The organism is Undibacterium sp. SXout7W (assembly GCF_049339385.1).
In the GTDB taxonomy this organism is placed as follows: domain Bacteria; phylum Pseudomonadota; class Gammaproteobacteria; order Burkholderiales; family Burkholderiaceae_D; genus Undibacterium.
This window is the reverse complement of the sequence record NZ_JBMPPF010000012.1, coordinates 1-57671: the sequence shown is the minus strand read 5'-3', so window position 1 is coordinate 57671 and position 57671 is coordinate 1. Positions and strand designations below refer to the sequence as shown.

Here is a 57671-nt window from a genome sequence, read left to right as displayed (position 1 = left end):
CCTGGCTTGCAGGTACCGCATTAATACATTCACTTGCTGTCACCGATAAACGCGATGCATTGAAAAGTTGGACAATCTTGCTCGCCATGATTGCATTCGCACTATCTCTGCTTGGTACCTTTCTCGTGCGCTCAGGAGTCCTGACTTCAGTGCATGCATTTGCCACCGATCCTAAGCGAGGAATATTGATACTTGGCCTGCTGATCCTGATTATCGGTTTATCTTTTATATTGTATGCAGCACGTACGAATCAGGTTGGACTCGGTGGGCAATTCAGCGCCTTATCGCGAGAATCGATGTTGCTGGTGAATAACTTGCTCATGGTATGCGCATTAGCCGCGGTATTACTAGGTACGCTGTATCCATTGATTGTCGAAGTCATTACAGGACAAAAAATGTCGGTGGGGCCTCCGTATTTCAATGCAGTATTTGCTCCGCTGCTTCTGCCCGCAGTCTGGTTGATGGCTCTGTCTCCCGACAGTCAATGGAAATCAATGAAACTGGCAAGTACGCTGAAGCCAATGCTGTTTCCGTTATTGACAGGCATTGTCGTGACATCTGCAACGATTTATTGGATGGGAAAACCAAGCGTATTCATGGCGCTTGGCATTGCCGCTGCAGTCACCCTGGCCAGCGCCACTGTCGGTCATGCATTACGTCAATTGCGCAAACTCAAAAATAATGGCGCCTCAAGAGCAGTGACAGATCGTATGCGACAACTCGGTATGTCTTACTGGGGAATGATCATCGCCCATGTCGGTGTAGCGGTATTTGTTGCAGGAGTGACGCTTGTCAAAACATACGAAATCGAACGCGACCTGGTGATGCAACCAGGACAAACCGAGAGCGTTGGCGCATGGCGCCTTACTTTTATCGGCGTCGATAATCTGCCTGGTCCTAACTATATTGCAGCACATGGTGTATTTGAGCTGACCAAGGGCGAGGGTAAAGTGATTTATCTGATGGAACCAGAAAAACGTCAGTTTAACGTAGGGGGACAGGTCATTACACAAGCGGCGATTGACTATGGTTTTTTTGGAGATGTCTACGTTTCTCTGGGAGAGCCGAATGCTGGCAATAACGTCGCATCAGCGACAAATGAACAAGCATGGACGGTCAGAATGTACCTGAAACCGTTCATTGGCTGGATTTGGTGGGGATGCGTATTGATGGCAATCGGCGGCATATTCACGCTCTTTGATCGTCGGTATAAACGCCTGAATAAGCAATCAAAAAATACTGAGGTGGCAGTATGATGCGCTGGCTACGTGTAGGGTTGCCGCTGGCAATTTTGCTCGTGTTAAGTATTTTTTTGGCGCGTGGTTTACAGCTCGATCCGCGTCATCTGCCCTCAGCACAGCTGGGTAAACCTGCGCCCTCATTCACACTGCAAACACTCGCCGTTGGTACGCCACTGTCAACAGACAGCTTGCGAGGTCAAGTGTGGATCATGAACGTATTTGCCTCATGGTGTTCCGCCTGCATCATTGAGCATCCGCGCTTGTTAAAACTGGCAATGGCAAAAAAAATTACCATGATAGGCTTGGCCTATAAAGACAATCCTGAAGATACCCAGCGATGGCTTGAAGAACATGGCAATCCCTATCAACAAGTCGCTCTGGACCTTGATGGCAGAACCGGAATTAACTACGGAGTGTATGGCGTCCCGGAAACCTATGTGATTGATGCAAAAGGCGTCATCCGCTACCGTCATGTAGGCCCTGTTGACGATGATTTTTATGAAGTGCACATTGCGCCTCTGCTGCCAGGAACCTCAACGCCATTGGCAAAACCATGACTGATATTTTTTCTCCACAATCAAAAGCAGGCACTGCGGAGCAAGGATTAACTTCGCTTCCCGTCAATACAGCAATGCTGTCACAACAGGCGGAACACGAGAGAATGCAACATCTCGCTGCAGAATTACGCTGTCTTGTCTGTCAGAATCAGACTATCGCTGACTCTAACTCTGGTTTGGCAATTGATCTGCGTCAGCAAATCACAGAGCAAATCCGCGCAGGAAAAAGTGATACGGCTATCAAGCAATATATGGTAGATCGTTATGGGGAATTTGTACTCTACAAACCGCCATTTAATGCCAGTAATGCTGCACTCTGGTTAGGCCCATTTTTGCTACTGCTGATCGGTATCTGGCTTACATTACGTATCATCAAAAAGAACGCCCGAAAAGCAGAAACGGCATCAGCGACTATGACACAACCAGCCGTCTCTCCAGAGCAGGTGAATGCGCTGGAACAACGCTATCAAAACGATATTCATCATTCGTCCTGATCCCTGATTGCAGACAGGATTGCGTCATCCTGTTGCCATAGCATGGAGAACAAGCAAGTACCACCATGTTCGCCAATCTCATCTCAGATCAGTTCCATTAACATCCTGGACTACTGGTAAATCAATCATGCTGGTCAAGAATAGAAAGAAGCGATCAACTATAATCAGAGTATTAATTATTCTCAGATCACTGAATCAATGACTTCTTTCTGGCGCAGCCGACACGGTGTCGGCATCCTGCTGATTATCCTCGCAACACTGTCTTTTGCAGCACTTGATACAGCCACCAAGTATGCGACAAAACTTGCACCTGTGCTCATGTTATTGTGGTTTCGCTATTTCTTTCAATCTGTCGCCACCTTTGGAATACGATTCCCGGTGCAAGGTAAAGAATTGCTCACTACCAGCAATTTGCGCTTTCAAGTGTTGCGTGGTGTACTGTTGCTGATCACCAGTGCCTGTTCATTTTTTGGTCTACAGTATTTACCAGTCGGAGAATTCACTGCGATGGTCATGCTGACGCCGTTACTCACCATTGCGTTGGCCGCGTGGGTGCTAAAAAATCCTGTGTCACTTCATCGATGGGGGCTGATGCTCATCGGACTCCTGGGTGTGCTGCTGGTCATTCGTCCCGGCGGCAAAGTATTTAGCTGGGCATTACTTTTCCCGTTACTGCTGGTCTCAGCCTATGCCTGGTTTCAGATTTTGACTGGCAAGATGAGTGGTGCAGAGAATCCCTATACTACGCATTTCTATACAGGTCTGGTCGGCACAGTGATCATGACACCGTTTGCGATATACAGCTGGAATACTTCCGCACTCATCGAATACTGGCCGTGGTTTATGCTGGTTGGCTTCATGGGAACATTCGGGCATCTGATGCTGATCCGTGCATTCATGAGGGCATCTGCAGCAATCTTAACGCCTTATCTGTACACGCAAATTGCATTTGCAACCACCTTTGGCTGGCTGTTTTTTGATCATATTCCAGATAGCCTGGCCTGGTTGGGAATCGCCATCATTGCAGTCAGCGGTATAGGTAATTCCATGATTACGGCACGGGCGGTGTCCCGGGAATTCAAAGAAAAAATGGGTATCGATCAACAAGCATGATGAGCACATATACCGCTACTTCTGTATTGTCAGACAGTTGACAATAGCCTTAACACGAAGATTTCGTCTTGCAACTTTATGGACTTTTATCAACCCGCTACAGATACCAATCATGCATATTCATATTGACGATCTTTCCGATGCCTCTATTCATGCTTTATTAAGCGAGCATTTAGATAATATGTATGCATTATCGCCGCCAGAAAGTGTGCATGCGTTGGATCTGAATCAACTACGGCAAACTGACATTACATTCTGGTCAGCATGGGATGGTGAAACACTACTTGGTTGTGGCGCACTCAAGGAAATAACCTCCCAACACGCAGAAGTGAAGTCTATGCGCACACCGAACAAACTACGTCGCCGCGGCGCAGGACGTGCGATTCTGGCGCACATGATTGAGGTAGCCAAGTCACGTGGGTATCAACGTTTGAGCCTGGAAACTGGCACTGATGAGGCATTTAAAGCAGCGCACAAACTATATGAAAGTGTTGGCTTTCAGTATTGCGGCCCATTTGGTGCTTATGCCGAAGATCCGCATAGTATATTTATGACGCTTGCACTCTGATATTCTTCCCGCCCGGGAGTGCAACATATAGGCGAGAAGAATGAATCAATCCGATCCGTCTTTGTTTAACGTACCAGACAAGGACGTTTATTATCGAATTGCCAGCCAGGTATCAGATATTGCATTGCTACGGCATCATTACGTACACCAAGACCCATGCTCAGATACAGTTGGTGCGCCGCCTCAATCGCCTCCATATCAATTTCGATACCCAGACCTGGCTTATCGGGAACAGAAATCATCCCGCCAACAATTTGCAAAGGCTCTTTGGTCAATGCCTGACCATCCTGCCAGATCCAGTGCGTATCGAGTGCTGTAATTTTTCCCGGTGCAGCAGCACCTACCTGGGTAAACATCGCCAGAGAAATATCAAAATGGTTGTTTGAATGAGAACCCCATGTCAGACCCCATTCATGGCACATCTGGGCAACGCGAACCGATCCTTGCATCGTCCAGAAGTGGGGATCTGCCAATGGAATATCCACGGACTGCAACTGAATTGAATGCCCCATTTCACGCCAATCTGTCGCGATCATATTGGTCGCTGTACGCAAGCCCGTGGCACGACGGAATTCGGCCATGACCTCACGTCCGGAGTAACCATTTTCAGCACCACATGGATCTTCAGCATAGGCCAGCACATGATGCTGGTCCCGGCACAAACGAATAGCGTCTTTAAGCAACCAGCCACCGTTCGGGTCCAATGTAATACGCGCATCTGGAAAGCGTTCAGACAATGCGGTAACGGCATCAATCTCCTCTTCACCACGTAACACGCCACCCTTCAGTTTGAAGTCATTAAAGCCATATCTGGCATAAGCGGCCTCTGCCAGCCGCACAATAGATTCTGGTGTCATCGCTTTCTCATGACGCAAACGTAACCAGTCATCAGCCGCATCAGGATGACTGCTGTATGGCAAATCCGTTGCAGTACGGTCACCCACATAAAACAGATAACCTAACATCTCTACAGCCTTGCGTTGCTGACCATTCCCAAGCAAAGCACAGACAGGAACTTCTAAAAACTGCCCTAACAAATCCAGTAATGCGGCCTCCAAGGCTGTCACTGCATGAATCGCAATCCGTAAGTCAAAGGTTTGCAGCCCACGCCCACCAGAATCTCTGTCATTGAACGTGGTACGAACGGTATTCAGAATATTCTGGTAGTTCCCGATGGACTGCCCAAGTACCAATTGCTTCGCGTCTTCCAAAGTCTGACGAATAGGTTCGCCACCCGGAACTTCTCCAAGCCCAGTATGACCGGCACTGTCTTTCATGATCACAATATTACGAGTGAAATAAGGGCCATGTGCACCACTTAAATTCATCAGCATACTGTCACGACCAGCGACGGGGACAATACGCATTTCGGTAATGACCGGTGTACGGCTTGATGTCGATGTTGTATTCATTTGCCTATCTCTCCTGAAGTTTGAATAACTCGCCGGGTATATAAAAATTGTCGCCGGGAATTGTCTGTTGCTCTATTTGAATTACGCCTTTTTATCGCATGTATCTCAGGTAGTACGCTGCCCTGCCTATACGTTTTTCATCGTTTTGGCATCGTTTTGACATTCATGACTATGTTTGTATTACTAACAGTAGCAGTACGGTGCATGGCGATCATGTCCGACCGTCAGCCAATCTACGTACCTGTCAAGTTTCATCCTGATTTTTTTACGGGGCAGCTGCCTTGATCATTGATGCGGACGATCTGCCCATGACATGGTTGTTGCCTGATCAGATCCGATAAAAATCACTCAGAAGCATCCGAACAGGCGACAACAACTACTATCGGAGGTCGTATCAGGTGACCGGTGCAGGATTAAACAGGGTCAATGCGTTTTGCAATTTCCAGTGCTCTGCCCAGGTTTTTTTCCCACTCGCGACGTCCAGCATCAGATGAAATAATTCCCATCCAATATCTTCTATACTGGCTTCTCCGGTAGCAATACGACCTGCATTGACATCCATCAAATCATGCCAGCGTCGGGCCAGATCATTACGGGTCGCTACTTTAATCACTGGCACTGCGGCCAGACCATAAGGTGTTCCACGCCCGGTGGTGAAGATATGCATATTCATCCCGGCAGCCAGTTGCAAGGTACCGCAAATGAAATCACTTGCTGGTGTGGCTGCATAGATCAGGCCTTTTTGACGGACTTTTTCTCCAGGAGAAATGACGCCAGAAATAGGACTGCTGCCAGATTTGACAATAGAACCCATTGCTTTCTCAACGATATTCGCCAAGCCGCCTTTCTTGTTGCCGGGCGTCGTGTTAGCGCTGCGATCAACACCACCTTGCTTCAGATAATTGTCATACCACGCCATTTCCCTGATCATACCGGCAGCAACTTCTTCATTGACCGCGCGTGACGTCAATTGATCAATGCCATCGCGAACTTCCGTTGTTTCAGAAAACATGACGGTGGCACCAGCACGCACCAGTAAATCTGTTGCGTAGCCGACTGCAGGATTTGCAGTCACGCCAGAGAACGCATCGCTGCCACCGCATTGCACACCAACGATCAGATCGGCAGCGCTGCATGTTTCACGCGTTCTTAAATTTAGCGCAGCCAGTCGTATTTTCGCCATGTCCATAATCGACTTGATCATAGAATCAAAACCGACATGTGCATCATCTTGCAAGGTCACAATATACGGACCATTCTGAATAGGAATCGCTCCTTCCGGCAAAAGGCGGGATGGTTGCAGTTTTTCACAGCCAAGACTGACGACCATGGCCTGACCACCAAAATTAGGATTTAAACTGATATTGCGCAATGTACGAATAGGAATGATTGCATCTGGCGCATCAATCGCCACGCCGCATCCATAAGTATGCTCAAGCCCAATCACATCATCGACATTCGGGAACTGTGCGAGTAACTCTTCCTTAATACGCTTGACAGCATGTTCGACAACACCGGAGACGCACTGCACGGTAGTAGTAATCGCCAGAATATTGCGGGTAGCGACGGTGCCGTCGGCATTGCGATATCCTTGAAACGTATAGCCTTCAACAGGTTCTGCAGAGTTTGGCACACGTGTGCAAAGCGGCAAATCTGTCAACTCACGCGGTGGCGGCATACGCACCAGAGATTCCTCGATCCAGGTTCCCTGTGCAATATTCATCATTGCATAACCAATGATTACGTCGTAACGTCGGATGGCTTCTCCTTCAGCCAAATCCACCAGTGCAATTTTATGCCCCTGAGGTACGCGTGTTTTTAAAACGAACTCCCCGGGAAACTCTGTCCCCGCAGCGAGGCCGCCGTCGTTGACAACGATCGCAACGTTATCGTTGTCATGCATCTTAATATACAAGGGTGGTGATGCTGTTTCTGCTGAAAGAATGTTCATCATGATTAATCCTGTTTTACCTCGTTACATTGTCTGAACCGATAGCCCTGAAGTGCATGAAAGCATATAGGCAGCACATCAACATTCTGTTGCAGTCACGGTCTGAACATGAATGCGGTTTTTCGCTCCGGTTCTTTGCTGTTCTTCTTTACTTCTGTTCTTTGCTTCAATTACATAACTGATTTTTTGAATTCAAAACGTTTGATATCGCCAACCACAACCAGATAACAAAAGATTGCCACCGCCGCATTGGCACCGACAAATACCAGAGCTCCGGCAAATGAGCCTGTTGATTGCAAAATATATCCAATCGCAATCGGGGTAGTGATACCCGCAGTATTGCCAAACGTGTTGAACAAGCCACCACTTAAACCACCAGCTTCTTTAGGTGATGTATCCGATACAACTGCCCAGCCCAAAGCGCCAATCCCTTTACCAAAAAATGCAAGAGACATCATGGCAATCACCATCCAATCAGCAGTGACGTAGTTACAAACAATCATACTCATGGCCAACAACATGCCTGCGACAATCGGCGTCTTACGCGCAGCGGATAAGGAGTAGCCTGCCTTGATCATGCGATCGGAGACATAACCACCCAGTATTCCGCCGAGGAATCCGGCAACCGCAGGTAACGCAGCGATAAAGCCAGCCTTCAGGATAGTCATGTGCCTCTCGGTGACCAGATAGACTGGAAACCACGTCAGGAAAAAATAGGTCAAGGTGGTAATGCAATATTGGCCGATATATACGCCCAACAACATACGGTTTGCCAATAATTGTTTGATGCAAGCCCAAGTGTTAATGTTGTTTGTTTTTTTCGACGTATCACCACTATCCAGATCGACCAGTGCCCCACCCGCTTCGATATAGCTCAACTCCGCAGCATTAATACGCGGATGTGTCTTTGGACTATAAATCGTTCTTGTCCAGACGAACGCCATCAAAATACCAAGTCCACCCATGACATAAAACACGCTTTCCCAACCAAAGGTGTGCACCAACCAGCCCATCAGTGGCGCAAACAATACCGTCGCAAAATATTGGGCTGAATTAAAAATTGCTGCCGCAGTGCCGCGCTCATTGGTCGGAAACCAGGCTGAAGTAATGCGACTATTACCTGGAAAAGAAGGTGCTTCTGCAGCCCCTACCAGCAAGCGCAAGCCAAATAGCAGCGCCACCGCCGTTGCCCCTGTAAAGAAGCCAACCCAACCCATCATGAGAGTAAATAAAGACCAGAGAAAAATACTGAAAAAATAGGTAATTTTGGAGCCAAATCTATCCAGCAACCAGCCGCCTGGCAACTGAGCTAATACATACGACCAGGCAAATGCCGAGAACACATACCCCATCTCGACAGGCGAGAGACCCAATAATTTTTTAAGCTCAGGACTAGCAATAGAAATTGTTGCCCGGTCAGCGTAATTAACGGTGGTAATGATGAACAAAATTGCCAAAATCCCCCAGCGCACCCGGGTTGGATTACTTCCAGATGTTTCTGTTGGAATAGTATGATGTGATTGCATGCAGTCTCCTGAATCGATTCTAAATGATACTGATGACACTTCGGCGGCAATAAGAAGCAGCCCGTGTTTTTATTGATAGATGGACATATTGAAGATGAAAGACATTTGAACTATGTCATCAGTCATCAGACAACGTACGTCGTAGTATAATCAGCACATCTGGAAATAGCAACCATTCTTTCTCATCAAATTTTATCGACTCTTATCGCTTATGAATCCGACACACACCCCACCTGCCACACCGAAGAAACATCGCAATCTGGCACAAAGTGTTGTTGCCTACATTACCGAAAGCATTCGCAATGGCAGCCTCATTCCTGGTGAAAAATTGCCCACCGAGTCCGAAATCATGCGAATACAAGGCGTTAGCCGCACCGTCGTCAGGGAAGCCATCTCCCACGTGCAAGCAGCAGGCCTGGTAGAAACCCGCCACGGCATTGGTACGTTTGTACTGGAACCACAGGTCACACAACAGCACCTTGGCATAGACCCGACAACCATCGTCACGATGCGCGACGTACTTGCCATACTGGAATTGCGCATCAGCCTGGAAACAGAATCAGCCGGACTTGCGGCTACACGTCGCACAGAGTCTCAGTTACAGCAGATCAGAGCAGCACTGGATACCTTTCAGCATGCTGCCGCAACCGGTGAAAACGCCGTTGCTTCAGATGTCCAGTTTCACTTGCAAATAGCACAAGCGTCAGGCAATCGCTACTTTCACGACATTCTTAACCACCTTGGAAGCAACATCATTCCGAGAGCACGGATCAATTCAGCCAAAATCGCGCAAGATGAGCCAAGCAGCTATATGGAACGCGTCAATCGCGAACACGAAGACATTTTTAATGCCATTGCCAGACAAGACAGTGAATCAGCCCGCGCTGCCATGCGTACCCATCTGAGCAATAGCAGAGAGCGACTGCGCCGAGCGCAGGAAGCCATCGAATCCAGTGCGCAATAAGAATAAACAAGGAACACAGCCATTCAGCTTATCAAGAAGAAGCACTGAAATCACCGCCAACCACATTCCCACACCACGCCCCCTGCTGCCCCCCCCCGTAACAAACCCCAAACAATAAAAGTGCAGGCAAAAACTTGCACTCTTTCATTTCATGTTGTACGATGACTGATAACTTGTGATGCAAAACCTATCGATTGGCATCACTTTTCTCAACCCTGCTTATCGAGCCTACACATCATGATGAATCCTCAAGACTTAAAACAAACGCTGTCCTCCGGTCTGCTGTCCTTCCCGATCACTGATTTTGATACTGAAGGTAATTTCCGTGCAGATACGTATATCAATCGCCTTGAGTGGCTCGCGCCGTACGGTGCAACTGCCTTATTTGTTGCTGGTGGAACGGGCGAATTTTTCTCATTGACACCGGCCGATTACTCACAAGTCGTCAAGGTTGCGGTTGAAACCTGTCGCGGCAAAGTACCTATTCTGGCTGGCGCTGGTGGCCCTACCCGCGTCGCCATAGCTTATGCACAGGAAGCAGAACGCCTCGGCGCTCATGGTATTTTGCTGATGCCGCATTATCTAACCGAGGCAAGCCAGGATGGTCTGGTTGCACACATTGAAGAAGTCTGTAAATCCGTTAAGTTTGGTGTCGTGGTCTATAACCGTAACGTTTGTCGCCTGAATGCAGCATCGTTGTTGCGTCTGGCTGACAACTGCCCGAATCTGATCGGATTTAAAGATGGTATCGGCGACATCGAGCTGATGGTCTCAATCCGTCGCAAACTGGGTGATCGCTTCAGCTATCTCGGTGGTTTGCCAACCGCTGAAGTATTTGCTTCCGCCTATAAAGCAATTGGCGTTCCAGTATATTCATCTGCTGTATTTAATTTCATCCCTAAAACAGCGATTGAGTTTTACGAAGCGATGAAAAACGATGACTTTGCCACCACCGAACGCATCATCGATCATTTTTTCCTGCCTTACCTTGAAATCCGCAATAAAAAAGCCGGCTATGCCGTCAGCATCGTCAAAGCAGGTGCCACTTTAGTTGGTCACAGCGCGGGTCCGGTGCGTGCTCCGCTGACCGATCTGACCCCGGAAGAATGCGAACAATTGCACGCCTTGATCCTGGCGCAGGGTCCTCAGTAACCAGCAGTCCATTCCAGTTGACCAGAAGCCATTAACACCAACGCAATGGCTTCCGCTCAATGATCAGCGCATGACAGCAACACTGTCATGCGCTGCTTCGCTTACGTTCACAGGAGATTATTTTGACGATACAAATTCATGGCGACATGCTGATTGGCAAATCTGCAGTTCAGGGTACTGGCCTGTCCTTTTTTGCCATTGATCCCTCCACAGGGGAGGAATTTGCACCAACCTTCAACTCAGGTACGACAGAAAATGCCGAAGCGGCATGCGCTCTGGCGGAACAGGCATTTGATATTTTTCGGGAAACCTCATCTGAGGCGCGTGCCGTATTTCTGGAAACTATTGCGCACAACATCCTCGATCTTGGCCCACAATTAATCGACAGAGCAATCAAAGAATCCGGCTTGCCACAAGCACGTCTTGAAGGTGAACGTGGCCGTACCGTCGGCCAATTGCGTCTGTTTGCCAAGGTAGTACGGGATGGTCACTGGATGACGCCGACACTGGATTCTGCTTTGCCAGACCGTACACCACCACGTCCTGATCTGCGTTTGAGAAAAATTGCACTAGGCCCGGTCGCTGTCTTCGGTGCCAGTAACTTTCCACTGGCATTCTCTGTCGCAGGTGGAGACACGGCCTCAGCGCTTGCCGCTGGCTGCCCAGTGGTAGTTAAAGCGCATGGCGCGCATCCCGGGACCTCCGAACTGGTTGGTAAAGCAATTCAGGCGGCAGTCACCAGTTGCGGTTTGCCTGAAGGTGTTTTCTCTTTATTACATGGCGATGGCCGTACTGTTGGACAGGCGCTGGTCAGCCATCCAGCCATCAAGGCAGTCGGATTCACTGGCTCACGTCAAGGTGGCTTGGCATTAGTCCGCACAGCGGCACAGCGTGCAGAACCAATTCCGGTGTATGCAGAAATGAGCAGCATCAATCCCATGTTCTTGCTACCAGACGCATTAGCGCATCATCCCAGTAAGATCGGCACAGGCTTCGTCGATTCATTGACCCTCGGTTCCGGTCAGTTCTGTACAAATCCAGGTCTGGTAATTGCACTTGAAGGTGAACACTTTCAACAATTCTGTGACGCAGCGGCAGTAGCGTTAGAAGCAAAAACTGCCAGCACCATGCTGACACCAGGGATTTACTCCGCATTTAACCAAGGGGTAGACAAATTAGCGTCGATTGCAGGCGTCAGCGTCATCGCACGTGGTCAACATGGCAGTAGCGCTTGTGCGGGCCAGGCGGCACTTTTCCTGACAGATGCGGAAACGTTTTTGTCGAATCCCGCACTGGAAGAAGAAATTTTCGGCGCCAGTTCCCTGATCATCCGTTGCAAAGACATCAGCCAGTTCAAACAGATTGCCGAGTATCTGGATGGACAATTAACTGCCACCATGTTTTTGACAGAAAGCGACCGACTTGCCGCTCAAGTATTGCTCCCTGTTTTGGAACGTAAAGCAGGACGCATCCTGATCAACAGCTACCCAACCGGTGTCGAAGTTTGTCATGCCATGGTACATGGTGGACCTTTCCCGGCAACCTCGGATAGCCGCAGCACTTCAGTTGGCGCAAGTGCAATCGACCGTTTTACGCGCCCTGTCAGTTATCAGGATTTGCCTGCCTTCCTATTACCAACAGCACTGCACGACGACAACCCTCTGAATTTGTGGCGTCTTCGCGATGGCGAGCTGGTACAGGCTTAAGCAAAACACTACCTGACACCACAAACAATAAAACCGAAGTACCCCGGGCACAGACCCATTCACCAACTAGGATAAGAGACATGACACACCATCGTATTACTTTTGCTGTACTCACCGCACTTTCCAGCAGCATGATTTTGGCTACCAGCGCTTCGGCCCAGAGCAATGTAACAGTCTATGGCATCGTCGATGCGGGACTGGTCATTGAAAACGGCGGAAGTGCAGGACGCGTGACAAAACTGACCAGTGGAGCGGCATCCGCGTCACGTATCGGCTTTAAAGGAACAGAAGATCTGGGCGGTGGTGTCGCGGCTCTTTTCACTCTGGAAACCGGCGTCAAGATTGATACTGGCGAGCTTGATGCCGCTAATACGATATTCAATCGACAGGCATTTGTGGGGCTCAAGAGTAGTACTGGTACCATCACGATGGGTCGTCAGTACACGCCTTATCATATGACGTTGGTGAATGTGGCTGATCCATTCGGTACAGGAATGGCTGGCACATCTAAAAATCTGTTCCCAGATTCAGGTGCAAACGTCCGCAGCAGTAATACGCTGCTATATGCGTCCCCTGTCCTCAGCGGCTTTTCTGCCGAAGTTGCCTATAGTTTTGGTGAACAAGCAGGAAATTCAGCCGCCGGACGTCAGTTTGGTGCGGCACTGGGATATGCTGCTGGCCCCCTTTCTGTGCGTCTGGCGTATAACAATAAAAATTCTGATGTGGTTGCTTCGTCCGGCGTTGCAGCTGTGTCGAAAGACAACGGAACGAATACCTTATTGGCAGTTAATTACGATCTGGGTGTAGCAAAATTATTCTTTGCCTATGGTGTGGATAAAGGCTTCAACAGCGCTCCTCTGGGAAACAGCAACAATCCTTACGGAGGTGTTAAACCAACAGCATCAATCGATGGAAATGAAATATTACTCGGCATCTCTACTCCTCTGGCTGGGGGAACAATTCTGGCGTCCGTCATGCGCAAAGATGACAAAACCAGTCTGAATCAGGATGCCAACTCATGGGGGATTGGCTATACCTATCCTTTATCGAAGAGAACCAGCTGGTATGCAGCCTATGCCAGTATCGATAATAAAAACGGAGCTGGATATACCGTCGCCAACAACACAGAATCCGGTTCCGGCAACCGTGCGATCAATTTAGGCGTGCGTCATAGTTTCTGAGTTAACAGTTTGATGCTGATAGCTTGAGCTTCATGTTTTACATCTCCAAAACAAGATCATTCTTGCTCAGAAGCCAAGCTCATTCATAAATGCCACCTTCCCCATGCATCCTGATCGATGCATGGGTTTTGTCTGAAATTAGATTCACATCTTGCTAAGATGAATAGCGCGAATCCATATCAAATAATCGCCATAACATTAGGTCAACTCGTTGTCGCTGTCAGGCGTATTTTCAGACTATGAAGCCCTCTGTAGACCGGGTTGCATCCCCAGTCTGGTGTCGCGTCTTCTAACACCATACGTGACAACATCGGCAACATTGCGTTAAATGCGATTTCACCTTCCATATAGCTCAACGTCGCACCAATACACACATGAGCGCCGTATCCAAAAGACAAATGGTTTCCTTCATCACGGGAAAAATCTAACTGATCCGGATGACTGAATTTTGCCGGATCACGATTGGCGGCACCGATAAATGGAATGACAAGATCGCCTTTTTTCATTAATTGTCCGTGCATCTGTACATCTGCCGTCAACAAACGTCCAGTAAATTGCACGGGACTATCGTAGCGAAGAATCTCTTTTAATGCCGATGGCAATAATGAGGGCGTATGTTGAAGTGCAGTTCGTTGTGCTGTGTTCGTCAAAAGACATAGCATGCCGTTGCCAAGTAAATTACGGGTTGTTTCATGCCCTGCGAATAACAGAGTACAACATTGTGCAAGCAACTCTTTGGTGGTGATAACACCTCCCGCAAGTTCCGCCGCAATTAATTGGCTGATCAGATCCTGACCAGGATGTGCGCGTCGGTAGGGCAATAGCTCGCTGAAATAATTGTTTAATGCAACGATGCCCTCCTGTGCGAGAAGTGCCACTTCCATACTGGGCGTAGGAGTACCAATAAATGCAGCGATCTGATCTGACCAGATCAGAAAATTTTTTTCATCCGCAGCATCAACTCCCAGCATACCGGCGATAACCAGTGCAGGAAGTGGCCGCGCAAACTCATTCATGAAATCAATGACTCGTGATCCATGATCAGGCTCCAAATTAGCAGCCATTTTCTTTACGAGCGCTTGAATACGCGGCTTCACCGATTGCAACATTACTGGCTTGAAACCAGCATTCATGACTTTACGCAATCTGGCATGGTGGCTGCCATTCAAAAACATCAGCGATCTTGCAAAGATACGTTTGAACTCTTTGAGTTCAGCTATCTCGGATCGATGTGCTTGAGTACCACCGGCGCGATTATCGCTGTCACAGTCATTACCAGCATTACCGGTATGGCTGATACTGCTATTAATCCAGCGGCTGGCACGTTGAGTGGAAAAACGCGGGTCACGTAATACACTCATGACATCCTCATAATTACTTAACAGCCAGGCGCCACCACAAAATTCTTCGCTCCAATGTATTGGCCCCGCTGCGCGGAGTTGTTCATACATCGGATAGGGATTGTTGCAAAAATTCTGATCTATCAATTCTGTGTCCTGTAATCCGGTACAGAAAGAGGTGTTGGCGACGATCACTCAACAAAATTGATCGACCAATCGCCAGCGCTGCCACCTCCTCCGACCGTGCAATAAGTCTGGGGCGGCAAGTATACATCGAATAGTTACTCCGACAATAATGTATAACCGCTGACAGCAATCGGACAGGTGTTGATTTGAACCTGGCTCAAGCTTGAGTGATGAACGCTCTGATCAAAGCGTTTTTTTAACGATTACCTGGCAAACCCAATTTACGTAATATGATTTCCATCAGACACCAGTTAGTCAATCCACTTTGCAAAAGATTGAGACCAACAAATACGGTAAAACCCAGCCACCATTCATTAACGAAAACAGGGCTTCCAGGGACACCAAGTGCAAGGCTGATCAGAATAAATATCCCTGCGATGCTACGTACCATTTGCCAACTACTCATGACCGCTCCTTAAAATATTAAAAAAAATTTACCAACATCAACCCTATCCGCTACAAGCATCTTCGGCCTGTATTGACTCCACATATTTACTGCGCATATTTATTCTTATAAGCGCTGTAATACAGCAAGGGGATCACGACAAGTGTCAGTAGCGTCGAAACGAATATACCGAATATCAACGATATGGCGAGGCCATTAAATATCGGATCATCGAGAATAAAAAAGGCACCCATCATTGCAGCCAAACCAGTCAAAGCAATTGGCTGAGCTCTGGTGACTGCAGAACTGATCACCGCTTCTTTGAATGTCATCCCCGTCACAATCTGAACATGAATGAAATCAACCAACAGGATTGAGTTGCGGACGATAATACCTGCCAATGCAATCATGCCTATCATGCTGGTCGCAGTATATTGTGCGCCAAGCAGAGCATGGCCGGGCATAACACCGATGATCGTAAATGGAATCGGCGCCATAATAATCAGGGGCGTCAGGTATGATCCAAATTGCGCGACCACTAGCAAATAAATCAACACCAGCCCCACTGCATAAGCTGCGCCCATATCACGGAAAGTTTCATAAGTTACCTGCCACTCACCATCCCATTTCAGGCTGAAACGGCGATAAGGATCAGCAGGAGCATGAATGAAATATTCATCGAGTGTGCTATTGCCAGGCGCGACGATATTTACAATTGCAGGACGCATTGCAAACATACCGTAGAGGGGGCTATCTACCTTACCAGCCATATCACCGACAACAAAATTCACCGCCAGTCCATCTTTGTGATAGATCGGCTGCTCCCGCAGAGTATCGCTGACTGTCACTAATTCACGTAATGGGACAAGATTGCCCTGGACATTTTTAACACTCAGTGCCAGCAACGTATCCAGATTGCCCTGATGTTCGACAGGCAGACGCACGCTTGCAGCAGCAGGATATTTACTTTCATCGTGCAGATAAGTCGTTGCGTCGCCATTCAGACCAGCACGTAAGGTCGTCACCACGGTGGCTTGCGTCACCCCCAACTGGGATGCTTTGCGTCTGTCCACAAAAATCACTTTACGCGGCGCTTCAACGATACTGCTATCGTCTACATCGACGACACCGGCATACTGTTCAAATACCTTGCGCACGGATTTTGCTACCTGACGTCGCCCTTCATCTGTCGGGCCATAAACCTCCGCGATGATCGGTGCTAACACCGGTGGTCCCGGAGGTACTTCGACAATCTTGATATTGGCCGAGTAGCGTTTGCCAATCTCTTGTAATGCGGGGCGAATACGGATGGCAATCGCGTGGCTTTTTTCCGAACGTTGATGTTTATCCAGTAAATTAACCTGAATATCACCGACCTCACCACCAGAACGTAAATAATATTGTCGCACCAGGCCATTAAAGTTGATCGGTGCCGCCGTTCCTGCGTATGCCTGATAGTCAGTGACTTCCGCGACTGTTTGCAAATAATTGCCAAGTTCATGCAACACAGCCGATGTCTTTTCCACAGGAGTTCCGGCGGGCATATCAACTATCACCTGAAATTCTGATTTATTATCAAAAGGCAGCATCTTCAATTGCACCAGACCGGCCACCGGTAACGCAACCGACACAAGGATAAGCGCAGCAATACCGGCGCTTAATTTGCGACGATTCGTTTTACCATTGCGGTCATCGAGAAACGGACGGAATACAGCGGCAAATGCTGGCGCCAGCTTTTCAGTGATCCCTTTATTGTCATGATGCGTTTCTCTCATCCACAAACGCGCCAACCACGGTGTCACAACGAACGCAATCGCCAGTGACAACAACATGCCCATACTCGCGTTGATAGGGATAGGACTCATGTAAGGTCCCATCAATCCACTGACAAATGCCATCGGCAGTAACGCTGCGATCACTGTCAATGTCGCCAGTATCGTGGGGCCGCCCACTTCATTCACAGCACCGGGGATAATGTCGACCAGCTTTTTATCAGGGAATAATGCCTGATGCCGATGAATATTTTCGACAACGACAATGGCGTCATCAACCAGAATACCGATCGAAAATATTAATGCAAACAGAGAAACCCGGTTGAGAGTAAAGCCCCATGCCCACGAAGCAAATAATGTCACAGTCAGGGTTAATATCACCGCCGTACCGACAATTGCAGCCTCACGACGCCCCAGCGCCAAAAAGACCAGCGCGACAACGGAGGCCGTTGCAAACAATAATTTCTGAATTAATTTACTGGCCTTGTCTTCCGCAGTCTGCCCATAATTACGCGTTGTTGTGACTTCTACATCAGCAGGAATCACTGTATTGTGTAATATGTTCACACGTGCAATGACAGCGTTTGCGACATCAACGGCATTTTGCCCTGGCTTTTTGGTGACGGTCATCGTCACCGCCGGATATTCTGCAGCATGACTACCTGTTGTTCCATGCCAGACATAGCGTGCAGCGGGTAAAGCGCCATCAACAATATGTGCAACGTCTTGTAAAAACACCGGCTTGCCTGCTTTGACCCCCACAATGAGTTCAGCAACGTCTCGTGCGTTTTTTAAAAACGAACCTGCATCCACCGTTAATGATTGATTACCCGCAATCAGCTCTCCGCCAGGGAGTCCAAGATTCGCCGATTGCAGGCTGGTCTGCAAATCAGCCACCGTCAAACCACTGGCAGCCAGTTTGGTTGGATCAAGCTCAATATTGATCGCACGTCCGGGACCGCCAATGGTGGACACTTCCCGCGTTCCCTGGACACGTTTCAAATCCGCTTCAATACTGTGTGCAACACGTTCAAGATCAAATGCACCCGTTGACTGATTTTTGCTCCATAACGTGAACGATACAATCGGCACGTCATCAATCCCTTTTGGTTTGATCAATGGCTCTAACGTACCAAGATTGGCTGGCAGCCAGTCACGATTACTGTGCACTGTGTTATACAGGCGTACCAAGGCTTCTGTACGTGGAATCCCCACTTCAAACTGTACTGTAATAATCGCCAGGCCGGGACGCGATAGCGACGTGACGTGTTCAATATTAGCAATCTGACTCAGCACCTGTTCTGCCGGAATAGCCACCATCTGCTCCACATCCTTGACTGATGCGCCAGGAAATGGGATCAGTACATTCGCCATCGTGACATTGATTTGCGGCTCTTCTTCTCTGGGGGTAACGACGATAGCAAACAATCCCAGCAGAAAAGCGACCAGTGCCAGTAATGGGGTGATCTGTGCCGTCTGAAAAAACGCAGCAATACGACCGGAAATACCTGATGCTGAATGCATATGATTGACCTTATCTGGACGATGTGATTTGTACAGCAAGTGGATCGAGAAGCACTGATTCACCGGCTGAAATACCGCTCAGGATTTCTACTTCCTGACCATTCACCGGCCCCAGTCTGACCTGTCGTAGTATCGGCTTACCCTGCGCATTCAAGACATACAAAACATGCATCTCAGCACGCCGCATGACAGACTTCACCGGAACATACAGACGCGTAACAGAGTGCAGATTGACAGCGCTGCGAATATGAAACATTGCGCGGGCAAACATCCCCGGAGTCAGGCCTGTAATTCCTGTGGGTAAATCCAGTCGCACCTGTACCGAATGCGTCATGGCATCTGCAACAGGCAAGATCGTAATCTTGCTGGCACTTTGATATTTTTCCGCCGCTCCCGGTATTTCTATACGAATCGCCTGCTCGGTCTGATTTGCGGAAAACTGCGCCAGTTTTTCCTGAGGCACATTCGCCGTAACACGCATGGCGCGCGGGTCGTACACGGTCACCAATGTACGTCCGGGCAATGCCATATCTCCCACCGTCACAGGCACATCAGAAACGACGCCGGAATACGGAGCATTCAACAAATAAAATCCAGATTGCGTTTGCACTGCGCTTGCCTGTGCAATTTGTGCCTTCGCCTGCGCACTGGCAGTCTGATATTGCGCTTCTGCCCTGTCCAGTTGTGCCTGGCTAATGTAATTTTTAGCAAATAACTGTTTTTGTCTGTCAAAGTCTTTGGCCGCCACCAGCATCGTGGCACGAGCAGCGTCCACCTGCGCCTGACTTGCCTTTGCTTCCTGATTCGCGGCACGCGCGTCGATACGTAACAGTAATTGTCCGCTTTTAACAACGTCACCGGGCTTCACCAACAACTCTGTCACGGCACCAGAAATCTGTGCGGACAATACCGTCTGCCTTAATGCTTCCACAACCCCTTCTGCCACATACGTTGGCTCACTACCATCTGCACGGACAGGCAAGGATGCCAGCACGGTCGCCACGTTTGCGGCGTTCGCCATAAAAGGCAGATATAAAACCAGTAGCAGACTTAAAAAGCGCGCCTGACGTGCGAGAGCAAATGTTGGCATTTGTTTGATCTTTCTCTGATAAACACGATAATAAACACAGTAATTAATTGCATTTGAACTTGATTGATCATATACTTATTTGCGTGATTGCGCAAATAAGTATTGAACTATACCCATGCAATACTTAGCATCAGACGCACACCGTCAGACAAATCAGGCAAAAAGGATGTCAGTTGATGGAAAGATTATCCGAGCAGGCACTACAACAGATAGCGCAATATTTTGCAGTTCTGGCAGAACCTACCCGTCTGCGCATACTTCACTGCATGCGCGATAAAGAGCACAACGTCGGAGAACTTGCAGAACGTTGCGATTGCTCACAAGCCAACGTGTCGCGCCACTTATCTAACTTGGCAAAACACGGCATCATTAAAAGGGAAGGCCGTGGCACATCTGTTTATTATCAGATTGCCGATCCGTCTATTTATGCCTTGTGTGATTTGGTATGCAGCAATGTTGTCAAACAATTGCAGTCACAGGCCGCATTACTCAGCACCATGGGTAATGGAAAATAATAGTTTTATGAGAAGTCAGACTCAACGAAGTACCTACCAGGAGCACATCATGTTTAAAGTCAATGTTGGAAATTTCGACCGCATCATCCGTATTGTTGCGGGTGTCATCCTCATCGCGCTGACACTCGGGGGATATATTGGCCCTTGGGGATGGATAGGCGTTGTACCGGTACTGACGGGATTATTCCGTTTCTGCCCAGCATATTTACCGTTCGGATTAAGCACCTGTCGACGCAAGTAAGCAATAGCCCAGTACCCGGCTGACATTGGCATCGTTACTACCGGGTACTATTCCCTCAAGCATTATTTCTGCAAAAATTTTAATCTATTCTATGAAAACTGCACTCGATCTCGTAAAAGAAGCAAAGTCACACATCAAAGAAATTTCCATAGCGGAAGCAGAAGAAGCTATACAACAGGCGGATGTGTTGCTGGATGTCCGTGAAGCCGATGAATACGCCAGCGGCCACATTCCGGGCGCAGTCCATATATCGCGTGGCATGCTGGAATTTGCACTGAGCAATCACCCTGAATTATCTGACCGGGATACTGATATTGTGCTCTACTGTAAAACCAGTGGGCGCGCAGCACTTGCTGCTGCGTCCTTACATACAATGGGTTACCTGTCTGTCAAATCCATCAGCGGTGGCATTGATGCCTGGATACAAGCAGGAAAGCCGTTGACAAAACACACTTTACCTCTGTTCGACTAATCCTGATTCAACTTTATCCTGGCTTACTGATACAGCACAGTGCAAGCTAGTTAGTTAGTTAGTTAGTTAGTTAGCTTACATAACTTCGATAACTCACATAAACCATCCTGCATATGAGCGATCCTGTCATACAGTCTTTTTATGATCATGCCACCCACACGATCACCCATGTGCTGACTGATTCCAATACACGACATACCGCAATCATTGATAGTGTGCTCGACTATGACAGAACATCTGGTCGAACCTCAACAGATAACGCCGACAAAGTCATTGCCTACGTCCGCGATGCAGGACTCATCGTTGACTGGATTCTTGAAACACATGCGCATGCTGATCACTTATCTGCCGCACCGTATTTACAGCAACAACTGGGCGGACGAATTGGCATTGGTCGCCACATATGCGAAGTACAACAAGTATTTCAACGTATATTTGATTTGCATGATCTCAATACCAATGGAAAAGATTTCGATCATCTTTTCGAAAATGGCGAACAATTTTATGTCGGTGAAATGGTCATAACGGCGATGCATACACCCGGTCACACGCCTGCTTGTATGACGTACCTGGTAGGTAAAGATGCGTTTGTCGGTGATACCTTATTTATGCCTGATTATGGGACGGCACGATGTGATTTCCCTGGTGGTGATGCGGCAATGCTTTACCACTCCATTCAGAAAATATTTACATTACCACCTGACACGCGCCTGCATCTGTGTCACGACTATCCTCCCGATAGCCGCGCGCCAATGTGGGTGACAACTGTAGAAGAACAATCTCGTCATAACGTTCATGTGCATACCGGCATTTCTGAAGCGACGTTTGCCAACATGAGAACCGAACGCGATAAAACATTATCAATGCCCGAGTTACTCATGCAATCGGTACAGGTAAATATCCGGGCAGGGAAATTACCCAATCCCGACATCAATGGAATCCGCTATCTTAAAATTCCGGTTAACGTTTTCTAACACGATCGATTTCTGAAACTATTTGTGGATACGCAACTGATTACTTCTGGACTGGGAATGATCGTCGGCTTGATTCTGGCATTAACAGGAGCCGGAGGTGGAATACTGTCTGTTCCTCTGCTTGTTTTTTTTCTGCATCTGCCAATGCAGGCAGCCTCTCCCATCGGATTACTCGCTGTTGGTCTCGCTTCTGGCTTGGGAGCGCTCATAGGCTTATACCGAGGTATTGTCCGCTATCGAGCCGCCATTCTGATGGGAATTTCCGGCATGCTGGCAGCGCCGTTCGGCATTTTACTGGCGCAATATATACCTAACCGGCCTCTGCTACTGGGCTTTGCATTCATTCTGTTATACAACGCCACCCGCACATTCAGACAGTCGTCGCCAGCCCCTCTGAAGCCAGATCAGTTGGCTTGTGCACTGAAAAAAGATGATGTACATCTGAACTGGACATTACGCTGTATGCGTAAAATCGCTGGTATCGGCTTTATGTCTGGCCTGTTAAGTGGCCTGATTGGTGTCGGAGGTGGGTTTGTGATTATTCCCTCCCTGACACGTCACTCTCAACTGGATATACGCAGTATTCAGGCAACCTCATTGGCCGTCATTACGCTGGTATCGGTCAGCGGTGTTTCTGCCGCAGCGCTACACGGCTCTCTCTCGTGGCCAGTTGCCATTCCGTTTGCCAGCGGCAGCATCGCAGGCTTGCTGGTGGGTCAGATGTGGGCGAATAAAATGAGTCCGCAAACAATCAAACACCTTTTTGCAGGGGTTTCATTATTTGCGGCACTCATGATGCTCAGCAAAGTAGCGGGAATCAGTCCTGTTTAAACATTAAAGACAGTAACAATCAGCATTGATATATCCTCAGCTGCGCAGTAATACAATTCGCCATTCTGTCCGGAACACGACTGAAAGAAATTGACTGATTCAATCAACCATTACAAACCTAGACAGACGTATTTCATCACCAGATAATCGTCCATACCGTAACTGGATCCTTCTCTTCCAAGGCCGGACTGCTTCACGCCACCAAACGGAGCCACCTCATTTGAAATCAATCCGGTATTCACACCGACCATACCGCTCTCTAACGCTTCCGCAACGCGCCAGATACGACTAATGTCACGTGCATAGAAATAACTGGCCAGGCCAAATTCGCTGTCATTTGCCATTGCAATGACATCCTCATCGGTTTTAAATCGGAACAGCGGAGCCAATGGGCCAAAGGTCTCTTCACGGGCAATCAGGCTATCGGTACTAATATCTGCAATGACGGTAGGCTCAAAAAAAGTCTGCCCCAAAGCATGGCGCCTGCCACCAGTCAATATCCGGCCACCGTGAGCCACGGCATCGGCAATATGTGCTTCCACTTTTTGCACTGCCTTTTCATCAATCAACGGTCCTTGATTGACGTCTGCCTGCATGCCATTCCCCGGACGTAGCTTTTCTACTGCGGCAACCAGTTTGGCAGCAAACGCGTCATATACACCATCTTGTACATAGATACGATTGGCGCAAACACAGGTTTGTCCGGCATTGCGAAACTTGGATACCATCGCACCTTCTACTGCTGCATCCAGATCTGCATCGTCAAATACGATGAACGGAGCATTTCCACCTAATTCCAGAGACAGCTTTTTAATCGTCTGCGCGCTTTGCTGCATCAACAATCGGCCAATCGCGGTCGACCCTGTGAAGCTCAGTTTTCTTACGATAGGGTTACTGCACATTTCTGCGCCAATTTCCTTGGGCTTTCCGGTCAGGACACTAAACACACCCGCTGGTACACCGGCACGATGTGCCAGTTCCGCTAATGCCAGAGCAGAAAACGGTGTCGCTTCAGCAGGTTTAAGCAGCATAGGACAGCCTGCAGCTAATGCTGGCCCCGCTTTTCGGGTAATCATCGCGGCCGGGAAGTTCCACGGCGTAATCGCGGCACAAACACCAATTGGCTCTTTTTGAACCAGCAGACGACGATCGCTCCAAGGTGATTGCAAAGTATCACCACTAACACGTTTAGCCTCTTCAGCAAACCACTCAATAAACGACGCAGCGTAGACAATTTCGCCTTTTGCTTCTGCAAGTGGCTTGCCTTGTTCGGCTGTCATGATCAATGCCAGATCTTCTTGATTAGCCAGCATCAGATCATTCCAGCGACGTAAAATGGCGCTGCGTTCTTTGCCTGTTTTTTTCCGCCAAGCCGGCCATGCCTCTTTTGCTCCAAGAATGGCACGTTGCGTTTCCGCTGTCCCCATTTGTGGCACATGGCCAAGCAACTCTCCAGTTGCCGGGTTGTAGACAGCAAACGTGCTGCCATCGTCGGCATCAGTCCAACTACCATTCAGATAGGCTTGCTGACGCAGTAATGTTGAATCTTTAAGCTGTAACATGAGTTTCCTGATTAAAATTTTGCGGCAGCCTTATTGCGGCCACGTAACCACTCTAATGAGAGCAGCAAACAAATTGAGAAGACGATCAGAATCGTTGCCAGTGCAGCGATGGTGGGACTGATATTTTCACGGATACCAGTAAACATCTGGCGTGGCAACGTCGTTTGCTCAGGACCTGCAACAAACAAAGTAATGACCACTTCGTCAAACGAGGTGGCAAAAGCAAACAATGCACCAGAGATCAGACCCGGTGCAATTACCGGCAAGGTAATACGGAAAAACGTTCTGACCGGCCCTGCTCCCAGACTGAGACTGGCACGTACCAGATTGTGATTAAATCCCTGCAATGTCGCTGACACAGTCGTCACGACAAATGGCGCGCCCAACGCAGCATGAGCAAATATCAATCCGGTATAACTGTCAGACAATCCGATCTGTGCAAAAAACAAATACACACCGACGCCGACGACCACCACTGGTACGACCATCGGTGAAATCAGGATCGCCATCAGGAATGCCTTGCCTGTAAATGCAGCTTTATTCAACCCCATTGCTGCCAGCGTTCCTAGCACCGTTGCGATAAGGGTCGCCAGTGGTGCCACGATGAAACTGTTTTTCGCAGCACGCATCCATTCGCTGGAGTGCAGAAGATTGTCATACCAGCGCAAAGAAAAGCCAGGAATCGGATAGGCCAGAAATGTGCTGTCCGAGAACGACAGAGGGACGATGACCAGAATCGGCAACACGAGAAATAGCAAGGTCAGGACATTCGCCGAACGCAAAAAAACAAACCAGATACGCTCAATCAAGGACGCATGAGGAGGGAAAAGCGGTAAAGATGATTTCATTGAATAATTCCCCTTACGAAGCGACTTCGGTTTTTGTAAAGCGCAGATAGATGCTGTACAACACCAGCGTTGCGGCGAGCAACAGGCTGCCTAAGGCGCAAGCCATGCCCCAGTTGATAGTGACATTCGTAAAATAGGCAATGTAATAGCTGACCATCTGTTCATTTGGACCACCCAGCAATGCAGGGGTAATGTAGTAACCGAGTGCCAGAATAAACACCAGCAAACCACCCGCTGCCACACCTGGCAAAGTTTGCGGCACATAGACACGCCAGAATGCGGCAAAAGGATGACTGCCCAGTGAAATAGCTGCACGCATATACGTTGGTGGAATCGCCTTCATGACGCTATACAAAGGCAAAATCATGAAGGGCAATAAAATATGCGTCATGGAAACATAGACGCCAAACCGATTGAATAGCAATTCAAGCGGAGCCTTTGTCAAACCCGCCGCCATCAATCCTTTATTGACCAGCCCTTCTGATTGCAGCAACACAATCCATGCTGCAACTCTGACCAGAATCGATGTCCAGAAGGGAATCAACACCAGAATCATGAACAGATTGGCACGTCGCTCTGACATCAGCGAAAACCAGTAAGCAAGTGGGTACGCAATAATCAGACATAACAAGGTAACGACCAGGCTGATCACAAACGTGCGTGAAAAAATCTTGACGTAGACAGCTTGTTCATCATCGATACGTTCAATATCACCGAACCTGTCCTGCTTCATATCCAGCGATGCCAGCAAATAATAAGGAGAATAAAGCGAGTTGTTTTTGGCAATAGTTTGCCAGTACTCCAGTTGCCCCCATTGTTCATCCAGTGCAATCAGCGCGGGCTTTACCTCTGCCACCGCCAATGGCTGACCTTCGGCATTCAGTAATGGCATTGCACGCATGGTCTTCATGATGACAGAACGTGCGCCGGGAATTTCAGAGTTAATACGGCGCGCCAGAGTTCCGCCGGTATTATTTTCTTTAGCAATGTTCAGATCGGATGACAAAGCGACGAACGCTGCGTCATCCGGTAAATTCTTTTTATCCCAGTGACTCAACGCCTTCACCGTCTTTGGTAAGGTCGTTGCGACTTCAGGATTATCAACCGAACGAACAAGTAATACAGCGATCGGAACGATAAACGTGATCAGCAAAAAAATGGCGAGTGGAGCGATTAATGCAAATGCAGTGATTTTCTTGCGCAACTGTGCTGCCCGTAAATCACGCTTCAATTGGGATCGTGATCTTTCGGCAGCAGCACCAGAAACCGGCACTGTTGCGATTGTTGCTGTGGTCATGTCGGAATACCTGATAATGTCGAACGATGTCACCCGTTGATACGGGTGACATTCATTGTGTTAGAAGCGGGTCTGAATTATTTTGCAGCCCAAGCTGCGAAGCGCTGTTCCAGATCTTCACCGTGATCAGTCCAGAATTTCAGATTTTGCTGGATTGCATCTTTAGCGTTAGTACTGGAAGTCGGCAAATCAGCCAATGTTTTCGCATCCAATAATTTCAGTGCATTCACGTTCACAGGGCCATAAGCGATTTTTTGAGCGTAATTTTTTTGTGCATCTGGCGTCAGTGCAAAAGCAATAAATTTCTCTGCCGTTTCCTTGTTCGCAGAACCTTTAGGAATGACCCAGAAATCCAGATCATAGATACTGCCTGCCCAGGTAACTTTGAGGTTACGTCCTTCACGTTTCGCGGCATCGATACGTCCATTAAATGCGGTTGTCATCACGACATCGCCTGCAACCAGGAATTGTGGTGGCTGCGCACCTGCTTCCCACCATTGAATATTTGGTTTCAGTGCATCCAGTTTTTTAAATGCACGATCAACACCTGCTTTGGTTGCCAACACGCTGTAGACGTCTTTTGTCGGAACACCGTCTGCCATCAAAGCAAATTCAAGGTTATAACGGGCACCTTTACGCATACCGCGTTTTCCAGGGTATTTTTTCACATCCCAGAAATCTGCCCAACCACCAGGAGCTGATTTGAGTTTGTCTGCGTTGTAGGCCAGGACTGTTGACCAGACAAAAGCACCGACGCCACATTCATGCAGGGCTTCCGGCATGAAGTCAGATTTTTTTCCCAGCTTACTGATATTGATTTTCTCCAGCAAACCCTCTTCACAAGCACGGCCAATTTCGCCTGACTCAACTTCAACAACATCCCAGCTGACTTTTTTTGCTTCTACCATGGCTTTAATTTTCGCCATTTCGCCATTGTATTCAACGGAGACAATTTTATTGCCGGTTGCAGTCTGAAATGGCTCTACATAGGCAGACTTTTGCGCGTTTCCGTTAGCACCGCCAAAATTGACAACAGTAATTTCGGCAGCCTGTGTCAGACCAGCAGACAAAAGCAGTGAAAGCAGTACAGGTTTCATAGTGGATTTTATAGCAGGTCTCATATTGGCTCTCTTAGTTTAGTTTTACAACAACATCGACAAATAAATAGCGATACTTTTTACAGTTCACTAAATGAATACGCGCAAGCGATCCGGGTCTATCTCCAAGGTGACGCGTGAGCCTTCTGACAGACTTGCCAGTGCGGGATCATTCAGCGTCAGCTTGACGAAACAATCTTCTTGCTGCGGCATCTCGCATCGCACACGAACATGATCACCAAAATAGATCAGATCCGAGACAGTAGCTCTGAGAACATTTCCAGTTGCACCGGTATCGGTTCCAAGACGAATGCGCTCAGGACGGACACAGGCAATCACATCCTGATTTAATTGCGCTGCATTGGCATTGATACCGCGCAGCATGCTGCCATCCGGCAATGCCACTTCGCAATGACCGTTGTTGCTGGAAATGACGCGTGCTTTGAATTTATTGTTGTCGCCGATGAAGCCAGCAACAAACTGATTTTCCGGGTATTCATAGAGATTATCGACAACGGCCAGCTGCTGGATAATTCCCTGATCAAAAACGGCAACCCGATCCGACATCGTCAAGGCTTCACTCTGATCATGTGTGACATACACGAATGTCAGCCCCAGTCGATGATGCAGTGCCTTCAACTCCAATTGCATGTTTCACGTAATTGCTTGTCGAGCGCCCCGAGAGGTTCATCCATCAGCACCAATTCGGGATCGAATACGAGTGCGCGTGCCAGTGCGATACGTTGTTGCTGTCCACCAGATAACTGCGCTGGATAACGATCAATAAATTTACCCATTTGCACCATATCCAGTGCCTTTTTAACTTTCTCAGCACGACTGCTGGCATTCATGCCACGGACTTGCAAAGGGTAAGCCACGTTTTGCCCGACGGTCATATGCGGAAATAAAGCATAGTTCTGAAACACCATGCCGATATTACGCTTATGAGGCGGCACTTTATTCAACAGTTTTCCACCGAGATAAATTTCTCCGCCAGTGGGGAATTCAAATCCGGCCAGCATCATCAGGCAGGTTGTTTTTCCTGAACCAGATGGTCCAAGCAAAGTCAGAAATTCTCCTTTGCGGATATTCAGATCCAGATGCTTGACGACCAGATTTTCGCCATCATAGGTTTTTTGTACCCCACGAAAAGCCACCAGTGTGTCTTGCCCGTCGCCGGTCGTATTTTCCTGTTTCAAACTAAGTCCCCTGTATTTTCGTTCACTACTTTTTCTGACATCGACAGATGCCACAACATATACCCGGTTGTAGCACCTGCCTACCTGACAAGTCAGGCTTGCTGCATTGCATCGGCGAGTATGGACAGTGCTTCATCCATCAGCGCGTCGCTGATCGTCAATGGAAACAGGAAGCGGATGACGTTGCCGTAGGTACCGCAAGTCAGCAACAACAAACCTTTCTGCAGTGCCAGTGCTTGCACACGTTTGGTAAAGTCGGCATCAGGCTGCGCACTGACAGGATCACTGAATTCAACTGCAACCATGCCACCTAATCCGCGTACATCAACAATGCGAGGCACCTTGGCACGCAACGAGTTCAGCGTTTCTTTCAACCGATCACCCAACACTTGTGCACGATCACACAATTGCTCGTCTTTAATCACTTCTAACACTGCCAGAGCCGAAGCGATCGCAAGTGGATTTCCTGCATAAGTGCCGCCTAAACCGCCGGGAGCCGGAGCGTCCATGATTTCAGCCCGGCCGCATACAGCAGCAAGAGGCATGCCACCTGCAAGGCTTTTCGCCATCGTCATCAGATCAGGGATCACGGCATAGTGTTCCATTGCAAACAGTTTTCCAGTTCTGGCAAAACCTGTCTGCACTTCATCAGCGATCAACAAAATCCCGTGTTCATCGCACAATTTACGCAGGGCTTGCATGAAATCCACCGGTGCAGCATAAAAACCTCCTTCACCTTGTACAGGTTCCAGAATGATGGCTGCAACGCGCTTAGGATCAACATCGGCTTTAAATAATGATTGCAGTGCCGCCAGAGAATCGGCAGTACTGACTCCGTGCAATTCAATCGGGAATGGTGCGTGATAGACTTCCGATGGCAATGGCCCGAATCCCAGTTTGTAAGGTGCCACTTTGCCTGTCAGCGCCATACCCATCATCGTACGACCATGAAAGCCGCCTGTGAAAGCGATGACGGCAGAACGACCAGTTGCTGCACGTGCGATTTTGATCGCGTTTTCAACAGCTTCTGCACCGGTCGAAAACAAGGCTGTTTTCTTGACATGAGAACCTGGCGTGATCTGATTGATCTTTTCAGCCAGCTCAACATAACTTTCATAAGGAACGATCTGGTAGCAGGAATGGGTGAATTTTTCTAATTGCTCCTGAATTGCGCTGACCAGTCGTGGATGGCGGTGGCCGGTGTTCAGAACGGCAATACCGGCAGCGAAGTCAATATACCGGCGGTTTTCGACATCCCAGAGTTCTGCGTTTTGTGCACGTGAAGCGTAAAACTGGCACATGACACCGACGCCGCGTGGTGTAGCAGCTTCTTTGCGTTGTTGTAAATCAGCATTCTTCATATATTCATTTCCTGTTCTAGAGCAATACGTCTGTGGCGACTAAGTGATGACTCATATTAAAGTCGATTTGGTGCTATCTTATATATCCACTTTTGATTATTTGATGGTGCCACTTTGCGTATTGCCTCTTTGCCAGATTTTTTACTACAACGTATAGACCGTGCCAATGGCGGCCCCGTCAACCGCCAGATTTATCAGGTAATCCGTGAGGCCGTACTGACTGGAAGTCTGCCCGCAGGACTGCAAATGCCCTCCTCCAGAGACCTGTCCAAAGAGTTGAAAATGTCACGCAATACAGTCACATATGCGTATGAACAATTGATTGCGGAAGGCTATCTGGAAACCCGCCGGGGGGCAGGTAGTTTTGTTGCGGATACCGCTTCAGATCAAATTACCACGTTGTTTTCACACAACAAAACAACGACTAATACCAAAGTTGAACCAACTGGCTCATCTGGCTTATCACAACGTGGCAAGCAATTATTAAAAAAGGCTGGTGTCAGTGATCTGCAGTGGGGAGCATTTATGCCGGGCGTGCCTGATGTCACGCTGTTTCCCAGCAAAATCTGGAGTCGTTTGCAAAATAAAGCATGGAGACGTTCACGTGCCGACCTGTTGACCTATGGCGACGCTGGAGGCCATTTCCCATTACGGGAGGCGATTGCTGATTATCTGCGGGTGGCACGCTCCGTCAACTGTAAAGCAGAGCAAATACTGATCACGACGGGCATTCATCAATCCATTGATCTGATTATGCGTATGCTGGGTGAAAATGGCGACCGCGCCTGGCTGGAGGATCCATGTTACTGGGGTACACGCAGTGTGTTGCAATCACAGGGAATACAGCCAGTACCGATCCCTGTCGATGCCGAAGGTATGTGCCTGCAACCCAAAGATTTGCAGGTACCACCACGCTTTATTGTCGTGACACCATCACATCAGTATCCGCTGGGAACGGTAATGAGCCTGTCGCGACGACGTATGCTTCTGGAATACGCTGCGGCTAAAAAGGTGTGGATCATTGAGGACGATTACGACAGCGAATTTCGTTACGGCAGCAGACCTCTGGCTTCGCTGCAAGGCATGGATACCAACGACCGGGTACTGTACATGGGGACGTTCACAAAGACACTATTTCCAGGACTCAGAATCGGGTTTCTGGTTGTTCCGGAAAAACTGGCTAACGCCTTCGCAACCGGGCACTCTGAACTGTATCGTGGCGGGCAAATGTTTATTCAGGCAATCCTCTCTGATTTCATGCGGGAAGGACATTTTGCCTCGCATATACGGCGCATGCGCCTGCTATATGCAAAACGCCTGAACCTCTTGCTGCAAGCCATTGAACATCATTTTGGCGATCAGCTTCTCACTGGTGGAGGTGATGCAGGCCTGCACCTGGCACTGGAATTACCGCCCGGATCCGATGATTTTGCCATCAGTCATGCCGCCCGTTCCATTGGTATTGTAGCCCGTCCCCTGTCACGCTATTACATGCACAAAGCAACAGCAAAACCCGGTCTGCTGCTAGGCTATGCTTGCGTTCCCGACGATCAGATACAACCGGCTTTCAACAAACTCGCACACATCATCAAAGAACACTGGCCGCAAACCAAGCCCTCTGCCGCCAACAAAAAACGCCGATAAACTGCGGCAGAAGTGTGAAGATTGAATGTATTCGCTCAGTTGCCATTTGAGCGAATACAACCAGCACCGAAGGTAATACATGACAGATGCCATGTATTACGATACTAATGCTCCATCTTGCCCATCGGTTTGCGCACCTGAACTTCGATATCAGCTTGCGTCTTTTGTTGCAGTGGCATGGATTCCCCCCCCGCAGAACCTGATCTAGCCGGAGGTGTCAACGGATTTGTCCATTCAGCGGCAACCGTACCAGCGGGATGCTGATACCAGCCGGGATCTTTATAATCACCCGCTTTCTGGTTCTTACGTACTTTCAACACACTGAACATGCCGCCCATTTCCACACCACCGAACGGCCCTTCACCCGTCATCATCGGTAAAGTGTTTTCCGGCAGTGGCATCGCCATGGCCCCCATATCCGCCATTCCACGTTCACCCATCGCCATATAGTCAGGAATCAGGTTGGTAATCTGCATGGCAACATCACTATGATCAACACCAATCAGATTCGGAATATCATGTCCCATCGCGTTCATCGTGTGATGCGACTTATGGCAGTGAAATGCCCAGTCGCCCTCTTCATCCGCCACCAATTCTATTTGCCGCATTTGTCCAACCGCGATATCGGTTGTCACTTCTGGCCAGCGCGCAGAATGCGGTATAGGTCCGCCATCGGTTCCTGTCACCTGAAATTCGTGTCCATGCAAATGAATCGGATGATTGGTCATCGTGAGATTACCAACGCGAATACGTACTTTGTCGTTCTTGCGTACGACGAGCGGATCGATTCCCGGAAAAACCCGGCTGTTCCAACTCCATAAATTGAAATTCAGCATCGTCGACGTTTTTGGCTTGTACGCACCAGGTTCAATATCGTAGGCATTGAGAAGAAATACAAAATCCCTGTCGACTTCAGTAATCAACGGATGTTTCGTCTTCGGATGGGTTACCCAGAATCCCATCATTCCCATCGCCATTTGCGTCATTTCATCTGCATGTGGATGGTACATAAACGTTCCGGCACGTCGCGCAACAAATTCATACATGAATGTTTTCCCGGGGGGAATCGGCTTTTGCGTCAAGCCCGAAACGCCATCCATGCCGTTAGGCACACGTTGACCATGCCAGTGAACACTGGTGTGTTCAGGCAATTTATTTGTCACAAAAATACGCACTCTATCGCCCTCCACCACCTCAATCGTTGGGCCGGGAGATTGTCCGTTATAACCCCACAAATGGGCTTTCATTCCCGGCGCCATTTCTCTGACGACAGGTTCGGCAACCAGATGAAATTCCTTGACGCCCTGATTCATCCGCCACGGCAAAGTCCATCCATTCAATGTCACAACAGGATTGTAGGAACGACCTGAATTGGGAATCACGGGCGGCATGGTATCGGCAGATGTCTGAATCACGGGTTCAGGCAAGGCCGCCATTGCCACTTTACTGACGGAAGCCGCACTTGCAGCGGCGGTGATGGCACCGAGTCCACTTAAAAAATGTCTTCTTGTGTTCATGTTCTTCTCATTACCTGAATTAGTTAACAACAGATGTCGTTACGCCGGAAATATTGGCTTCCGGCGCGGAGGAGATCGCTGGATGACCCAAGACGCTCATGTGCAGGTCAGACTGAGCGATCCAGAAATCCCGACTTGCCTCAATCGCCCCGTTGACGCTGCTGATCTGCGCCCTTGCGTCTGCTAACAGATCAAAAACACTCATCAGCATACCGTTGTACAACAATTGATTTTCTTCAGATACCCGCTTTTTTAATGGCACAATTTCATCCATGAAGTGCCGGGCGATATCATAACTAGAGCGATATATCTGATACGATTCGCGCACTTCTGAACGTGCATTGACGGCAATCTCAGCGGTGCGGTGCAATGCCTGCATATACATTGCTTCTGCTTTAGCGACCCGGGCATCGCTCCAGTCAAATAAAGGTAGCTCCAGGCTCACTGAATAGCCGCGCTGTACGGCCTGATCGCTAAATGAATTGCGCACACCGCCCACCTCCAGCACATTCACAAAGCGAGTCGCTTTGCTCAAACCCAGATTGTTTGCCAACTGCGCCGTACCTAAGCGTGCTGCCTGCACGTCCAGACGTCGCGTCATGGCGATTTGCTCGACATCCCCCATCTCCTCAGGTGTTTTTGGCAAATCCGGCAATCTGGCCGGTAAACTAAACGTCGTTTGTGCACCATGCAGCCCCATCAACCGAATCAGTTTTTCCCTGTTGCGGATTTGCGCCTGTTCCGCTCTGGCCAGATTCAATACCGCTTCAGAGTAAAACGCTTGTTCCCTCGCTTGCTGTAATTTGTTGAAATTACCCGCAGCGGCAGCTCTTTTTGCAAGCTCACCTCCAGCATCTGCCGCTCTCTTTACCTGCTGCATATATAACACCGACTGATCAGCTGCTACCGACATGTAATACGCTTTGCGAGTTTCTGAGGCAAGCGCCAACATCTTCATCGTCACGTCACGTTTGGTTTGTTCAAAACGATGTTGCTCCATCTGCTTCAGATACGGCAACATGAACAGTCGGGCAATATTAAAAGACACGCTACGGTCAATTTCGATGTTCTCGCCCTGTCTGCTGCGACCAAAGGAAAATCCCGGATTAGGCAAACGGCCAGCTTGTACGAATTCAGACTCGGAAATACCTAACTCGTAAAACGACGCCTGCAACCCCTGATTATTCAACAAAGCGACTTGCACAGCATCCTCCACACTCAGGGGAGACTTCAGTAACTCACCGACGCGCCCATTGATCGGCCCCTGCTCACTACCGGTGCGTTGCCAGACAATGTCCTTTTTCAGATGCTGCCGGGCAGCCTGCTCGACATCAGAAAAACCACCATCTTTGCTAAAGGTAGTACAAGCCCCCAGCAACATGGGCGTGAGCACAAACGCTGTTATTTTAAAAACATTGTCGAGATATCGTAAGCGGCGAAAAATTATCATATGCTTCTCTTTCACATGAAATGAACCTGAATTTCGGACTCAGGCACCGGCGATCAGTCCGGCATACTGAGCAGATTACATTTCGTCAAAAATAATATGATCAAGCCAACAGGCAAAGACGTAGCAAAGCATCTGCGTACATTGCTGCGGCACAATCCTCAATAAAACTCAGATGAAATGGCAGTAACAATACTGCCTGACACACATTGCAGTGTTACGCTTTAGGAGGTCGCTCAGGAACATTACTGATATGTCCTGAATGCGTAAAAGAAGTCTGAATGATTTTTTCAGAAGAGAGGCTGACGTTGTCTGACTCAACAAACGTCATCAGTAGTGCAACAGCGCCAGAGCAAACACCACAGTTGGCACAAGAACTACATTTGTTTTTAGAAACGCTGTTTGACAATGAATGAGAATGCTTCTCTGAAACCTTATCGGTGGTGACATCGTGGTGCTGTGAGTGCAATCCGTGTGGTGACATATTCACGGTAAACTCAGGATGGGATTCGACACCACACTTCACCATGGTCACTGCGGCAAGTCCTTGCAGAGGAATCGCCAACATCAGCATGCACAGTAATAATCGAACCAGTCTCGTCATAAGCCCGATTATATCTGAAAGCACCGCCTGATATTAGCGATTTCATCATGTAAGCCCTCAATTGAAAACGATGAAATTGAATACACCAGGCCGGATCTTCATCAAGAAGTCATCATAAGCAGATGGATGAATTTGGTCGATATCCAAGTATGATATCGCATAGGCAATTTGATTAAATAATCAGCAATGTCGTTTAAATTACTTGCCACAAAAAAACAGATGAATGTAATATCGCGCAGAATAAATGGCCAATTGCAGATGACACATTTCACTCCCAAAGCAACGAGGCTATTGCGCGTTGCATTTATCATATTATTAACGCTGACAGCAATCACTCTCACCACGTATACGCATGCGCAGGCAGGAGAGAAACCCCCGGTTCTGATTGGACTGGACGGGGAGTTTGGTCATTCCAGCAGTACTTCCGCAGAAGCCATCAAGCAAGGAATTCTGCTTGCAGCAGAAGAGATCAATCAACGTGGTGGCGTCTTGGGAGGCAGGCCACTGCAACTGATCGAACGTGCCAATCATTCTGTCCCTGCACGCAGCATTGCTAACATCAGAGAGTTCGCGACTATACCGGAGCTGGTTGCGGTATATTGCGGCCGCTTCAGCCCCACGGTGCTGAGTTCTATGCCCACCATACATGAACTTGGCATTCCCCTGCTCGATCCGTGGGCTGCTGCGGATGATATTGTCGATAATGGTTATTTTCCCAATTATGTATTCCGTCTTTCACTGAAGGATAGCTGGGCCGCGCTGACGATGATTGATTACCTTGAGCGGAAAGGTATTAAAAAAATTGGCTTGATGATGCTCAATACGAGCTGGGGCCGCAGCACAAAAAAAGCTGCAGAAGCTTATCTGAAGAAAAAAAGGCAGCTTTCCATCGTTGATACTCAGTGGATTAACTGGGACGACAAACAGGACAGCATGTTGGCCAAAATCCGCAATCTCAAGGAAAAAGGTGCGCAGGCGATTTTGCTGACAGCCAATGCGGAAGATGCAGAAGTTCTGTCAAAAGCCTTGTTATCCCTACCAGAAAATGACCGATTGCCGGTAGCCAGTCACTGGGGCGTCACTGGAGGAGATTTACCCAAACTTGTTGGCCCCAGATTCTTCCAACTGGATTTTGCTGTCGTACAGACTTTTTCTTTTCTCGATGGCAAGTCAGCTAAAATTTCAAAAATAGTCGCTGATCACAATAAGAAATTCGGCAGTAAAAGTGCACGGGACATTTTGTCTCCAGTCGGTGTGGCTCACGCCTATGATCTGACGCATATTCTGGCACAAGCAATCAATCAAGCAGGCAGCACCGATCGCAAAGCCATACGCACAGCCTTAGAAAATCTGAAGTACTACGATGGTCTGATACGTACATACAATCCGCCTTTTACGGCTAAACGACACGAAGCGCTGGAATTAAAAAATATCTTTATGGCTCGTTATGCGCCATTGGATGGCGCTTTAGAAAAAATATTTTCTCAATCTTCCAGAGCAAATAAATAAACAATATGCTGGGATCAATGTGAAGCGTCATCTGTCTGCCTGGCTCGGTCGCAGCATTGGTAATCGTATTATTCTTGTGAGTGTCGCTACTGCATTTGGACTGGTTGTCTTACTCGGTATCATCTCGTTTACACTATTTTTCTATCAAGCTAAAAAGAACGATAACGATCACACCAACAATAGTATTAATCGAATTGGCGACACATACGAATTCCGTTTATCAGCGATGGAGCATGCGCTCAGTCAGCTGGCAAAAAGCAGTTTGATTGTGAATGCGTTTGTGGATTCATCGGGGCGTGAAATATACCTGACGCCGATCTTGCGCGACTTCCGTTTACCAATCGACTTGCCGGTAAAACTCATCCTGTTTGATGCGAATGCGATGCCTTTCGCAGGCAATATGCCCGACCATCTCCATCTCGGTGAGGAACTGCGGCATATTGCGATTGAATCTCTGAAAACGGAACAGGCCAACATCATTCCGGTTATGAGTCAGCAACGTCACAACATCATACTGGCTGTACCCATTTTTTATCCGGCAGCCAAATCCTATGAAGGAGTATTGCTGGCCATTGTCGAAACAAATGCCTTGTTCGATTTACCAGGCAATCATCTGGATGCGGATGATTGCCTGACAGTCTCGACCATGCGTGAACCTATTTACAGCGTTAACTGTGATGCCAACCACATTCCGGATAAAGTCAGCCGCACTATTTTAAAAATGGGACAGGTAGACAGTAGCAGTGAAATTAACCTTGTCTATGCTGAAAAATCCAGATCATTTTTATTTCAACTATTACTTATCTTCTTGTTGTATCTGTTAATGGGCATCGTCGCGGTCGCTGCAGCTTTTTTACTGAGCCGCAAGGCCAGCGCTGTGTTTGTCCAACAATTTAAATCGATCAGCGATGCATCGGTGGCGCTGGCGTTGCATCCAAATGCACAAACGCATGTCACATGGAATCATCCCGACGAAATAGGTCAGTTTGTCGATACCTTTAATATCATGGTAGAAAGACTCCAGCATTTTCAAATGTCACTGGAAACACTGATTGCGCAACGCACTGACGAAATTCGGATAATTCTGGACAACGTTGTTGATGCCATTATCACCTTCGATCGACAGGGAAACATCCGCTCATTCAACCGTGCAGCTGAAACGACGTTTGATTATCAGGCGGATGAAGTCATAGGACGTAATCTCACTATCCTGTTATGTCAGACTGATACCACAGACGAAAAAACTGACTCACTCAAGAGAAATATTCTTTGTTTAGAAGGCACAGAATTAGCCACTGGACGACGCAAGGATGACAGCACATTTCCTGTCGAAATCGCGGTCTCCAGTAGCATGCAACATGATCAGCAATTATTTATCTGCGTTGTTCGAGACATCACCGAACAACAACGTATCGAAAAAATGAAAAGTGAGTTCGTCTCCACGGTGAGCCATGAACTCAGAACACCATTAACTTCTATTTGCGGCGCACTGGGACTGATTGTCGGTGGTGCATTAGGAACCATGCCTGAGAAAGCCAATCAATTGCTTGGTACAGCGCATAAAAATAGCCTTCGCCTGCGCAGCCTCATCAACGATTTACTCGACATGGAAAAAATCGTCGCCGGAAAAATGACATTGGTATTGAAAGAGCAATCATTGATGGCACTGGTTCAGTCTGGTCTCGAATCTATCGGGGCCTATGGTGAGCAATATAAGGTCAGTTTCAAACTCGTCACACATGAAGATGCGATGGTGAATGTAGATCGTGACCGACTGATACAGGTGTTGAACAATTACCTGTCCAATGCGGCTAAATTTTCACCACAAGGAAGTCAGGTCGATGTCGCCATACGCAAAATGCATCATGTCGTTCGGGTAGAAGTGACAGATAAAGGGCCCGGTATTCCTTCTGAATTCAAAGAACGTATTTTTCAGAAATTTTCTCAGGCAGACTCGTCAGATACAAGGCAAAAAGAAGGCTCGGGATTAGGCCTGGCTATCAGTAAAGAATGGATAGAGCGCATGCATGGTAGCGTGGGGTTTTATTCAGAAAAAGGACAAGGTTCGACTTTTTACTTTGATTTGCCTTTATGGCAGGTAGAAAAAACACCAGAATATCCAACAGCAGATACTGCGTAATGACGTATAGCTAGTGATCAGCCGCTTAAATACTCAAATGCTTCAATGATTTAAATATCTTAAAAATCATCGACCTTGTCCGTACTAACAGCGCTGGCATTGCTTCTCCCTGACCTTCAACATGTCTGGTCTGCGACACCAAGGTAATTCATTATTTCTTGGTATTCGACTCATCACTTTCTTGCGCAATGCAGTTATCGTCATGATGGTGGTGATGTTCTTTTGCATCGACAACAGCAGTTACTTCTATCTCAATTTTATATTCTGGTCTGATTAATTTTGCACCGACCGTCGAACGTGCCGGAGTGTGACCTTTGGGCACCCATTCATCCCATACCGCATTCATGGCCGCATAATCTCCGACTGACGTCAGATAAATACGTGCCGAGATGATGTTGGTTTTATCTGCACCGACATGCGCCAGCAGGCGATCAATGAATTTTAAGATTTCGCGGGTCTGACCTTCAATACCTAGCGATGTGTTTTCCGCTACCTGACCGGAAAGAATAATCAAGTTACAGCTTCCCATCTTTGTGACCGTCATTTCACTGAAGCGCGGTCCCATTTCATGCCGTACGATTACCATGTTATCCCCTGAATATGGATTGTTCATTGACTGCAGATAGTAGCGGATACCTTGTGTCACCATTACATTCACTATTACATTAATAGCGCTTCCTTACTACAGCAGCATTCCTTTGTCTTTTTACTTTGTCTTGTTGTAAAGGTCTGTTTTATTTGGTCGACAGATATGTCGTCTCATCTTTGCGGTTCCACCAACCGCCACCCAATGCCTGAAACAACGCGACGGTATCCGTTAGCTGATTGGCTCTGGCCTGTATAGAACTGATGCGTGCTTGCTGAAAAGCTTGTTCACTGCTGAGCAAACTGAGTCTGCTGATATCTCCTAATTGCAATTGATGTCGCGCAATGGATAAACTTTTTTCCGCAGCCTGTTCTGCTTTCAGATTCAAGCTGGCGGCAACGCCGTCATACTGTATTGCATGCAAGGCATCAACCACATTCTGAAAAGCATTCAGAACTGTACTCCGGTATAACGCGGCGGTCTGATCAAATGTGGCTTCTGCTGCGTTTTGCCGGTGTCTGAGCGCCCCCCCATCGAAAATCGGTTGCACAACATTACCTGCCAGAGTCCAGAAACCTGTCCCAGAAGTAAAAAGATCGGCAACCGAATGACTGGCAGAGCCATAGGCATTCATTCCAAGCGTCACGTTGGGAAGACGATTTGCGATAGAGACGCCGATCTGGGCGCTCGCTGACCGCAGCGCTTCTTCCGCGGCGCGTATGTCCGGACGTTGCTCTACCAGCATGGCAGGCAGCGCCAACGGCAACGGCGTCGGAAGTGTCAACTGATCCAGGTTGAATTGAACATCGATGTCGTCGCTCGCATATTGACCCGTCAGTGTTGCTAACGCAGTTCTTTGTGCGGCAAGCTGCTTTTCCAGTCCAGGCAAACTGGCCTGAGATGCTGCTAACAAAGCTTCCTGAGCAGCGATATCTGCTTTGGATGCCTGACCCAGACGATACTGCTGCTCAAGCATATCCAACAGCGCCTGCTGGCTGGCGACAATCTGCCGGGTCGCCTTGATCTGTTCGCGTAAAGCTGCTTCTGTAATGGCTGTATTGACGATATTGGTCGTCAAGGTCAAATAACTTGCTTCGAGCTGGAAGCGCTGAATCTCTGCCTGTGCTTTCTGTGACTCGACCTGTCGCCGGTTAGCGCCAAAAATATCCGGCGTGTAAGAAACCGTTACCTGCGCGGTATGAAGATTGTAGTATGCAGCGCCCGAAGATGCGGGGCTGGCCAACGTACCAGCAACCTTTTGTCGGGTCGGTGAAAACGTTGCTTCCACGGTCGGGAAGAAAGCCGCCTGCTGCGCAGCCATATTCTCGGCAGCACTACGCAAACTCGCCTGAGCCGCTTCAACAGTCGGATTATGTTTGAGGCCTTCCGTAATCAGCTCATTGAGCTGTCTGGAGTGGAACAGCTCCCACCACATCGCAGGAATATCCTTGTTTTGTACAATGTCCTGCACGATGTTTTGCCCAGCGGATACGGGTAGAGTGCTCATTGGCGAACTGCCAACTTGCGAGCGGAATGTATCTGCTACATAGTTTGCCGGCAGCTTTACATCTGGCCGAACATAATCGGGACCGACAGCACATCCTGTGATTAATTGCATGCTAGCCAGACAGCTCAGTACCAGCGACCAATAACGCCAGCGGAACTTGCAGGATAGCTCATATAACGTTGCCGCAATATAGTACGCTTCAGAGCCCGCGACATGGGTAGACGCAGCGGATGAAGTGGTCTGGGAAGGTAGCGTTAGTGTTTTGATCAATGGCATTATCGGTCACTCCGCGTACGAATATCCCATGGCTTGCTTTCAAAAAAACGTTCCATCGTAAAGTAAAAAGTAGGCAAGATAAACAGCGTCAGTAAAGTGGATACAACCAGTCCACCAACGACCACCGTTGCCAGACCACGCTGAACGTCAGTACCGACGCCAGTGGCCAGTGCGGCAGGCAACATGCCAAAAGAAGCTACCGTAGCGGTCATTAATACGGGTCGCAAGCGCTCTGTTGCACCAGCAATGATACTTTCCGCCAGCGACATGTCTTTACCGCGCATACGTCTGAAATTCGCCACCATGATGATGCCGTTCTGCACTGACACGCCAAATAAGGCAATGAAGCCCACGGCCGTTGCGACATTTAACGTTTGCCCTGTCAGATGGATAGCAATTAATCCGCCCAGCGTGGCTAGTGGAACAACACCCAAAATCAGCAACGCCTGCCGGATTTTGCCGAACTGAAAAAACAGCAACACGGACATTAAAATTAAAACCAGTCCCAGAATAAAGACCAACCGCTCCTGCGCCCGTCGCTCATTCTCAAACTGACCTGCCCATTCCAGACGTACATGTTGCGGATTGAATTTCACTTCCTTACCAATTCTGCTTTGAGCCTCCTCCAGATAAGAGGCCAGATCACGTCCACGATTATCAATACGCACGGTAATCTGACGTTCACTCGCCTCGTGGGAAATCGTACTTTCACCGGTCTGCAGTTGGATACTTGCTACCTGCGACAAAGGCACTTTGGCACCGGATGCACTGTTCAGAAACAGATTTCCTAACGCATCCGGACTTGCTTTATTCGCCTTTGGAAAACGTACTGTTAAGTCATAAATACGATCCCCTACATAAACAGTAGAAACTGGCGCGCCACCAACACCCGTCTGTACCAAAGCGGCAATATCTGCGGCATTGATGCCGTATCGTGCAGCGGCTTCACGATCAACTTTGACTACCAATTGTGGAATAGGCGGCTCCTGAAACAAGGAGGCAGAAGCCGTGCCACGGATCGATTGCAGAATATCTACCACCTGATTACCAATACGGCGATTTTCTTTCAGATCAGTGCCATAAATACGTAACACCAGTGGGCTATGAGCACCGCCAATGGCATCGTTCACGCCATCGATGATAGGTTGACTGATGCTGATGGAAAATCCCGGCATTCTGGCGAAACGCTCATTCAGACGCGCAATCAGGTCGGCCTTGGTTTCACCAACGGGCCACTGATCGTAAGGTTTCAAACCGACAGGAACCTCCATGTGAGAAGGCGTCCACGGATCAGTACCATCGTCATTGCGTCCCAATTGCGTCACCACATAGGCAATTTCAGGATATTCAGCCAGAGTACGGCGTAGTTCGGTTGCCATCTCGCTGGCCTTATCCATAGAAATGCCAGATGGCAGCTGCACTTGCAGCCACAAAGAGCCTTCATCCAGTTCAGGTAAAAATTCGCGCCCAGCCGTGCTGCCCAATACAAAGACAGCGACCAGTGCCGCTGCACCGACGATATAAGCAATAAAGGGGCGTGCCAGCATACCGCTCAATGATGCGCGATAACGTTCGGTCAGCCAGACCAAAGGCCGGTTATGAAATATCTTGCGCGGCTTGCGTAACGCTGCATAAGCAAGCCCGGGAATCAGCACCAAAGCACATAGCAGCGCACCCAGCAATGCATAGGCAACTGTGTATGCCATCGGTGTAAACAACTTACCTTCAGCACGCTCGAACGCAAATAAAGGAAGATAGGCGGCAATGATAATCAGAGTGGCAAAAAATATCGGGCGGGCAACCTGACCTGCCGTATTTAAAATATCATCTTCGCTCAGCTCCGCCTCCGGAGCCTGCTCTCTGCGCAGTAATATCGCCTCCATGACCACGATGGCACCATCGACGATAATACCGAAATCAATCGCGCCCAATGAAAACAGGTTGGCTGGCATTTTCGTTGCGCTCATCACGATAAACACCGTCACCAGCGCAATAGGGATCGCCACCGCTGCAACAATCGCGCTGCGCGGGCTACCCAAAAACAGGATCAATACAATGCACACCAGACCAATGCCTTCCAGCACGGTATGCGACACCTTATGCACTGTAAGTTTGACCAGATCATCACGATCAATGTAGGGAGCGATTCTGACACCCATCGGGGCCAGCTTTTTCTGTAACTGCTCTACCTTGGCATGTACTCCTTCCAGTACTCTGGATGGATTTTCATGTTTCAACATCAGGACGATGCCTTCAACGGTATCCGGATTAGCATCTTTACCCAAAATACCTTCACGCTCCTGATGTCCGAACTGTAATTTACCCAGATCACGCACCAGTACAGGCGAGCCATTATTTTGTGCCACTACGACCAGCGCCAGATCATCCAGAGAATGTATCTGACCAACACCACGAATCACATAACTTTGTTCGCCACGCGCGATACGCCCGCCTCCGGCATTCGCGCTGTTGTTGTTGACGGCCGACACGACGTCATTCAGCGTCAAGTTAAAACGCTGAAGCTGCACAGGATCAAGTTCAAGCTGGAACTGCTTGGTAAAACCACCAAAACTATTGACGTCAGCAATACCTGTAACCTGTTTAAAAGCAGGTATCACCACCCATTTCTGTATTTCTGATAACTCCATCAGATTCTTATTATCAGACTCCAGTGTGTATCTGAAAATCTCACCTGAAGGGCTGCTGATCGGCCCCAGACTAGCCTGCACACCTGCTGGCAAGCTCACTTGGCCGATACGCTCCATCACCCGCTGGCGGGCAAAATAATCTTCCGTGCCATCTTTAAAAACCAGCGTGATCAGCGATAACGCAAATGTACTGCTGGAACGCAGACTGACGACGCCAGGCGTATTGCTTAACACGCGCTCCAGTGGCGTGGTGATCTGTTGTTCAATTTCTTCTGCAGCAAGTCCCGGGACCTGAGTAGAAATTTGGACGGTGACATCACTGATGTCGGGATAGGCTTCAACAGCCATCTTCGTCCAGGAAACATAACCATAAACCGAGACGAGAATCGCGATAACCCAGGCTAGATGGCGGCGCCGGAAACATAGCGCAATGAGTTGGTTAATCATTGAGTAGTACTCCACCTCGCACAACCACACGTTCACCAGCATTCAGGCCAGCGATAATTTTGACGATGTCGCCGTCTTCGCTACCAGTCTCTACTTTGCGCCGTACGAAAGTCCATGGAGATACTTCGACAAAAACCGTCACGTTGTCATTATTCATTAACAATGCCGAGCTTGGCACGCTCAATTGGACTGCCTGCGGAACCGAAATAACCACATTGGCAAACATATTCGGTTTGAGTTTGCCGTTCATGTTTGGCACAGGAATGCGGGCTTTACTGCGTCGCGTATCCGGTTCCAGTACCGCACTGACAAAACTGATGGTACCGCGTAATTTCTGGCCTGGATAAGCAGGCATCGTCATCTCCGCCACTTGTCCTTTGTTGACATAGGCAAGCAGATTTTCCGGTACGTTTGCCGTGACCCAGACGGTATCGAGATCAGCAATCGTCATGAGTGGTGCATTCGTATCATTCAGATACGCCCCTGCACCTCCGTTCAAGGCAATGACCGTACCGGATACAGGTGCAACGATGCTGAGCCCCTGCGTTTTATCCGCACTTGCGGTACTGGCTGAAGTATGACTACCCAGCGCCTTCAGGCGTCCTTCGGCGCGATTGTATTCCGCATTAGCCTGTGCATAATTACTTTCAACCTGTTCCAGATCTTTGCTGGCATTCGCACCGATCGCATTCACACCACGTGCACGATCCAACATACGCTTCGCCAACTCCTTGGCATCACGCGCTTTTTCTGCATCAGATTGCGCCTGAAGTAAATCAGGTGAGTGAATGTAAGCCAGAACCTGACCTTGCTTTACCACGTCTCCGAGCCTGACCTTAAGTTGTGTCAGTCGCCCCGACAGTGGCGGTACGATATTGATCGTACGGGCAGGATCAGCCTCTACCGCCCCAGGAATGGTCACCATATGCTGTGAGGCAGCATTACTCACCGCCCGCACCATTAAGCGCTCTCGTAACGGCGAATTGGCAGGCACATTAATTTTGTCAGCCTGCCGGATAAACATCGGCACTGCTGTATCAGATACTTTTTTGGCATCTGCCAAAGCTGGTCTCCATACCACAAGACTGATCAATAACAGCGCTAACAATGCAGACATCAACATCAATACACGCCTTTGATAACAACTCAGGTTCGTATATCTCATTGGCAATGAATGCACAGAAGCGCGGATACGCATATAACTACTCCGTAACTTGATGGGTTAACTATTTTTATGATGCTATTGCTGCGATACAAAATCATATCCGGCACATCGTTTTTAGATTGGCTAGCACTATGAAGATAAAATTTGACTGGTTCATGACAATGTCATGATTTCGTCACATTGATATCATTGATTTGCTCCGCAGTAGAGTGGGCATCGTCCGGCGATATTCGCTTACCTGATCGACCTTTTCTACTCTGATGTATTTGATGCCCTACACTGGAATAACAGCGGCACAGAGAGGCAAGTTCCTGGAGTAAGTGCTGGGATAAACAAACATATTGAGTCCAAAGAATCGGCACGATCAACAACATCTTCATTGATCCAGCATTAAACACTCTGTAGCGGCTACAGGGTCAAGCAGATTTGTGGTTAACATGCATATCAATATTGTTGAAAAACACAACGTTAATATCTGGAAGCACGATGCTATACAGCATTTTGCAAACAGATACAGGTCACTCAAAAATGGCGCAATCCGCCTTTAAGTGGCACTAAGCTTCTGGAGTGTGTAAGAAAACTCCGAATGTTTTCAACTCATGACCAACAAGTGATATGTGCCCACATGTTTTATCACCATTCAGTTTAATTTCAACCCATATCAAAAAAGCATATCAGATAGAGCGATATAACCATTGTAACTAGTTGATGAGCATCAGAAAATCTCACCCTGATCAGACTTCTGAATATACAAACGACATAAAGCTATCAGCACTTCTTTCACTCCGAATGCTATTTGCATACGAGGAAAACAATGCTGAAACCGGCGAAAAACGACCCACCACTTATGTTGTTTACGTAGTTCTGTAAAACGAAAAAAGTACAGCGAATACCGACACTGAACATCGATCACAGAATAGCAATATTGCTCAGATAATTAAATTTCAAATAACGACAGGAGATACAAATGGCTTCCTCTACGGAACATGAACCAACTGGTCAGCACCAGACCAAGAAAGCGACCCTCAGTGGTTGGATAGGCTCGGTACTGGAGTACTACGATTTCTTTATCTACGCGACAGCAGCATCACTTATTTTTCCTCAAATATTTTTCCCAAAAGGCGATCCCAAAACGGCCATCGTTGCCTCACTGGCGACTTATGGCGTGGGATATGTTGCCCGCCCGATTGGTGCATTTTTTCTCGGTCATTGGGGTGATACCAAAGGTCGTAAACATGTGCTGATTGTCTGTATGTTTCTGATGGGTTTCTCGACAATGGCAGTCGGCTTATTACCGACGTATCAGCAAGTTGGTATGCTCGCGCCAAGCTTGCTGGTTATCCTGCGTTTGATTCAGGGTTTTGCTGTCGCTGGTGAGATTTCAGGTGCCAGTTCCATGATTCTCGAACACGCTCCGTTCGGCCGACGTGGTTACTATTCCAGCTTTACGTTGCAAGGCGTTCAGGTTGGTCAGATTCTGGCAGCGGCTGTTTTCCTGCCATTGTCTTACTACATGCCAGAAGAAGCCTTTAACACATGGGGCTGGCGTATCCCGTTCCTGCTTAGCTTTGCAGTGATTGTTGCTGGTTTTATCATTCGCCGTAAAGTAGAAGAAACTCCGGCATTTGCTCAAGAATCTCATACAGGAGTTCGTCCTAAAGCGCCTGTTATCCAGGCAGTCCAGCAAAACTGGAAAGACATGTTGCGTGTGATCTGCATGGCGCTGATGAACGTGATTCCTGTCGTGACTACGGTATTCGGTGCTGCCTATGCAGTTCAGCCAAGCTATGGCATTGGTTTCTCAAAAGACGTGTATCTATGGATTCCAGTATTAGGTAATTGTCTGGCTTCATTGGTAATTCCATACGTAGGAAATCTGTCTGATAAGATCGGCCGTAAACCGCCTATTATTATTGGTTCTGTTTGTGCCGGCTTGTTGTCTTTCGGCTATCTGTATGCCATCAGCATTCATCATGTACCGCTGGCGATTGTCATGTCATTACTGATGTGGGGCGTGGTTTACCAAGGATACAACGCGACTTTCCCAAGTTTTTATCCTGAATTATTCCCAACTCGCACTCGTGTGTCAGCAATGGCTATCTCCCAAAATCTGGGAACATTAGTGACCGCACTGTTGCCAGCATTGTTTGCAACGATCGCGCCTCCAGGCGCTACGAATATTCCTCTGATGATCGGTGGTGTGACTTTAAGTGTGACCATCATTGCAGCCTTAGCCGCTCTGAGTGCACGTGAAACCTATCGCATTCATATGAACGATCTTGGCGATCCAAATGCTGTGCCTGTCGAAAAACAGGAATACGACAGACTACGTGCCGAAAGTATCGCGAATACAAAATAAGCCATAAGTATTAAGTATTAATTATTAAGCAATAAGTAAGTGCATCAATCAGGGCCGGTAAATTTGCAAAAATTGACCGGCTTTTGCTTTTAATGATTCAATTCATTAAAAACATCTTGCGAATAATCACTACCAATGTAGGTAATATAAGATTTTCATCTTAAATACAACGCTTCCAGATGTCCATTCTGTCTCTGGCAAATATCTATTCATAAGAGAATCAAGAAAAATTACCCCAAAAATAAATCGTCCCACAAAATTCTGAGACTGAACAATGATAGGGATATATTTTTTCTCGTCTTTTTTGTTCGTCTGATATAGCTCTCAAAAAGAAAAAGCATGAGACTAAGCACATGCTTTTCTGTATCAGGGAAAGATTAAGACGACTTATAACTTATAGCTGATGCCTGCAAAAATAAATCTGCCAGATGCGCCATTCGGTGCAATAAATGAATAAGGATTAATGCCACTGGCGCGATTAGCCAACAAATATTTATCAGGATACTTATTGAAGGCATTTTGCACGTTTAGATCGATTTTCCATTTTTTGTTGAAGTGATAAGCAACACTGAAGTCAACATAGGTTTCAGCAGAAAAGACCTGGTCTGTATTTCCGTTTGCCGCTACCGATCCGGCAACGTCACCAACGTTATAGCGGTATTTGCCATATCGCGTGACAAAACCATCCAAATTCCAGTTACCGGTGGTATAGCGTGCACCGAGCACGATTTTATTGTTTGGCGTACCTGTTTCGGCATCACGTACTTTTGCGTTACTAACCGCAAGTAATGTCGCACCACCTATATCAACATAACGATGAACATTGCTGACCTTAGTACGAATATAGCTGGTCGCCACACTCAGCTCAAGCTGATCGGAACCAAGCGCTATCTGGCGGCGACCAATGATATCAATGCCATCGGTACGGCTATCCCAGCCATTAGTGTAATAGGACGCCTGAGTAAACCCATTCAAACCAGCATTATTAAATGCAGAAGAAACCGTGGCGCCCTGCAATGTTTCAGTTTGAATGATGACATCATTGACGTTCAAACGGTATGCATCGATCGTCAGCGAGGTAACGGCATCTGGACGAATCACGGTTCCCAGAGAATAGTTACGTGACTTCTCAGGCACTAAAGGTTTGGCGCCAAATGCAACAGCAGCCGGATCTGCCGGACGGAATTGTCTGGTTTGCCCCGGAGTCAAGGTACCAGTTCCGCTATTAGACCAGTTGCTTGTCGTTCCTGTACTTTGGAAACCCAATGCCGCCAGACTCGGCGCATGGAAACCCGTACTGACTGTTCCCCTCACCGCAATCACTGGAGAAATATCATAACGGCTGGTGAGTTTGAAATTGTTCGTGCTGCCAAAATCGGAGTAATGCTCGTAACGCCCTGTTGCACCGATTTTCCAGTCTTTTTGTAAACTGGCATCTACGCCGGCATATCCACCAACCACATTACGGGTGATCGAATTCGCATCTTGAGGCTTAATACCGGAAGTGGAAGAACCACTCGCTGGGATTCTGGACGTATCGCTGGCATACGCTGTTCCTGGATACAACGATCCCACAGTCGAACCAGCCAACGGCCCGCCTATGTATCCTGCTGCATCGCCGAGATCACCCGTTCCCCATTTTTCATGACGCGCCAGCAGACCTGCCGTCACACTGATCGGATCCTGTAAAGCAGAAACAGAAAAATTGTTCTGATAATCCGCTGTCAGGCTGGTGGTGTCGCTTTTCCATGATCCCAGATAAAAATGCGTGGGACTAGCTGCACCGTAAGATGGATTCACAGTGTTATAGGTATCACGTGAAGTTTCGTTCTGACCGTAACTGATAGCAACATCCAACTTACCAACCGCCGCGTCGTCAATACGCACCCCACCAACAACTGCCAGATCGGTCGCACGATAACTCATCAATGGCTGGTAACCATTCGGATATAAAGCGAGGACATCATTTTCCCCTAACTTCGTACCATCTGTGACCGTCAGATTTGTAGTAATTGCCTTAACCACACGTTCAGGATTAACGTAATTTGAACCTTCCTTATTCGCATAATTTGCCCAACCATAGGCCACTGTATTTTTGGTCAGCGGAATTTCAGCATTTGCAAGTACACTCCAATTATCGCGTTCTGACTGCCCCCATTGTCCATATTTTTTGTTGTAGGTGGTATTGCGTGCATCACCATTCGGGAAGAGTTGACGCCAGTCAGCTTCGCTGCGATCCACATTACTATTTTTTAACCGATCTGCACTCAAAGTCAAGAAACCATCCTGGCCTAATGTATAGCCAGACCATGCATTCAAGGAATTGGTCTGACCACCACCATCGCTATAACCACCTGTGTGCAAACTCACTTCGCCACCAGTGCCATTTTCGCGCAAGACGATATTAATCACACCAGCAATCGCATCTGAACCATATTGTGCAGCAGCACCATCCCGCAAGACTTCTACTCGGGCGACGGCACTTAACGGAATCGTATTCAGATCAACGACTGTTGCAGCTGGCCAAGGATCAGTACCAGATAATTGTGCTGAAGCATTACGCCGCTTTCCATTCACAAGTATCAGAGTATAAGCAGGACTAACGCCACGCAATGAGGCCGATCTCACACCCTGACCCTTTACAGCATTTTGTCCCTGCGGGAAATTAAACGAAGGATGCAATTGAGCCAATGCCTGATTCAGACTCACAGCACCGGTCTCTTTTAATTGTTGTGGTGTGATGACGTCAATCGGCGCAGAACTGGTCAACACTGTTGAAGCATATTTTGAAGCACCGAGTACGACTACACTGTCGAATGTCGTTTCGCTATTTTCAGCATCGAGCTGCTGGGCATAGACTGTCGCAAATGAAGAAGAAAGTAGTGTGGCAAGAACAGTTTTTTTAAATAAATGCTGCTTCATAAATACGTCCAAAAGTATGGTTAAAAATAATGGTATCTAGCGCTGCGCTGCTGCATTGCGCGATGATGTTCATTGAACTTTTTTGCAAATTCCATACCATCAGAACCCAACACCGACGATTTATTGATAAGCCACTGTTTTTAAAAACAATTGTTTCAAACATCCGTGCTACGTTGTCACTCCTTCGTCAAAACGAGCACTGCTGCATCTGAGCCATACCTTCTATTGTTTGTTGCAAAACCAGCACACACCATGCTGCAAAATCAGCAGTTGTCAATAATAGAAAGCAGCCATTGACACATCAGTGTTCTGCCGAGATTTCAGCCAGACTTGTGTGCAAAGTCAGTGACTCAAACCCATCACGTTACTGTTGATAAGCACACAGTCATACATCGTTTTGTTGCCCACGCATCAGTCAGACTGACATCATTTTTCATACCTGAAAAAGAAAATAAGAAAAATTATCCGCATAAAATCAGTTACTTGAATTCAAATGCAGAGGTATTTTCAGCTCCCAAATTCTTTGGCATGTCGATTGCTATCAGCAAGCATATCCCCCCACAGATAACAGGAGAAATTTTGGATACCACCATCAGCGCGACACGCAAAAATACACAACGGCCATCATTGCCATCGAGAATAAAAACAGCAGGCATGATTCATCGTAAAAAATATCTCACCTTGTGTGTATCAGCCGCTATCACCGGGTCTTCACTGTATGCATTCGATACCGCTTACGCTGCCGATGCAGCAGAAGCCAATGAGGCCGCCGATGTTGCTACCCAGATCGAACTGGGTAGCGCGTCTTCAGTGGCTTTAAAGAGCGTGACTGTGAGTGCAAGGAAGCGTGCTGAACTGATTCAGGATGTGCCGCTGCCAGAAACAGTACTCTCAGGTAGCGATCTTGCCCGAGACAGCGCAGTGACCTTATCGGATTTTGCTGGTAAAGCACCAAATCTCGCCGTCAGCGCAACAAATTCACGGCAAACCAGTGTGGCATTGCGTGGGCTTGGAAAAAATAGTGCTAATGAAGCGATTCAAAGTAGTGTGGGACTCATTGTTGATGGCGTCGTATTAACTCAGGCAGGCATGGCATGGTCTAACTACGTAGATCTGGATCAAGTGGAAATTCTGCGCGGTCCCCAAGGTACGCTTCAAGGAAAAAACACGACTCTGGGTGCGATTGTCATCACGACCAAAGCCCCAAGTTTTAAACCTGAATATACGTTTGAAGCAGGCTATGGTTCATTAAACACATTCGATATTAAAGCATCAGCCACTGGCCCGATTATTGACGGACTACTCGCCTATCGTTCCTCGTTTTACGCCAATGAAGGTGATGGCCCGATCAAAAACATTTATGCTCCTTTGGGCGGCACTTGGGAAGGACGAGAACGCCGCGGTACACGATTACAGTTTTTATTGACACCAGATGCTGATTTCAGCGCTCGTCTGATCGCGCATTACGATGCATCTAATGAACATGGAAATCTGTCTCCCTACATTCAGGATCCGACTACATTTTCCAATGGGGCTCCGCGCACAATTACCTACAGCAGCAGACTTGCAAGAGCATATTTTGGCGGCTATACACCGCTGATTGGTAAGGTAACTGCTGACTATGTTGATTTGAATTCTGCCGAAAAATTGCCTGTGCATCAAAGCGGCATTTCTCTCGATTTGCAAAAAAATTGGAATGGATACACCCTGACTTCCATCAGTGCGTATAGGAAAAATGACTTTAATTTCCGCAACGATTTTGATTACACCCATTTCAATATTCAGCAGTTATCCGGCACATTAGGAAACAGTAAGCAAATTACACAAGAATTAAGGCTGGCGTCACCGCTCGGTAAAGAAATCGACTATCAGATCGGTCTGTTCGCGCACAAGGCAGATTCTTATACCTTGAGTCGCAGTTTGTACGGACAGGATGCAGGTGCCTTCTATGCAAGCAACGCACAATATTCTGCATTGAATGCAGGGCAATTACAGTCCTCGTTAAATGGTGTATTCAACACGACCGAAACGGATCCTTCGTCGAAAAGTCTGGCTGGATTTGCGCAGGCAAACTGGCATGTGAATGACAAAGCTAATCTCACAGTCGGCTTACGAGCAACCAAAGAAACTGTCAGCACTATTTACAACAAAATTAGTACTGGTGGTGTAGCAGTCAGCGGTACGTCACTCGCCATCAGGCAAGCTCAGCAAGGAACGTTATATGGTTATGTTGATGCAGGAAGCGTGACCGATACATCAACATCCTGGCTCATCAATCCAAGCTATCAGCTGACAAAGGACGTTTTATTGTATGCATCAGCTAGCCATGGCACGAAATCCGGCGCTGTGCAACTCGACAGTAATGGCTTGCAAGCGAATGTGAAACCTGAAAATTCTCTCGATTTTGAATTAGGGGTAAACAGTAGCTGGCTGGATCGCTCACTGTTTCTTAACGCGAATATCTATCGGACCAAAATTTCTGATTATCAGTCTACAGCCACTATCGTCTCTCCTACCAGCTCAACTGGCTATGCGAGTCTGCTTACCAACGTCGGTGGTGTACTAGTTCGCGGAATTGAGCTGGACGGTGCGTGGAATATCAGCAATTCATTATATTTAAATTTTGGCGCTGCCTTCAATGATCCTAAATATGCGAGCTATACCAACGCTACATGCGCAGTTGAATTGAACGTGTCTACACCTTGCGACTTTACCGGGAAACAAGTTGCCAGCGCACCAAAAGTCACTGCCAATATCGGGATCGATTACAAAAAGTCATTAAGTAATCTGGGCGTGTTTCATGCATTTGGGAACGAGAGCTACCGTTCAAGAACCAATCTGGCAACCACTTTATCCGACTATACATGGCAGAGTGGCTACAGCGTATTGAATGGTGGGATTGGCATTATTTTCCGGGATGGAAAAAGCGAAATCAATCTGATCGGGAAAAATCTTCTGGATAAGCAATATGCGGTCAATCTCGGACAATATTCGAATTCTGCCGGCGTATCTAAATTTTATGGCGACCCTCGCTACATAGGAGTCGTTTTTAAAACAAAGATTTAATCAGTCACACATTTTTTGCCCTATCACCCCATCAAAAAACCATCACAGCATCTGTACAGAATTCAACAATAAATATGAATCATGTTGAGTTTTACGCAGTGTGCTGATGAAGATGAAACACAGAAAATCGCGATGGCAGCGTTATCTCATTGAGAACTCAAGGAATCATCTTCTTTTTCTGATTGGCACGATAACTGCATTAGACACAATGATATTTGCAAAAATAAAAACCGCTTCAACAACATCAATAAACACATTTAAAGGGAAACAATCATGAAAAAAATCATATTAATGATGGCAATTTCGCTGACCTCTGCTGTGCCATATACGTTTGCAGCAGATTCCCCTGCACCAACAGCTGCAGTTCAAGCACAGGCATTCAAAGCACATGTACTGAACCGTGCTGAACTGGATGCGCTAATTGCACAACCTGACAAAGTACTGTTCATCGATGTACGTCGCCCTGATGAAATCACTTCGATTGGCGGGTTTCCCGTCTACCTCAGCATACAGTCCAATGACCTGGAAAAGAAACTGGCATTTATACCAAAAGACAGACGCATCGTTCTTCTCTCCAATCATGCTGGTCGCGCTGGAAAATCGGCTGACTTGCTCAGCACAAAGGGCTTTGATGTAGCAGGTGCTGCAGGTGTTCAAAATTATGAAGCAGAAGGTGGAACGCTGACAAAGATCATTCCACCAGCAGCTAAACAAGCACTTAATACAGCAATCAAAACACAATAATTCGTTTTTTTTACAGGTAATTTTATGAAAAATACTTCACGCATTCTATCTATCATCGGACTCGCTGCCTTGATGATTTCCAGCCTTCCAGCAGCAGCTCACCACGCTTTTTCAGCAGAGTTTGATGGCGACAAACCCATTGAAGTCAAAGGTATCGTCACCAAACTGGAACTGATCAATCCTCATAGCTGGCTCTACCTCGATGTCAAAGGTGCTGATGGAAAAATCACCAACTGGGGATTTGAATTTGGCGCACCATTCAGTCTCAAAGAAAAAGGCATCACCAAAGCCACTCTTGCTCCCGGAACAGTCGTCAATATCAGTGGATTCCGTGCTAAAAGCGGCAAGGATTTTGGCTACGCTGTGACCACCACATTAGCTGATGGACGCAGTATCAAAACAGGTGGCGCGCAGGATGCACCTACTACAGCACCTGCAAATGCCAGATAAGGTTCTGGATATTTCAAACATTTGGATCTTCAGATAACAGGAGAATTTTTTGAATACAACGATCACCAAACGTACGAGCAATCGCCGCAGTATTGCAGCTCTGCTTTTACTCACAACCGCTATTATATTTTTGTGTGGCACTGCTCATGCAGCAGAAAAACTACCTCGCTTATCAAACGGCAAACCAGATTTTTCTGGTATCTGGCAAACCACTAGTTCAGCCAACGATGATCTGGAACCGCATTCGAATCGTAAGGACGCGGCACCCGGACCTGGAATTGTGGAAGGTAATGTGATTCCTTATCTGCCACAGGCACTGGAACAAAAAAAGAAAAATTTTGAAAACAGGGCAACACAGGATCCTGCCGTCAAAGGCTGGACTCTCGGAGTACCTCGCGCGGTGTATTACCCAGAACCGTTCCAGATATTCAGCCGTACAGCAAATTTAAATATTGTTCCGCAATTCGGACACTCGGTAAGAACTATACATACCAATGGAACCGAACATCCACAAGATCCAAATGACTGGTGGCTGGGTGATTCTCGAGGCCATTGGGAAGGAGATACTCTGGTTGTCGATGTGAAGCATTTTAACGATAAGACATGGTTTGATCACGCCGGTAATTTTCATAGCGATGAGCTGCATATTGTAGAACGCTGGAAATTTCTGGACACGAATACCATCGAGTATAAAGCGACCATAGAAGATAACAAAGTCTTCAGCAAGCCCTGGAATATCAGCGTCATACTGCATCGCCATAGAGAGAAGAATTTCCAGCTCATAGAAGACTATCGCTTCACACTGGACTATGACCAATTTTACCCACCTAAACCAGCGCCATAAGCAAACATGGATTCAGACACGGTTTTGGACATTAACAAAAATACGAGGGTTTTATGAATATAAAGAAAAGGCATTTACAAATTGGTCTTGCCGGATTGTTATTAGGATCGCTTCCATTCACAACATCTATTGCGCAAACAACATATCAAAAAAAATCTGCACAAAATTCCACCAATCAAGCGACTCCAGCAGCACAAGCTGGGAATGGTGGTATAGCACAAGAAAAATCGGTTCCTGAAATTGTTTCCGGTAATTGGACTGGCAAAAGGACTATCGATGGTCAACCTGATATTTCCGGACATTGGTCCAACACGATTGCTAACCATAACAATCTCACTGACCCGCAAGGAAAAATACCAGGTGAACCAGTAAAAGAAGGTTCGACTCAACGCCCACTGGGTGCAAGAGAGAGTCGCGCTCCGAGTCGCGTTTCAGATCCAGCTGATGGTCAAGTTCCTTTCCAGCCCTGGGCTTTAGCAAAGGTCAAGGAATTTCAGGTCGGCTTTCATAATCCAACCAAGCAAGAATACGTAGAGCCGCTAGCTCGCTGTGCTCCAGCGGGTATTCCCAAGTCTTTTTACTGGCATGGTTATGAGATCGCTCAGTATCCGGGTTACGTCGTTTTTTTCTTTAATTCAGGAACCAGGATCATTCACCTGGATGGTAAGCCTCACCTCCCTGACAATATTAAATTATGGAATGGAGATTCTCGCGGGCATTGGGAAGGAAACACGCTAGTGGTCGACGTCAGCAATCAAAATGGGAAAGCGTTATTTGGCCGCTCAGGTGAGTTCATCAGCGAAAACGGACATATTCAAGAGCGCTATATTTTTGATAAAGCCGGTAAGCGTTACAACTATGTTGCCGTTTTCACAGACCCTACCGTCTACACACGTCCATTTACGATAACGATACCTGCTCGCAAGTGGACCGAAAACGACAAAGCGAATGGATGGCATTTTGAAGTGGAACACGCCACCACAAAAAGCAAAGACGTCATCCTTGAACACTACGAACGCATCTGCACCGAGAACAATGGAGGATTTGGATTGGGTGCAGAAACTGGCAAACGATAATCATCGTCAATTCGTAAAGTCATCGAATTCACTTTAAGGAAAGTCTGATTAAGTTCTAATTTTCTTAAACTTCGAAACTAAGTGCCGCTCATTCATAAAACATGCTCGCGAGAGCATGTTTTATAGTGGAAATTGGAGCGAATGTTTCCAATTTTTCTTGT

Annotated in this window: 43 protein-coding genes and 1 pseudogene (1 of these 44 running past the window's edge); 23 read left to right on the top strand and 21 right to left on the bottom strand. The window is 47.7% G+C overall.

What is annotated here, in order from left to right; genetic code table 11:
- From ACO0LB_RS12530 to ACO0LB_RS12510, 5 genes are all read left to right on the top strand, one after another.
- Nucleotides 1-1256, top strand: the 3' portion of a protein-coding gene (locus ACO0LB_RS12530) for a heme lyase CcmF/NrfE family subunit (protein WP_423049475.1). The gene continues 760 nt to the left of window position 1, outside the view; only the last 1256 of its 2016 coding nucleotides appear in the window; its start codon lies beyond the left edge, outside the window; its stop codon occupies nt 1254-1256.
- The gene (locus tag ACO0LB_RS12525) at nt 1253-1798 is read left to right on the top strand and encodes a DsbE family thiol:disulfide interchange protein (RefSeq protein WP_423049473.1); all 546 of its coding nucleotides are present in this window, start codon (nt 1253-1255) and stop codon (nt 1796-1798) included. The genes ACO0LB_RS12530 and ACO0LB_RS12525 overlap by 4 nt, the downstream gene beginning before the upstream one ends.
- Complete coding sequence (locus tag ACO0LB_RS12520; RefSeq protein WP_423049471.1) at nt 1795-2292, top strand: cytochrome c-type biogenesis protein; 498 nt, start codon at nt 1795-1797, stop codon at nt 2290-2292. Before ACO0LB_RS12525 ends, ACO0LB_RS12520 begins: the two co-directional genes overlap by 4 nt.
- A 198-nt stretch (nt 2293-2490) precedes the next feature.
- A complete protein-coding gene (locus tag ACO0LB_RS12515) occupies nt 2491-3405 on the top strand; it encodes a DMT family transporter (protein WP_423049469.1) in 915 nt (304 codons plus the stop codon).
- A gap of 112 nt (nt 3406-3517) precedes the next feature.
- Nucleotides 3518-3973 carry a GNAT family N-acetyltransferase gene (locus ACO0LB_RS12510; protein WP_423049466.1) on the top strand — a complete coding sequence of 152 codons (456 nt, stop codon included), beginning with the start codon at nt 3518-3520 and terminating at the stop codon, nt 3971-3973.
- 65 nt (nt 3974-4038) lie between these two features.
- On the opposite strand, the gene gudD is transcribed toward ACO0LB_RS12510, so the two are convergent.
- The 3 genes from gudD to ACO0LB_RS12495 all read right to left on the bottom strand — a co-directional run bounded on the left by gudD (nt 4039) and on the right by ACO0LB_RS12495 (nt 8862).
- Nucleotides 4039-5385, bottom strand: coding sequence for a glucarate dehydratase (gene gudD, locus ACO0LB_RS12505; RefSeq protein WP_423049464.1), 1347 nt, complete (start codon nt 5383-5385; stop codon nt 4039-4041).
- 394 nt (nt 5386-5779) lie between these two features.
- Nucleotides 5780-7339: a galactarate dehydratase gene (gene garD / locus ACO0LB_RS12500; RefSeq protein ID WP_423049462.1), complete on the bottom strand. Its 1560-nt coding sequence runs from the start codon at nt 7337-7339 to the stop codon at nt 5780-5782.
- A 167-nt stretch (nt 7340-7506) separates the two neighbouring features.
- A complete protein-coding gene (locus ACO0LB_RS12495) occupies nt 7507-8862 on the bottom strand; it encodes an MFS transporter (protein ID WP_423049460.1) in 1356 nt (451 codons plus the stop codon).
- Between the two features lie 211 nt (nt 8863-9073).
- Here ACO0LB_RS12495 and ACO0LB_RS12490 point away from each other — a divergent pair, with 211 nt between their 5' ends.
- The 4 genes from ACO0LB_RS12490 to ACO0LB_RS12475 all read left to right on the top strand — a co-directional run bounded on the left by ACO0LB_RS12490 (nt 9074) and on the right by ACO0LB_RS12475 (nt 13865).
- Nucleotides 9074-9826: a FadR/GntR family transcriptional regulator gene (locus tag ACO0LB_RS12490; RefSeq protein WP_423049458.1), complete on the top strand. Its 753-nt coding sequence runs from the start codon at nt 9074-9076 to the stop codon at nt 9824-9826.
- A gap of 237 nt (nt 9827-10063) precedes the next feature.
- Nucleotides 10064-10978 carry a 5-dehydro-4-deoxyglucarate dehydratase gene (gene kdgD / locus ACO0LB_RS12485; protein WP_423049456.1) on the top strand — a complete coding sequence of 305 codons (915 nt, stop codon included), beginning with the start codon at nt 10064-10066 and terminating at the stop codon, nt 10976-10978.
- Nucleotides 10979-11106: 128 nt separating this feature from the next.
- Nucleotides 11107-12684 carry an aldehyde dehydrogenase (NADP(+)) gene (locus ACO0LB_RS12480; RefSeq protein ID WP_423049599.1) on the top strand — a complete coding sequence of 526 codons (1578 nt, stop codon included), beginning with the start codon at nt 11107-11109 and terminating at the stop codon, nt 12682-12684.
- Nucleotides 12685-12764: 80 nt separating this feature from the next.
- On the top strand, nt 12765-13865 hold the full coding sequence (locus ACO0LB_RS12475; RefSeq protein ID WP_423049454.1) for a porin: 1101 nt from the start codon (nt 12765-12767) through the stop codon (nt 13863-13865).
- Nucleotides 13866-14068: 203 nt separating this feature from the next.
- Here ACO0LB_RS12475 and ACO0LB_RS12470 read toward each other — a convergent pair whose 3' ends face one another.
- From ACO0LB_RS12470 to ACO0LB_RS12455, 4 genes are all read right to left on the bottom strand, one after another.
- The gene (locus tag ACO0LB_RS12470; protein ID WP_423049452.1) at nt 14069-15226 is read right to left on the bottom strand and encodes a cytochrome P450; all 1158 of its coding nucleotides are present in this window, start codon (nt 15224-15226) and stop codon (nt 14069-14071) included.
- Between the two features lie 361 nt (nt 15227-15587).
- Nucleotides 15588-15797 carry a YgaP family membrane protein gene (locus ACO0LB_RS12465; RefSeq protein ID WP_423049450.1) on the bottom strand — a complete coding sequence of 70 codons (210 nt, stop codon included), beginning with the start codon at nt 15795-15797 and terminating at the stop codon, nt 15588-15590.
- Between the two features lie 86 nt (nt 15798-15883).
- The gene (locus tag ACO0LB_RS12460; RefSeq protein WP_423049448.1) at nt 15884-19072 is read right to left on the bottom strand and encodes an efflux RND transporter permease subunit; all 3189 of its coding nucleotides are present in this window, start codon (nt 19070-19072) and stop codon (nt 15884-15886) included.
- Between the two features lie 10 nt (nt 19073-19082).
- Nucleotides 19083-20162 carry an efflux RND transporter periplasmic adaptor subunit gene (locus tag ACO0LB_RS12455; RefSeq protein ID WP_423049446.1) on the bottom strand — a complete coding sequence of 360 codons (1080 nt, stop codon included), beginning with the start codon at nt 20160-20162 and terminating at the stop codon, nt 19083-19085.
- Between the two features lie 176 nt (nt 20163-20338).
- Between ACO0LB_RS12455 and ACO0LB_RS12450 the strand changes: the two genes are divergently transcribed.
- From ACO0LB_RS12450 to ACO0LB_RS12430, 5 genes are all read left to right on the top strand, one after another.
- A complete protein-coding gene (locus ACO0LB_RS12450; RefSeq protein ID WP_423049444.1) occupies nt 20339-20677 on the top strand; it encodes an ArsR/SmtB family transcription factor in 339 nt (112 codons plus the stop codon).
- Between the two features lie 49 nt (nt 20678-20726).
- Nucleotides 20727-20918: a YgaP family membrane protein gene (locus tag ACO0LB_RS12445; RefSeq protein WP_423049442.1), complete on the top strand. Its 192-nt coding sequence runs from the start codon at nt 20727-20729 to the stop codon at nt 20916-20918.
- Nucleotides 20919-21009: 91 nt separating this feature from the next.
- Nucleotides 21010-21390, top strand: coding sequence for a rhodanese-like domain-containing protein (locus tag ACO0LB_RS12440; protein ID WP_423049440.1), 381 nt, complete (start codon nt 21010-21012; stop codon nt 21388-21390).
- Between the two features lie 113 nt (nt 21391-21503).
- Complete coding sequence (locus tag ACO0LB_RS12435; protein ID WP_423049438.1) at nt 21504-22364, top strand: MBL fold metallo-hydrolase; 861 nt, start codon at nt 21504-21506, stop codon at nt 22362-22364.
- A gap of 24 nt (nt 22365-22388) precedes the next feature.
- The gene (locus ACO0LB_RS12430) at nt 22389-23195 is read left to right on the top strand and encodes a sulfite exporter TauE/SafE family protein (protein ID WP_423049436.1); all 807 of its coding nucleotides are present in this window, start codon (nt 22389-22391) and stop codon (nt 23193-23195) included.
- Nucleotides 23196-23305: 110 nt separating this feature from the next.
- On the opposite strand, the gene gabD is transcribed toward ACO0LB_RS12430, so the two are convergent.
- From gabD to ACO0LB_RS12400, 6 genes and pseudogenes are all read right to left on the bottom strand, one after another.
- Nucleotides 23306-24757 carry an NADP-dependent succinate-semialdehyde dehydrogenase gene (gene gabD / locus ACO0LB_RS12425; protein ID WP_423049434.1) on the bottom strand — a complete coding sequence of 484 codons (1452 nt, stop codon included), beginning with the start codon at nt 24755-24757 and terminating at the stop codon, nt 23306-23308.
- An 11-nt stretch (nt 24758-24768) separates the two neighbouring features.
- Complete coding sequence (locus tag ACO0LB_RS12420; protein ID WP_423049432.1) at nt 24769-25605, bottom strand: ABC transporter permease; 837 nt, start codon at nt 25603-25605, stop codon at nt 24769-24771.
- A gap of 13 nt (nt 25606-25618) precedes the next feature.
- Complete coding sequence (locus ACO0LB_RS12415; protein ID WP_423049430.1) at nt 25619-26902, bottom strand: ABC transporter permease; 1284 nt, start codon at nt 26900-26902, stop codon at nt 25619-25621.
- Nucleotides 26903-26979: 77 nt separating this feature from the next.
- Nucleotides 26980-27999, bottom strand: coding sequence for an ABC transporter substrate-binding protein (locus ACO0LB_RS12410; protein WP_423049427.1), 1020 nt, complete (start codon nt 27997-27999; stop codon nt 26980-26982).
- A gap of 90 nt (nt 28000-28089) precedes the next feature.
- Nucleotides 28090-29198, bottom strand: a pseudogene (locus tag ACO0LB_RS12405) (ABC transporter ATP-binding protein).
- Nucleotides 29199-29290: 92 nt separating this feature from the next.
- On the bottom strand, nt 29291-30559 hold the full coding sequence (locus ACO0LB_RS12400) for a 4-aminobutyrate--2-oxoglutarate transaminase (protein WP_423049425.1): 1269 nt from the start codon (nt 30557-30559) through the stop codon (nt 29291-29293).
- Nucleotides 30560-30673: 114 nt separating this feature from the next.
- On the opposite strand from ACO0LB_RS12400, the gene ACO0LB_RS12395 reads away from it, so the two are divergent.
- A complete protein-coding gene (locus tag ACO0LB_RS12395) occupies nt 30674-32203 on the top strand; it encodes a PLP-dependent aminotransferase family protein (RefSeq protein ID WP_423049423.1) in 1530 nt (509 codons plus the stop codon).
- Nucleotides 32204-32307: 104 nt separating this feature from the next.
- Here ACO0LB_RS12395 and ACO0LB_RS12390 read toward each other — a convergent pair whose 3' ends face one another.
- From ACO0LB_RS12390 to ACO0LB_RS12380, 3 genes are all read right to left on the bottom strand, one after another.
- The gene (locus ACO0LB_RS12390; RefSeq protein WP_423049421.1) at nt 32308-33720 is read right to left on the bottom strand and encodes a multicopper oxidase family protein; all 1413 of its coding nucleotides are present in this window, start codon (nt 33718-33720) and stop codon (nt 32308-32310) included.
- Between the two features lie 19 nt (nt 33721-33739).
- Nucleotides 33740-35170 carry a TolC family protein gene (locus ACO0LB_RS12385; protein WP_423049419.1) on the bottom strand — a complete coding sequence of 477 codons (1431 nt, stop codon included), beginning with the start codon at nt 35168-35170 and terminating at the stop codon, nt 33740-33742.
- A 214-nt stretch (nt 35171-35384) separates the two neighbouring features.
- A complete protein-coding gene (locus ACO0LB_RS12380; protein ID WP_423049417.1) occupies nt 35385-35771 on the bottom strand; it encodes a hypothetical protein in 387 nt (128 codons plus the stop codon).
- A 258-nt stretch (nt 35772-36029) separates the two neighbouring features.
- Here ACO0LB_RS12380 and ACO0LB_RS12375 point away from each other — a divergent pair, with 258 nt between their 5' ends.
- Together ACO0LB_RS12375 and ACO0LB_RS12370 are read left to right on the top strand one after the other, a co-directional pair.
- Nucleotides 36030-37280 (top strand): ABC transporter substrate-binding protein, encoded by a 1251-nt coding sequence (locus ACO0LB_RS12375; RefSeq protein WP_423049415.1) that lies wholly within the window; start codon nt 36030-36032, stop codon nt 37278-37280.
- A gap of 19 nt (nt 37281-37299) precedes the next feature.
- Entirely contained in the window at nt 37300-39420 is a 2121-nt protein-coding gene (locus ACO0LB_RS12370; protein WP_423049413.1) for a sensor histidine kinase, read from the top strand.
- A 151-nt stretch (nt 39421-39571) separates the two neighbouring features.
- On the opposite strand, the gene ACO0LB_RS12365 is transcribed toward ACO0LB_RS12370, so the two are convergent.
- The 4 genes from ACO0LB_RS12365 to ACO0LB_RS12350 form a co-directional block, all read right to left on the bottom strand.
- Nucleotides 39572-40006 carry a RidA family protein gene (locus tag ACO0LB_RS12365; RefSeq protein WP_423049411.1) on the bottom strand — a complete coding sequence of 145 codons (435 nt, stop codon included), beginning with the start codon at nt 40004-40006 and terminating at the stop codon, nt 39572-39574.
- 148 nt (nt 40007-40154) lie between these two features.
- Entirely contained in the window at nt 40155-41789 is a 1635-nt protein-coding gene (locus ACO0LB_RS12360; protein WP_423049409.1) for an efflux transporter outer membrane subunit, read from the bottom strand.
- The gene (locus tag ACO0LB_RS12355) at nt 41789-44884 is read right to left on the bottom strand and encodes an efflux RND transporter permease subunit (RefSeq protein WP_423049407.1); all 3096 of its coding nucleotides are present in this window, start codon (nt 44882-44884) and stop codon (nt 41789-41791) included. The genes ACO0LB_RS12360 and ACO0LB_RS12355 overlap by 1 nt, the downstream gene beginning before the upstream one ends.
- Nucleotides 44877-46007: an efflux RND transporter periplasmic adaptor subunit gene (locus tag ACO0LB_RS12350; protein WP_423049405.1), complete on the bottom strand. Its 1131-nt coding sequence runs from the start codon at nt 46005-46007 to the stop codon at nt 44877-44879. Before ACO0LB_RS12350 ends, ACO0LB_RS12355 begins: the two co-directional genes overlap by 8 nt.
- A 1009-nt stretch (nt 46008-47016) precedes the next feature.
- Here ACO0LB_RS12350 and ACO0LB_RS12345 point away from each other — a divergent pair.
- Nucleotides 47017-48408: an MFS transporter gene (locus tag ACO0LB_RS12345; protein ID WP_423049403.1), complete on the top strand. Its 1392-nt coding sequence runs from the start codon at nt 47017-47019 to the stop codon at nt 48406-48408.
- A 387-nt stretch (nt 48409-48795) separates the two neighbouring features.
- On the opposite strand, the gene ACO0LB_RS12340 is transcribed toward ACO0LB_RS12345, so the two are convergent.
- Entirely contained in the window at nt 48796-51330 is a 2535-nt protein-coding gene (locus ACO0LB_RS12340; protein ID WP_423049401.1) for a TonB-dependent receptor plug domain-containing protein, read from the bottom strand.
- A gap of 579 nt (nt 51331-51909) precedes the next feature.
- Here ACO0LB_RS12340 and ACO0LB_RS12335 point away from each other — a divergent pair.
- The 5 genes from ACO0LB_RS12335 (at nt 51910) to ACO0LB_RS12315 (ending at nt 57510) form a co-directional block, all read left to right on the top strand.
- Nucleotides 51910-54396, top strand: coding sequence for a TonB-dependent receptor (locus ACO0LB_RS12335; protein WP_423049400.1), 2487 nt, complete (start codon nt 51910-51912; stop codon nt 54394-54396).
- A 273-nt stretch (nt 54397-54669) separates the two neighbouring features.
- The gene (locus tag ACO0LB_RS12330) at nt 54670-55140 is read left to right on the top strand and encodes a rhodanese-like domain-containing protein (protein WP_423049399.1); all 471 of its coding nucleotides are present in this window, start codon (nt 54670-54672) and stop codon (nt 55138-55140) included.
- 24 nt (nt 55141-55164) lie between these two features.
- Nucleotides 55165-55590, top strand: a complete 426-nt coding sequence (locus tag ACO0LB_RS12325; protein WP_423049398.1) for a DUF6152 family protein — start codon at nt 55165-55167, stop codon at nt 55588-55590.
- Between the two features lie 49 nt (nt 55591-55639).
- On the top strand, nt 55640-56434 hold the full coding sequence (locus tag ACO0LB_RS12320; RefSeq protein WP_423049397.1) for a hypothetical protein: 795 nt from the start codon (nt 55640-55642) through the stop codon (nt 56432-56434).
- Between the two features lie 53 nt (nt 56435-56487).
- Nucleotides 56488-57510: a hypothetical protein gene (locus ACO0LB_RS12315; protein ID WP_423049396.1), complete on the top strand. Its 1023-nt coding sequence runs from the start codon at nt 56488-56490 to the stop codon at nt 57508-57510.
- Nucleotides 57511-57671 lie beyond the last annotated feature (161 nt).

Coding starts and splice junctions, on each gene's coding strand:
- ACO0LB_RS12525 (WP_423049473.1), top strand. CDS start 1,253: ATGATGCGCTGGCTACGTGTAGGGTTGCCGCTGGCAATTTTGCTCGTG.
- ACO0LB_RS12520 (WP_423049471.1), top strand. CDS start 1,795: ATGACTGATATTTTTTCTCCACAATCAAAAGCAGGCACTGCGGAGCAA.
- ACO0LB_RS12515 (WP_423049469.1), top strand. CDS start 2,491: ATGACTTCTTTCTGGCGCAGCCGACACGGTGTCGGCATCCTGCTGATT.
- ACO0LB_RS12510 (WP_423049466.1), top strand. CDS start 3,518: ATGCATATTCATATTGACGATCTTTCCGATGCCTCTATTCATGCTTTA.
- gudD (WP_423049464.1), bottom strand. CDS start 5,385: ATGAATACAACATCGACATCAAGCCGTACACCGGTCATTACCGAAATG.
- garD (WP_423049462.1), bottom strand. CDS start 7,339: ATGATGAACATTCTTTCAGCAGAAACAGCATCACCACCCTTGTATATT.
- ACO0LB_RS12495 (WP_423049460.1), bottom strand. CDS start 8,862: ATGCAATCACATCATACTATTCCAACAGAAACATCTGGAAGTAATCCA.
- ACO0LB_RS12490 (WP_423049458.1), top strand. CDS start 9,074: ATGAATCCGACACACACCCCACCTGCCACACCGAAGAAACATCGCAAT.
- kdgD (WP_423049456.1), top strand. CDS start 10,064: ATGATGAATCCTCAAGACTTAAAACAAACGCTGTCCTCCGGTCTGCTG.
- ACO0LB_RS12475 (WP_423049454.1), top strand. CDS start 12,765: ATGACACACCATCGTATTACTTTTGCTGTACTCACCGCACTTTCCAGC.
- ACO0LB_RS12470 (WP_423049452.1), bottom strand. CDS start 15,226: ATGAGTGTATTACGTGACCCGCGTTTTTCCACTCAACGTGCCAGCCGC.
- ACO0LB_RS12465 (WP_423049450.1), bottom strand. CDS start 15,797: ATGAGTAGTTGGCAAATGGTACGTAGCATCGCAGGGATATTTATTCTG.
- ACO0LB_RS12460 (WP_423049448.1), bottom strand. CDS start 19,072: ATGCATTCAGCATCAGGTATTTCCGGTCGTATTGCTGCGTTTTTTCAG.
- ACO0LB_RS12455 (WP_423049446.1), bottom strand. CDS start 20,162: ATGCCAACATTTGCTCTCGCACGTCAGGCGCGCTTTTTAAGTCTGCTA.
- ACO0LB_RS12450 (WP_423049444.1), top strand. CDS start 20,339: ATGGAAAGATTATCCGAGCAGGCACTACAACAGATAGCGCAATATTTT.
- ACO0LB_RS12445 (WP_423049442.1), top strand. CDS start 20,727: ATGTTTAAAGTCAATGTTGGAAATTTCGACCGCATCATCCGTATTGTT.
- ACO0LB_RS12440 (WP_423049440.1), top strand. CDS start 21,010: ATGAAAACTGCACTCGATCTCGTAAAAGAAGCAAAGTCACACATCAAA.
- ACO0LB_RS12435 (WP_423049438.1), top strand. CDS start 21,504: ATGAGCGATCCTGTCATACAGTCTTTTTATGATCATGCCACCCACACG.
- gabD (WP_423049434.1), bottom strand. CDS start 24,757: ATGTTACAGCTTAAAGATTCAACATTACTGCGTCAGCAAGCCTATCTG.
- ACO0LB_RS12420 (WP_423049432.1), bottom strand. CDS start 25,605: ATGAAATCATCTTTACCGCTTTTCCCTCCTCATGCGTCCTTGATTGAG.
- ACO0LB_RS12415 (WP_423049430.1), bottom strand. CDS start 26,902: ATGACCACAGCAACAATCGCAACAGTGCCGGTTTCTGGTGCTGCTGCC.
- ACO0LB_RS12410 (WP_423049427.1), bottom strand. CDS start 27,999: ATGAAACCTGTACTGCTTTCACTGCTTTTGTCTGCTGGTCTGACACAG.
- ACO0LB_RS12400 (WP_423049425.1), bottom strand. CDS start 30,559: ATGAAGAATGCTGATTTACAACAACGCAAAGAAGCTGCTACACCACGC.
- ACO0LB_RS12390 (WP_423049421.1), bottom strand. CDS start 33,720: ATGAACACAAGAAGACATTTTTTAAGTGGACTCGGTGCCATCACCGCC.
- ACO0LB_RS12385 (WP_423049419.1), bottom strand. CDS start 35,170: ATGATAATTTTTCGCCGCTTACGATATCTCGACAATGTTTTTAAAATA.
- ACO0LB_RS12380 (WP_423049417.1), bottom strand. CDS start 35,771: ATGACGAGACTGGTTCGATTATTACTGTGCATGCTGATGTTGGCGATT.
- ACO0LB_RS12375 (WP_423049415.1), top strand. CDS start 36,030: ATGACACATTTCACTCCCAAAGCAACGAGGCTATTGCGCGTTGCATTT.
- ACO0LB_RS12365 (WP_423049411.1), bottom strand. CDS start 40,006: ATGGTAATCGTACGGCATGAAATGGGACCGCGCTTCAGTGAAATGACG.
- ACO0LB_RS12360 (WP_423049409.1), bottom strand. CDS start 41,789: ATGCCATTGATCAAAACACTAACGCTACCTTCCCAGACCACTTCATCC.
- ACO0LB_RS12355 (WP_423049407.1), bottom strand. CDS start 44,884: ATGATTAACCAACTCATTGCGCTATGTTTCCGGCGCCGCCATCTAGCC.
- ACO0LB_RS12350 (WP_423049405.1), bottom strand. CDS start 46,007: ATGTTGATGTCTGCATTGTTAGCGCTGTTATTGATCAGTCTTGTGGTA.
- ACO0LB_RS12345 (WP_423049403.1), top strand. CDS start 47,017: ATGGCTTCCTCTACGGAACATGAACCAACTGGTCAGCACCAGACCAAG.
- ACO0LB_RS12340 (WP_423049401.1), bottom strand. CDS start 51,330: ATGAAGCAGCATTTATTTAAAAAAACTGTTCTTGCCACACTACTTTCT.
- ACO0LB_RS12330 (WP_423049399.1), top strand. CDS start 54,670: ATGAAAAAAATCATATTAATGATGGCAATTTCGCTGACCTCTGCTGTG.
- ACO0LB_RS12325 (WP_423049398.1), top strand. CDS start 55,165: ATGAAAAATACTTCACGCATTCTATCTATCATCGGACTCGCTGCCTTG.
- ACO0LB_RS12315 (WP_423049396.1), top strand. CDS start 56,488: ATGAATATAAAGAAAAGGCATTTACAAATTGGTCTTGCCGGATTGTTA.